This is a genomic window from Streptomyces mirabilis (assembly GCF_018310535.1).
Taxonomy (GTDB): Bacteria; Actinomycetota; Actinomycetes; order Streptomycetales; family Streptomycetaceae; genus Streptomyces.
In genome coordinates this window covers 4179736-4237406 of sequence record NZ_CP074102.1, presented here as the reverse complement: position 1 = coordinate 4237406, position 57671 = coordinate 4179736, and the positions used below count along the sequence as shown (strand labels likewise).

The window sequence follows — 57671 nt, the reverse complement described above, 5'->3', positions numbered from 1 at the left end:
AGGAACGGGTAGAACTTGGCGGCCGTGGCGAGCCCGAGCAGGATGCCGAAGGCGAGGGAGCGGCCACGCGACCACATGAGCATCGCGGCGGCCAGCAGGGCCACCGCGAGGAGGTCCCAGTTGATGGTGGCAGTGAGCGCGAAGGCGGGCGCGAGGGCGACCAGGAGGCCGTCCCAGGGGCGCAGGCGGTGGGTGCGCGCGGTGCATACGACGATGACCGCCGCGCACACCATGAGCATCCCGGCGTTGACCATCCAGTAGATCTGCTCCTGGTGCTGAATGCTGCCGCCGCCCGGCGTGAGCCAGGCCGCGACCTCCATGAACAGACCGGTCAGGACCGGATACTCGAGGTAGTCCATGTCGCCGGGGAGCTTGTCGAAGTACGGCACGAGCCCGTCGGCGAAACCGCGTCCCTGGTAGAGGTGCGGGATGTCCGAGTAGCACGCGTGCGTGTACTGCGTGCTGGCCCCGAAGAACCAGCCGCTGTCGTAGCAGGGCAGTTTCTGCACCATACCGAGGGCGAACATGCCGATCGCGACGAGCGCGATCACCCGTACCGGAGTCCACCAGGACGCCCCCAGCAGCGCTCTCCGTCCGATGGGGCCGCCGATCAGCTCACTTCCGGCCACGGCGACCTCGTCGTCCTTGGTCGGCCGCACCGGCTCGGGCTCGCGCACGCTCGTTCGCGTCGTCTCTGCACTGGGCATGGCGCACATCCTGCCGTACGCGTCTGAGAATGGCCGCAGGGGCAGTGAAGCTCTTACCGTCCGGCGCCCACGATGCCGCCGGGTGAGCGAGGCGCGGCTGCGCATTTCGACCCGCACGCACAGAACGTTCGACCCGCACGCACAGAACAGGGGCCGTCAGCCACAGCTGACGGCCCCTGTTCCTCGGGTTACGCGTCTATCTATCCGCCATTCTGTCCGGCGAAGATGCCGCCATTGCCATTACCTCTGGTGTTCCCGCTGGTATTGGTCGCTGTCGGCGTGGGTGAGGTGGTTCCGGTCGCACCGCCGGTGCTCCCCGCGTCCGTCCCGCCGTTGTTCCCACAGTTCCAGCTGAAGTTGCCGCAGGTGTCGGTCGGCGAGGCCGTGGGAGAGCTGCTGAGGGACGGGCTCGGCGAGGTACTCGGCGTCGGGCTCGCCGACGGCGACGGTGTGGTCGACGGGGTCGCGGACGGGCTCGGGGTGTCGTTGAGGACCTTGCCGATGGGCTCGGGCGTCGGGAAGGGCTCCGCCTTCGTGCCCGCGAGCGCCTGCTCCATGTAGTCGTGCCAGATCTGAGCCGGGAACGAGGCGCCGTGGATCTTCTTCTCGCCGCCCGTGCCGTACATCTCCAGGAACGTGCGGCTCTTGTTGGACGCGTCGTCGTCCAAGCGGTACATGCCGATCGAGGTCGACAACTGCGGGGTGTATCCGACGAACCACGCCGACTTGTTGCCGTCGGTCGTACCGGTCTTGCCGGCCACCTCGCGGCCGGTCAGCTGTGCGGCGGTGCCGGTTCCCTTATCGACAACCGTCTTCAGCACGTCGGTGACGTTGTCCGCGACCTCCGAAGAGAAGGCTTCCTTCGCCTTGGCGACACTCCTGTGCTCGAACACCGTGCCGTCCTTGCTGGTGATCTTCTCGACCGAGTACGGATCGTGCTGCTGGCCGCTGTCCGCGAAGGTGGCGTACGCGCCGGCCATACGGATCGCACTGGGGTCGGAGGTACCAATGGAGAACGAGGGAAAGTTGGAGCTCGCCAGACTGGTCTTGAGGATGCCCGCGTTCAGCGCGGCCTGCTCGACCTTGTCCAGGCCCACGTCCATACCGAGTTGCACGTAGGCGGAGTTCACGGACTCCCTCATCGCCTCGCGGAGATCGATCTTGTAACTCGGCGGGTTGTACGACTCGTTTCCGTCGTTGGTCTGGAGCCACTCCTTGCCGTCCTTGTCGGTCCAGACGGAGTGATCGTAGTTCTTGATCTTGAGCTTGTTCTTGCCGCTGTACAGGCTCTTCGGAGAGACCACCGTGCGTTCGTCCTGCGACTGCGACGACCCCAGGCCGGGATCCTTCACACCCCACTGCATGGCGGCCGCGAGTACGAACGGCTTGAACGTCGAACCCACCTGGGCACCGGTCTGGTCGGCGTTGTTCGTGAAGTGCTTGGTCGCGTCCTCACCGCCGTAGATGGCCTTGATCGCGCCCGTGGATGGGTCGACGGAGGCCCCGCCGAACTGGACGTACGTGTCCGTCTTCGGCCGCAACTTGGGGTCTATCTTCTTCTTGCGGACTTCCGCCACGGCCTTTTCGAGCGCATTGACCTTCTTCTTGTCGAAGGTCGTTTTGATCGAGTAGCCGCCCTGCTGAAGCTGGTTCGCGGTGATCTTGGTGTTGTTGATGACGTACGCCTTGGCGAGATCGACGAGATAGCCGATCTGGCCACTGAGTCGAGTGTTCGACCGCGGGTTCTGAGCCTTGGGGAGCGTCTTGTACTTGGCTCGCTCCGTGGCGCTCAGGTGGCCGTACTTGACCTCTTTGTTCAGAGTGTCCGACCACTGGGCCGTGGCCCGCCTCGTGTTGGCCTCGGGAGTGGCGGCAGCGTCGAGCGATGTCGCACCCGCCGGGTCGTAGTACGTGGCGCCCTTGAGCATCGCCGCCAGGAAGGCGCACTGGCTCGGGTCGAGGTACTCGGCGTCCTTGTTGAAGTACGCGCGCGCGGCCGCCTGGATCCCGTAGGCCCCGCGACCGTAGTACGCGGAGTTCAGGTAGCCGGCCATGATCTTTTTCTTGTCGACCGTGGCGCCAACCTTGATCGCGACGAAGATCTCCTTGAACTTCCGGGAGATCGTCTGCGACTGGTCGTCCAGCATCGCGTTCTTGACGTACTGCTGGGTGATGGTGGAGCCACCCTGCGTCTGGCCGCCCTTGGCCATGTTCAAGAAGGCGCGCGCAATACCCCTCGGGTCGACGCCGCTGTCGGTCTCAAAGGTCTTGTTCTCCTGTGAGATGACGGCGTACCGCATCGCCGGGGGAATCTGCTCGTAGTTGATGATCTGGCGGTTCGTCTCACCACCGGTGGCGACCATCTGGCTGCCGTCCGCCCAGTAGTAGACGTTGTTCTGCGCCGTGGCGGTATCCGCGATGTTCGGGACACTCACCATCGCGTACCCGATACCGGCCACGGCCACCAGGCTCCCGCAGAAGCCGATGAACAGCCCCGTCACCAGCTTCCAGGAGGGCATCCAGCGCCCGGCTCCCGACTTGCCCGCGCGCGGGTAGTCGATGAAACGCTTCTTTACAGGCCCAGAGGCCCGCGCGCGCCCGGGTCCGTCAGGACCGCCGCGGCGGCCGCCGGGCCCTGTGGCGTCGGCGCCTCTGCGCCGGCCGCCACCGCTGCTTCTCTGGGCTGCACGCCGGGCCTCGGCGCGGCCGGTGTACGGGCGCTCCTCCTCACCTCCCGACTCATAGGAGTCGGAAGGGGACCCGGTGGCGCCTCGCGGTGCCGCACGGCGGCCGGAGGACGGGCCGGTCTGGCCGCGTCGGGCCGCGGCACGTCCGCCGCCCTGTGGCTGCGACGGTTTGCGACGGTGCTCGCTCATCGAACGATTACTCCTCGGGCAGGCGCACCCGTGCGCGCCTGGAAACGGCAGCTGGTTTCCGGTCCCCCCGAAGTACGGATGCGGTCGTTTGCGCATTCACCCGTACTGCACCAGGGACAAGGACGCCCTCAGGCGTCACTCGGTTCCCGGTGGTTTTGCATGGCGCACAGACTACGCACCGTCAAAACCCCTCTTTCTCTGAAGTTCACCCCAAATCAGGCAACTTGCTTCGTATGAATCGGTGATGTGACGCCGTTCACCATGGCCCCCCTTGTCGCAGACGGACGGCCGATCTATCGTGCTGATGTATCGAGTCGATACATCAGCTCGGCATAAAGAACGTGCCGAGGAGGCCGCGACAGCGAGGAGGCGATATGAGCCGGCGTTCCGGGATCCTCGAGTTCGCCGTCCTCGGCCTGCTTCGCGAGTCCCCGATGCACGGCTACGAGCTGCGCAAACGACTCAATACGTCACTGGGTGTGTTCCGTGCGTTCAGCTACGGGACGCTCTATCCCTGCCTCAAGACGCTGGTCGCGAGCGGCTGGTTGATCGAGGAATCGGGGAGCACCACCGAGGACGCCCTCGCCGCTCCGCTCGCGGGGCGCCGCGCCAAGATCGTCTATCGGTTGACGGCAGAAGGTAAAGAGCACTTCGAGGAGTTGCTCTCGCAGACGGGCCCCGACGCGTACGAGGACGAGCACTTCGCCGCTCGTTTCGCGTTCTTCGGGCAGACGTCACGCGACGTGCGCATGCGCGTACTGGAGGGCCGCCGCAGTCGGCTCGAGGAGCGCCTGGAGAAGATGCGTGCCTCTCTGGCACGTACCAGGGAGCGCCTCGACGACTACACCCTTGAGCTCCAGCGCCACGGAATGGAGTCCGTGGAGCGCGAAGTGCGCTGGCTGAACGAGCTCATCGAGAGCGAGCGAGCGGGACGGGACGTCAAGGATTCCGCCTCCGAAGGCACCTCCCAAGGTGTCTCCGAAGGCAGCTCCCCGGGCGCCTTCGAAGGCTCCGCTCAGCAGAACAGCACATCTGGAGAGACGGGCGGCCTGCCCCGGCACCGGGACCAGTCCCGGCCGGATCCGTCCGACGACACCACCACGTGAGGTCCAGTCGGGGCTTCACCTCGTACAACACAGGGAGCAACCGGAATGGGTTCGGTTCGCGTAGCCATCGTAGGCGTGGGCAACTGCGCCGCCTCGCTGGTGCAGGGCGTCGAGTACTACAAGGACGCCGACCCGGCGGCCAAGGTCCCGGGTCTGATGCACGTCCAGTTCGGCGACTACCACGTCAGTGACGTCGAGTTCGTCGCCGCCTTCGACGTCGACGCGAAGAAGGTCGGCCTCGACCTCTCCGACGCCATCGGTGCCAGCGAGAACAACACCATCAAGATCTGCGACGTCCCGAACAAGGGCGTCACGGTCCAGCGCGGCCACACCCTCGACGGTCTCGGCAAGTACTACCGCATGACCATCGAGGAGTCCGCCGAGACGCCGGTCGACGTCGTCCAGATCCTCAAGGACAAGCAGGTCGACGTCCTCGTCTGCTACCTGCCCGTCGGTTCCGAGGACGCGGCGAAGTTCTACGCCCAGTGCGCCATCGACGCCAAGGTCGCCTTCGTCAACGCTCTCCCGGTCTTCATCGCTGGCACCAAGGAGTGGGCGGACAAGTTCACCGAGGCGGGCGTCCCGATCGTCGGCGACGACATCAAGTCGCAGGTCGGCGCCACCATCACGCACCGTGTGATGGCGAAGCTGTTCGAGGACCGCGGTGTCCGTCTTGAGCGCACGATGCAGCTCAACGTGGGCGGCAACATGGACTTCAAGAACATGCTGGAGCGCGACCGCCTCGAGTCCAAGAAGATCTCGAAGACGCAGGCCGTCACCTCGCAGATCCCCGACCGCGACCTGGGCGAGAAGAACGTCCACATCGGTCCCTCGGACTACGTGGCCTGGCTGGACGACCGCAAGTGGGCGTACGTGCGTCTCGAGGGCCGCGCCTTCGGTGACGTCCCGCTGAACCTGGAGTACAAGCTCGAGGTCTGGGACTCCCCGAACTCCGCGGGTGTCATCATCGACGCACTGCGCGCCGCGAAGATCGCCAAGGACCGCGGCATCGGTGGTCCGATCCTGTCGGCGTCCTCGTACTTCATGAAGTCCCCGCCGGTCCAGTACTTCGACGACGAGGCCTTCGCCAACGTCGAGAAGTTCATCAAGGGCGAGGTCGAGCGCTAACGAGACAGGCCTCCGAGCGCCGGCGAGACACGGCGCGGAGCGCCGAGGGGCTTTTCGCTCCTGCCCGTCGAGGGTCCCTGGGTCTTTGACTCGGGGACCCTCCTCGTATGTGAGGCTGTGCCCCATGGCTGTCGTGCGTGACCTGCGCGTCCTCCTGCGCTTCCAGGGCTTCAGACGCCTGCTCGGTGTCCGGTTGCTGTCCCAGGGCGCCGACGGCGTCTACCAGGTCGCGCTCGCCGCATACGTCGTCTTCTCACCGGAGAAGCAGACCTCAGCGGCCTCGATCGCCTCCGCGATGGCGGTACTGCTCCTGCCGTACTCCCTGGTCGGCCCTTTCGCCGGAGTCCTGCTGGACCGCTGGCGGCGGCGCCAGGTCCTCCTGTACGGCAATCTGCTGCGGACCGCGCTGGCCTGTGTGACGGCCGTGCTGATGCTGAGCCATGTCCCCGACTGGCTCTTCTACGCCTCCGCGCTGTGCGTCACCGCGGTCAACCGGTTCGTCCTCGCAGGGCTCTCGGCCGCCCTGCCCCGCGTCGTCGACTCCCACCGACTGGTCATGGCCAACGCCCTGTCGCCCACCGCCGGAACACTCGCCGCGACCGCGGGCGGCGGTCTCGCGTTCGTCGTACGACTGGTCGCCTCGGACTCGGACGCGGCGGTCGTCCTTCTCGGCGCGGCCCTCTACCTGTGCGCGGCACTCGCCTCACTGCGCATGGCACCGGAACTACTCGGCCCCGACCAGGAGTTGGTGCAGCCGAGCTTGCGCACGGCACTCACCGGCACCGCGCGCGGCCTCGCGGCCGGTGTGCGCCATCTCGCCGAGCCCGCGCGGCGGGAGGCGGCCTGGGCGCTCCTGTCGATGACCCTGATGCGCTTCTGCTACGGCGCCCTGACCGTCATGGTGCTGATGCTGTGCCGGTACGCCTGGTCGTCCGGCTCCGACGGCGGTCTCGCCCTGCTGGGCCTGGCGGTGGGCATCTCCGGGGCGGGCTTCTTCGTCGCGGCCGTGGCGACGCCCTGGGCGGTGGGACGACTGAGCCCCGGCGGCTGGATCGCCGCGTGCGCGGCCACGGCGGCGGTCCTGGAACCCGCGCTCGGCCTCCCTTTCGAGGCGGCGCCCATGCTCGCCGCCGCCTTCATTCTCGGCCTGACCACACAGGGCGCGAAGATCGCCACCGACACGATCGTGCAGTCCTCGGTCGACGACGGCTACCGCGGCCGGATCTTCTCCGTCTACGACGTCCTGTTCAACGTCGCCTTCGTCGGCGCGGCCGCAGTAGCCGCCCTGATGCTGCCTCCTGACGGGCGTTCAGCTCTCCTCGTCGTCACGTTGGCCGCGGTCTACGCAGCAATTGCTGTTGCTATGGCCCGCTTTGAGATGCAGTAAGTGTCACATCAGGGCCACAGAGCCTCTCTGGGCTACTGCGTTGTCAGTCGGTCCCGATAACTTACGTGCGTCTTATTCACGCCACGCGCTTACGTTCTAGGGGGACCCCTAAGTGACCACTCCGCCGCCCCAGGGCCAGAACCCGTTCGCCCAGGGCCAGCAGCCCTACGGACAGCCGCCCCAGGGCCAGGCTCCGTACGGACCGCCGCCGCAGGGTTACCCGCAGCAGCCGGGTTACCCGCAGCAGCCCGGCCAGCCCGGCTTCCCGCAGCAGGGGACGGTTCCCTACGCTCCGGTCCCGCCGCAGCGCCCGAAGCGCGGCGTCAAGTGGTACCTGCGCATAGTCCTTGCTGTCGCGGGCCTGAGTGTCATCGTGGGCGGTTTGGTGCTCAATAACGACAGCGAGGACGCCAAGAAACTGGCCGTGGGCGACTGCCTGTACAACAAGGGGACCGCGAACGACCCGGACGTCATCCAGGTCGACTGCACCGACGCCAAGGCCACGCACAAGGTCCTCAAGAAGGCAGACGGCGCCTCGCTTCCTTCGCTGACGTGTCAGAACGTCACGGGCACGACGGCAACGCTGACGTGGAAGGAAACCGGCGAGTCCTTCACGCTGTGCCTCGGGTCCAACAAGTAGCCCGCGGATCTGGATGTGCCGAGGGGCGGTGTTTCACGTGAAACACCGCCCCTCGGCGTTCTCCGGTACAGACCCCGGGGTCATGTTTCACGTGAAACATGCCCCCCCACGGCCCGTTCTGTGAGCCTCAGCCCTGCTCGGCCCACCACTCCTTGAGTGCCGTCACCGCCGCGTCATGCTCCATCGGCCCGTTCTCCAGCCTCAGCTCCAGCATGAACTTGTACGCCTGGCCGATCGCCGGGCCGGGGCCGATGCCCAGGATCTCCATGATCTGGTTGCCGTCGAGGTCGGGACGGATCGCGTCCAGTTCCTCCTGCTCCTGGAGCTCGGCGATGCGCTCCTCCAGGCCGTCATATGCCTGAGAGAGCACCGTCGCCTTGCGCTTGTTGCGCGTAGTGCAGTCGGAACGGGTCAGCTTGTGGAGGCGGTCCAGGAGCGGACCCGCGTCACGTACATAGCGACGGACCGCGGAGTCCGTCCACTCACCGGTGCCGTATCCGTGAAAACGCAGATGGAGTTCGACCAGACGGGAGACGTCCTTCACGAGGTCGTTGGAGTACTTGAGCGCCGTCATCCGCTTCTTGGTCATCTTCGCGCCCACCATCTCGTGGTGGTGGAAGGAGACCCGCCCGTCCTTCTCGAAGCGCCGCGTCCTCGGCTTGCCGATGTCGTGCAGCAGTGCGGCGAGCCGGAGCGTCAGGTCCGGACCATTCTCTTCGAGCGCCATGGCCTGTTCCAGGACGATCAGCGTGTGGTCGTAGACGTCCTTGTGCCGGTGGTGCTCATCACGTTCCAGCCGCAGCGCGGGAAGCTCCGGCAGCACATGGTCGGCGAGACCGGTGTCCACGAGCAGCGTCAGACCCTTGCGCGGGTGAGCGGAGAGGATCAGCTTGTTCAGCTCGTCCCGCACCCGCTCCGCCGAGACGATCTCGATGCGCCCGGCCATGTCCGTCATCGCGGCGACGACGTCGGGGGCCACCTCGAAGTCGAGCTGCGCGGCGAACCGCGCGGCCCGCATCATCCGCAGCGGATCGTCGGAGAAGGACTCCTCGGGCGTACCCGGAGTGCGCAGCGCCCGCGCGGACAGGTCGTCCAGACCGCCGTACGGATCGATGAACGCCTTCTCCGGCAGCGCCACGGCCATCGCGTTCACGGTGAAGTCACGGCGCACGAGATCTTCCTCGATCGAGTCGCCGTAGGACACCTCGGGCTTGCGCGAGGTCCGGTCGTACGCCTCGGAGCGGTACGTCGTGATCTCGATCTGGAAGGACTGCTGCACGTCGTCCACGCGGGCGTCCTTCTGCGCGCCGACGGTGCCGAAGGCGATCCCGACCTCCCAGACGGCGTCCGCCCAGGGCCGCACGATCTTCAGTACGTCATCCGGGCGAGCGTCGGTCGTGAAGTCCAGATCATTGCCGAGCCGGCCAAGGAGCGCGTCCCGGACCGAGCCACCGACCAGGGCGAGTGAGAACCCCGCCTCCTGGAAACGGCGGGCGAGGTCGTCGGCGACAGGGGACACCCGCAGCAATTCACTCACCGCGCGGCGCTGCACCTGACTCAGGGCACTGGGGTTGTCTTCGTTGGCGTTCGGCACAACAGAAAAGGGTACGTGGCCGCGGCACTCGCGGGCGCCTCCATAAAACGTGCACAGCCATCCCCTTCTCATGGGGGGATCAATACTTACGCATACAGGACACTCGACCCTGTCTCCTGATCTTGTGGAGCGGTCCGCGGCACTTACCCTCAGCGCGCATCGTTACCATGCGTGGACGCACATTCCGACGACCACTGACAATGACGAGGGACGGGCGAGCGCGTGGCCGAGGCGGCAGACTTCCAGGGGATGAGTCCCTCACCTGCCCGCCGGTGGCTGCGGCGCACCGGCACACTGCTGGCCGGTGCGCCCCTGCTGGCGGGCGTGCTCCAGCTGCCCGCTTCCCCGGCCGCACACGCCGCTCAGACGGCCGCTGTGGCCGACGCCACCGGGTCCGGCACGGTGGACGTCTCCCTCGACTCGCTGACCCCCAGCGCGCCCACGGACGGCGACACGATCACCGTCTCCGGTTCGGTCACCAACAAGGGCAAGCAGACGGTCACGGGCGCACACGTGGGCCTGCGCGTGGGCCCGACCCTCCAGGGCCGGGTCGCCATCGACGACGCGGAGAAGCGCACCGGTTTCCAGCTGGGCCCGGACCCCCTGGAGGTCGGCGGCAAATACGTCGAGAAGTTCTCCAAGCTCGCCGCGGGCGTCTCACAGCACTTCAGCATCTCGGTGCCCGTCAAGGACCTGAACCTCGACTCCGACGGCGTGTACCAGCTCGGCGTCTCCCTCACCGGCCAGACCGCCGCGCAGCCGTGGGACCAGGTGCTCGGCATCGAGCGGACATTCCTGCCCTGGCAGCCCGCCGGCGCCGACACGAAGACGAAGACGACGTATCTCTGGCCACTGATCTCGACGGTCCACCTACGGGCGGAGACCGGCTCGGACGCGCAGCAAACGCCCGTCTTCCAGAACGACGACCTGGCCAAGGAGATCTCCCCCGGCGGCCGCCTGGACCAGCTCCTGTCCCTGGGCAGCGACCTCGACGTCACCTGGGTCCTCGACCCGGACCTGCTGGCCTCCGTCGACGCCATGACGCGCAGCTACCAGATCAAGAACGGCGACACCACGACGGCCGGCAAGAATCAGGCCGTCGCCAAGGCGTGGCTCGACAAGCTCGAGAAGACCGTCGCGGACAAGGAAAAGGACGTCGTCGCTCTCCCCTTCGCCGACCCCGACCTCGCGTCGCTGGCGCACAACGGCAAGGACGTCACGGGCTCCCTGAGCCACCTCAAGGACGCCACGGACGTGGCCTCCAGCACGGTGCAGACGATCCTCCATGTGAAGCCGAACACGGACTTCGCCTGGCCCGCCGAGGGCGCCGTCGATCCGTCGATCGTCAAGGTCGCCACCTCCGCCGGTGCCGACAAGGTGATCGCCCGCAGCGACAGCCTGCGCGAGACCGGCGGGCTGACCTACACGCCCACCGCCGCCCGCCCCATCGGGGGCGGCACGACGGCGGTGGTCGCGGACTCCAGGCTGTCGACCGCGTTCGAGGGCGACATGGCGAAGGCCGACAACTCGACGCTCGCCGTGCAGGAATTCCTGGCCCAGAGCCTGATGGTCGATCTGCAGGAGCCGAGCAAGCAGCGGAGCATCGTCGTCGCCCCGCAGCGCACGCCTTCCGTGAGCCAGGCCCAGACCATGGCGACGGCGGTGAGGGCCCTCCAGGACGGGAACTGGTCCGACTCCCAGAAACTCTCCGCGGCGGCCAAGGCCAAGCCGGACCCGAGCGCCACGACGAAGGTGCCGTCGGCGTCCTCGTACCCCTCCTCGCTGCGCGAGCAGGAGCTGCCGCGGTCGGCCTTCGAGCAGATCCGGCGCACACAGGGCATGCTCGACAACTTCAAGGTCATCCTCACCGACAAGTCCCGCGTGGTCACTCCCTTCGGTCGGGCCATAGACCGGGGGATGTCGACGTCCTGGCGCGGCCGTGCCGATCAGGCCGCGACCTTCCGCGAGGGCGTCGAGTTCTACCTCGACGACCTCGCCGGTCTCGTCAGGCTGATCGACAAGTCCGACGCGAAGCTGTCGGGCCGCAGCGCCACGATCCCCGTGACGGTGCAGAACAACCTCGTGCAGGGCGTCCACCACTTGGTGCTGCGTCTCACCTCACAGCAGCCGACCCGGCTCAAGATCGGCGACGACGCCTTCGACGAGCGGCCGATCCAGGTCGCGGGCGAGCACAGCCAGTCGGTGAAGTTCACCACCTCCGCCAAGGCGAACGGTCCGGTGACGGTCGTCGCGCAGTTGTTCACGGACGACGGCCAGGCGTACGGTCCCCCCGTCAAGTTCGAAGTGAAGGTCACCGAGATCACTCCCACGGTGATGCTGGTCATCGGCGGTGGCGTCCTGCTGCTCGTGCTCGCCGGATTCCGGATGTACACCCAACGCAAGCGCGCGGCAGCCCGCCAGGCCGAGGAGGAGCAGGAGAACACCCCCGACACCGAGGGCGGGGCCGAGGCTCTGAACGGCGTGAACAAGGACGCCGAGGGCGCCGTAGACACTACTGAGGACACCGAGCGCTCCAAGGACGGTCCCGACGGGGAGTCCACGACGGAGTCCGGGGCAGACGACCCGGAGCACCCGAGTGACCCGACACCGGACACCGCACCGGAAAGCACCGACCCGTCCGGCACGGGTGAGAGAGTGGACCGTTGAGCGATGTCGTGGCCGGTGGGCCCGGGGACGATGAGGTGGGGTAACCATGAACGCGCCGTACGACGGTGACCGCGGCCAGGGCGCGGGCAACTCGGGCTACCCCGAGGGCTACCCGGACCAGGCCGTGGGCGGCTCGGGCTACCCGGACCAGGGCATGGCCGACGCCGGCTACCCCGAGGGGTACCCGGAGGGGCCACCGGCCGACCCCGCACAGCAGCCGCAGGGGCAGTACCAGGACATGTACTTCCAGGACGCCTACACCCAGGACCCGTACCGGGCGCAGGACCTCGCCGCCCAGGATCCGGTGACCGAGGCGCTCTACGACCGGGCGGCGCACCCCCCGCCGCCCCCGGGCTCCTACTACCCGCAGCAGCCGCTCTACGCTCAGCCGCCCACCTCGCAATACACCCCCGACCCCCGTGTGTGGGCCCAGACGCCCCCGCCGGAGCCCGCGGGCCCGACGCGGCACCTGCCCTACGGCGAGGACGCCCGCACGACCCAGTTCGTCGGCGTGGACGACCTCGTGACCCAGGCCGGCGAGCAGCAGCACGAGCCCGACGCCTTCGCCCACCTCTTCCGCGACCAGGGCCAGGCAGGCACCCGTACATCCGTCGCCCCGCCCGGCGTACCGTCGCCGACCCAGGAACCGGTTCCGGCCGCCCCGCAGGCCCCCGCGCCCGAACCGGCGCCCGCCGCGAAGAAGTCCGGCGGACGCGCGTCGGGCCTGCTGAAGTCGAGCGCGGTGATGGCGGCGGGCACGCTGGTGTCCCGGCTCACCGGCTTCATCCGCTCCGCGCTGATCGTCTCGGCCCTGGGCATCGGCTTCCTCGGCGACTCCTTCCAGGTCGCGTACCAGCTGCCGACGATGATCTACATCCTCACCGTGGGCGGCGGCCTCAACTCGGTCTTCGTGCCGCAGCTGGTGCGCGCCATGAAGGACGACGAGGACGGCGGCGAGGCCTTCGCCAACCGACTGCTGACCCTCGTCATGGTGGCGCTCGGCGCACTCACCGCAGCCGCTGTCTTCGCCGCGCCCCTGCTGGTGCGTCTGCTGTCGGTGAAGATCGCAGACAACCCGGCAGCCAACGACGTCGCCGTCACCTTCACCCGCTACTTCCTGCCCACGATCTTCTTCATGGGCATCCATGTGGTGATGGGCCAGATCCTCAACGCCCGCGGGAAGTTCGGCGCGATGATGTGGACCCCGGTCCTGAACAACATCGTCATCATCGTGACGCTCGGCATGTTCATCTGGGTGTACGGCACCGCGGCGAACTCCGGCATGGAGGTCACGAACATCCCGCCGGACGGGCAGCGGCTCCTCGGCGTCGGCGTCCTCCTCGGCCTCGTCGTGCAGGCCCTCGCGATGATTCCGTATCTGCGCGAGACCGGATTCCGGATGCGGCTGCGCTTCGACTGGAAGGGCCACGGCCTCGGCAAGGCCGCGATGCTCGCCAAGTGGACCGTGCTCTTCGTCTTCGCCAACCAGGCGGGCGCCCTCGTCGTGACCCAGCTGGCCACCGCCGCCACCAATGACAGCAAGGTCAAGGGTGTCGGCTTCTCCGCCTATGCCAACGCCCAGCTCGTGTGGGGCCTGCCGCAGGCGATCATCACGGTCTCGTTGATGGCGGCGCTGCTTCCGCGTATCGCCCGTTCGGCCCATGAGGGAGACAGCGGAGCCGTCCGTGACGACATCTCTCAGGGACTGCGCACGACTGCCGTGGCCATCGTGCCGATCGCCTTCGGCTTCGTCGCCCTCGGCATCCCGATGTGCACCCTGATCTTCGGTTCTTCGGGCACCAGCGAAGCCACCAACATGGGCTTCATGCTCATGGCCTTCGGCCTCGGCCTGATCCCGTACTCCGTGCAGTACGTCGTCCTGCGTGCCTTCTACGCGTACGAGGACACGCGCACCCCCTTCTACAACACGGTCATCGTCGCCGCCGTCAACGCCGTGGCCTCCGCCGCGTGCTATTTCGTGCTTCCGGCCCGCTGGGCCGTGGTCGGCATGGCCGCCTCCTACGGTCTCGCCTACGCGATCGGCGTCGGCGTCGCCTGGAGCCGGCTGCGCAAGCGGCTCGGCGGGGACCTGGACGGCAATCGCGTCCTGCGGACGTACGCCCGTCTCGGCATCGCCTCGGTGCCCGCGGCCCTGCTGAGCGGCGCGGCCTGCTACGGCATCGGCCACACCCTCGGACAGGGCGTCGGGGGATCCCTGGCAGCCCTCCTCGCGGGTGGCATCGCCCTGCTCGGCGTCTTCTACGTCGCCGCGCGGAAGATGCGCATCGAAGAACTCAACTCAATGGTCGGAATGGTCCGCGGGCGCCTGGGGCGCTGAGGCGGGGGTACGCGCACAACCATCGTCCGTCGCCGTGTGTCGTGCATAGCGCCGGACTGTGGGCACAATTGGTTTCTGCGTCGGACAGCGCGCAACGAATGGGGAGGCGGGAACGACGGTGGCGGAACGGAGCACGGCTGCCGTCGACGTGGCAGACAACAGCGGCGACGAGCCGCTGACCGCCAAGGCGGGCCAGTCCACGTCCGACGGGGTGGCCCAGAACCGGGAGCGGGAGACGGACAGCGAAGAGGCACAGGGGAGCGGCGGGACCGAGAGTCCCGGAAAGGCCTCACCGCCCGAACTGCACAGTGGTCACAAACTCGCCGGGCGTTACCGCCTCGAGGAGTGTGTCACCCGTCTGGACGGTTTCAGCAGTTGGCGTGCGGTGGACGAGAAACTCCGCCGCGCCGTCGGTGTGCATCTCCTGCCCGCCGACCATCCACGGGCCCGCTCCGTACTGGCGGCGGCCCGTTCCTCGGCCCTGCTGGGCGATCCCCGGTTCGTCCAGGTCCTGGACGCGGTCGAGGAGAACGACCTCGTCTACGTGGTGCACGAGTGGCTGCCGGACGCCACGGAGCTGACCGCGCTGCTGGCCTCGGGCCCGCTGGAAGTGCACGAGGCCTACCAGATGGTCAGCCAGGTCTCCCAGGCCATGGCCGCCGCGCACCGTGAGGGCCTCGCGCATCTGCGACTGACGCCCAGCGCCGTGCTGCGCACCTCGACCGGCCAGTGGCGCATCCGTGGCCTCGCCGTGAACGCCGCGCTGCGCGGCATCAGCTCGGACACCCCGCAGCGCACCGACACGGAGGCGATCGGGGCGCTCCTCTACGCGGCGCTCACCCAGCGCTGGCCTTACGACAACGACGCCTACGGTCTGTCCGGGCTGCCCAAGGGGGTCGGCCTGATCGCCCCCGACCAGGTACGCGCCGGCGTCCACCGCGGCCTGTCGGAGCTCGCCATGCGCGCGCTCGCCAACGACGGCGCGACCGCCTCCCGCCACGAGACTCCGTGCACCACGCCGGAGGAACTGGTGAAGGCGATCGCCGAGATGCCCCGCATCCGCCCGCCGGAGCCCGCGTTCACGGCCCCGCCGGAGTACCAGCGCACCTCGTACCAGCAGGGCTACGGCCGCCCCGCGCCCCACATGGGCGCCACGCAGCCCGTACCGGCCCCGCCGCCTCCGCTGCAGAGCCGCACCGGCAAGGCCCTCAAGTGGGCCGTGTCGGCCCTCCTGATCGCCGCTCTGGGCCTCGGCAGCTGGCAGCTCGCGGACGCCCTGATGGAACGCCGCAAGTCCGACGACACACAGCAGACCAAGACGCCGGACGGCAACGGCAAGGACACCGACAAGACCAAGCCGGTCAAGCCGATCGCGATCAAGGGCGCGCGGGAGTACGTCGCGAAGGGTGACGCCCAGGCGCCCGGGGACGTGGACAAGACGTACGACGGCGACAGCTCGACGTATTGGCGGAGCAAGAGCTTCGTGGACGGTCCGGAGATGAAGCCGGCCTTCAAGCCCGGCGTCGGCATCGTCTACGACCTCGGTTCACAGCAGACCGTCACGGCGGCTTCGATAGGGCTCCGGTACCCCGGTGATCACACGACGATCACCCTCTATGGGACGGACTCGATGAGTCCCTCGGCGTCGGTGGATTCGATGACGAAGATCGGGACCATCACGACGAGCGGCACCAGCGCGAAGATCACGGTCAGCAAGAAGGCGAAGACCCAGTACGTGCTGCTCTGGATCACGGCAATGCCCTACGCATCCGGTGATCAGTACAGCGGCGCCGGCTACAAGCAAGCCATCACGGACGTGAAGTTCACCAGCTGACGTTCGTCGACGAAGGGGAGGGGGTCCGATGGCCGATGAAACCGAATACGGCGACGCAAGCGATCAGGACCTCCTCGCCCGTCACGTAGCGGGCGACCCCGAGGCCTTCGGCGAGATCGTGCGGCGCCATCGCGACCGGCTCTGGGCAGTCGCCCTGCGGACGCTGGGAGACCGCGAGGAGGCCGCTGACGCCGTCCAGGACGCGCTGGTCTCCGCCTACCGGGCCGCTCACACCTTCCGCGGCCAGTCGGCCGTCACGACCTGGCTGCACCGCATCACGGTGAACGCCTGTCTGGACCGCGCCCGCAAAGCCGCATCCAGGAAGACGTCTCCCGTCGATGACACCGAACGCCTGGAACAGCTCCTCGAACCGCACGAGTCCGCCTCCGCCCCGGCCGAGCGCAACGATCTGCACCGCGAGCTGCTGACGGCACTGAGTACGCTCCCGGCCGACCAACGCGCCGCTCTCGTCCTGGTGGACATGCAGGGCTACCCGGTGGCAGAGGCGGCCCGTGTCCTCGATGTACCCGTCGGCACGGTGAAGAGCCGTTGCGCACGGGGCAGAGCCAGACTGCTCCCACTGCTCGCCCATCTCCGTGCGGACAACGGAAGCGGCGGGGGCGGCAACAAGTCGGGCGGCGGAAGGAACCGGACGCAGGGGGCATCCGTCCCACCGGCAGCGGGACCGCACGATGCAGGCCCACGCGATGCAGGACCAAGCGATTCAGCTGCTGTGAAGGGCGGAGGTGGGCGAGCGTGACATCCACGACGGATACGGCGGGGCACCCGGATGTCGCGGAGATCTCCGACCTCTCCGAGGGGCTGCTCCCGCCTTCCCGCACCGCGGACGTACGGCGACACCTCGACGAGTGCGTGCTCTGCGCCGACGTGTACGACTCCCTGGAGGAGATCCGGGGGCTGCTCGGCACTCTGCCGGGACCCACGCGCATGCCCGATGATGTGGCCGGGCGTATCGATGCGGCCCTTGCCGCGGAGGCTCTGCTGAGTGCCACGGCGCCCGACCGCGAAGCGGCCGAGGACGACCGCGCGAGTGTTTCACGTGAAACATCGGTCGCCGGTGTTTCACACACGTCAGGCGATCCGAGCCCCGCTTCCCTCACGGACCGTCCCTCGGGACGTCCCCACGCTGCCACCGGCCCCGGCCGCTCACGTCGGGGCCGCCGTGGGCGCCGCAGGGTGGTCGTTCTCGGCACCGTGTTCACGGCCGCCGCTCTCGGGCTGGGCGCGATCCTCGTGCAGTCGCTGGGCGACGGCTCCGGCAAGAGCCCACAGACGGTGACGCAGCAGGGGGCGAAGGACACTTTTTCCGAGGGGGAGCTGAAGACTCAGGTGGCGGATCTCCTCGCGAAGAACAGGAGCGCGAGCACCCCCTCCGCCAGCCCGAAGCATCCCTGGGGAGTCCAGTCCAACGACGCGGGCAACGGGTCCGCCGGGGTCGACACCTTGATCACACCGACCGTGCAGGTCCCCGACTGTATTCAGAAGGGGACCGGGAGCAGCGCAGCGATCCTCGCCGCGCAACAAGGCACGTACAAGGGGACGACGGTGTATCTGGTGGTAGTGCCCGACGCCTCCGACAGCACAAAGGTCACGGCGTACATCGTCGAAGCCGCGTGTGTAAAGCAGGCTTCGGCGTCCCCTGGCAAGCTCCTGCTGACGCACTCGTACGCCCGCTCCTGAGCGCCTCGCGTCGACCGGCCGCCTCCCCAGTAACCCCATGGCATCTCTGTGCGGTGTCTCGTCTCCGTGTGCCCGGACACACAGGGAATGCAAGCCCCTTAGGATCCGTTGGGTGGGGTGAGAGTTCTGAGAGAGGCTCCCACCGGTAGTACGCAGCAGTCTCCAGAGACGAGGAATCAAGCCGTGAGCGACGTCCGTAACGTGATCATCATCGGATCCGGGCCTGCCGGCTACACGGCAGCGCTCTACACCGCGCGCGCGTCGCTGAAGCCGCTGGTCTTCGAAGGCGCCGTCACCGCCGGTGGTGCGCTGATGAACACCACCGAGGTGGAGAACTTCCCCGGTTTCCAGGACGGCATCATGGGCCCCGAGCTCATGGACAACATGCGCGCCCAGGCCGAGCGCTTCGGTGCCGAGCTGATCCCGGACGACGTCGTCGCCGTCGACCTGACGGGCGAGATCAAGACCGTCACGGACACCGCGGGCACCGTGCACCGTGCCAAGGCCGTCATCGTCACGACGGGCTCGCAGCACCGCAAGCTCGGTCTGCCCAACGAGGACGCTCTCTCCGGACGCGGCGTCTCGTGGTGCGCGACCTGTGACGGCTTCTTCTTCAAGGACCAGGACATCGCCGTGATCGGCGGTGGTGACACCGCGATGGAGGAAGCCACCTTCCTCTCCCGCTTCGCCAAGTCCGTGACGATCGTGCACCGCCGTGACACCCTGCGCGCCTCCAAGGCGATGCAGGAGCGTGCCTTCGCCGACCCGAAGATCAACTTCGTCTGGGACAGTGAGATCGCCTCGATCGAGGGCGACCCCAAGCTTGCCGGCCTGAAGCTGCGCAACCTCAAGACCGGTGAGATCTCCGACCTGGCGGTGACCGGCCTGTTCATCGCGATCGGCCACGACCCGCGCACCGAGCTCTTCAAGGGCCAGCTCGATCTGGACGAGGAGGGCTACCTCAAGGTCGAGGCGCCTTCGACCCGGACGAACCTGACCGGTGTCTTCGGCGCCGGTGATGTCGTCGACCACACGTACCGCCAGGCGATCACCGCGGCCGGTACCGGCTGCTCCGCCGCCCTCGACGCCGAGCGCTACCTCGCTGCCCTCGCGGACAGCGAGACCGCCGCGGCTGCCACCGTCTGACCCCCGTCCGCCCCACCGCACCAACCAGTGAAGGAGCCCGCCGTGGCCGGCACCCTGAAGAATGTGACCGACGACTCTTTCGAGCAGGACGTCCTCAAGAGCGACAAGCCCGTCCTGGTGGACTTCTGGGCCGCCTGGTGCGGTCCGTGCCGCCAGATCGCCCCGTCCCTCGAGGCGATCGCCGCGGAGTACGGCGACCAGATCGAGGTCGTCAAGCTCAACATCGATGAGAACCCGGGTACTGCTGCCAAGTACGGCGTCATGTCCATTCCGACCCTGAACGTCTACCAGGGTGGCGAGGTCGCCAAGACCATCGTGGGTGCGAAGCCGAAGGCCGCGATCGTCCGCGACCTGGAGGACTTCATCACCGAGGGCGCCGAGAAGACCGTCTGACCGGAAGCGCCGTCCTACAACGGCGGCGATGTTTCACGTGAAACGCGAATGGGCCAGCCCGGAAGGGCTGGCCCATTCGCGTGACGTAGGGGTCGCGTCGGCAGGCAGCGTCACGGCTACAGAGGACGAAGCGCCGGTTCCTTCTGTACCGCTCCCAGGAGGCGGTCCAGAGCCAACTCCACATCTTCCTTCCAGGAGAGCGTCGTCCGCAGCTCCAGCCTCAGGCGGGGGTACCTGGGGTGGGGGCGTACCGTCTTGAAGCCGACCGCGAGGAGATGGTCGGCGGGGAGCACACAGGCCGGTTCCTTCCACCGTGCGTCCCCGAAAGCCTCGATCGCCTTGAAGCCTCGCCGCAGCAGATCCTTGGCGACCGTCTGGACCATCACTCGGCCGAGTCCCTGTCCCTGATAGCCCGGCATGATGAAGGCGGTCATCAGCTGGACGGCGTCCGGTGAGGCCGGGCTCGTGGGGAATGCCGTGGAGCGGGGTACATAGGCAGGGGGTGCGTACAGCACGAAGCCCACCGGTACGTCGTCCACGTAGACGACGCGGCCGCAGGATCCCCACTCCAGCAGGACGGCGGAGATCCACGCCTCCTTCTCGAGTTCGGGCCTTCCCGCCTTTACCGCGGCTTCCCCACTGACGGGATCCAGTTCCCAGAAGACACACGCGCGACAGCGCTTGGGAAGGTCCGGAAGGTTGTCCAGCGTGAGCGGTACGAGCCGGCGCCCCATGAAGGATGTTCCTCGCTTCCTTCGCCCGCAGCGTCGCGAGCGGCTGTCAGAGCGCTTCGCTCCCTGAGCAGGCTGCCGATGAAGCCACCGACCGCCCCCAGTCCCAGGCCCGCGGTCACCAGTCCGGTACGGCTCACGGTTTGCATGGCCCCCGCCTCCCCAATGAAGGTGCCGTCAGGTGGATGCGCCATACCCGATCGCATCGTATCCACGATGCGATTGCATAGATACTGCCTGAAAGCAAAGAGCAGGCCGTGTTCCGGTACACACCGGACACGGCCCGCTCTTGTGGTCCGCCGACGGGGACCGCCCCGCCGCCGGGTGACTCAGGCCTCAGCGTCCTCGGAGTCGTCGTCCAGGAGGCTCCTCTGGAGAACTCCTCCCTCACCCGGGGCGAGAGAGCTGAGGATCCGCTCGAGGTCGTCCATCGAGGCGAACTCGACCGTGATCTTTCCCTTCTTCTGCCCCAGGTCGACCTTCACTCGGGTCTCGAAGCGGTCCGAGAGGCGGGTGGCGAGGTCGCTCAGCGCCGGGGAGAGCCGGGCGCCGGCCCGCGGTCCCTTGGAGCGCGGAGCGGTCTGGGGGCGCGATCCCATGAGGGTGACGATCTCCTCGACGGCCCGCACCGACAGCCCCTCCGCCACGATGCGGTGGGCCAGCCGGTCCTGCTCCTCCGAGTCCGCGACGGAGAGCAGGGCGCGGGCATGGCCCGCGGAGAGCACTCCGGCTGCGACACGACGCTGAACCGACGGCGAGAGCTTCAGCAGCCGCAGGGTGTTGGAGACCTGCGGGCGCGAGCGGCCGATGCGGTCCGCCAGCTGGTCGTGCGTGCAGTTGAAGTCCTGGAGCAGCTGGTCGTAGGCGGCCGCCTCTTCCAGTGGGTTCAGCTGGGCCCGATGCAGGTTCTCCAGCAGCGCGTCCAGGAGAAGCTTCTCGTCCTCCGTGGCCCGCACGATCGCAGGAATGGCCTCAAGCCCCGCCTCACGGCAGGCACGGAAGCGCCGCTCACCCATGATGAGCTCGTAGCGCGCGGGACCCACCTGCCGCACGACGACCGGCTGGAGAAGCCCGACCTCCTTGATGGAGGTAACCAGCTCGGCAAGAGCGTCCTCGTCGAACACCTCACGGGGCTGACGCGGGTTGGGGGTGATGTAGTCGAGGGGCAGTTCAGCGAAGTGAGCACCGACAGGCTCGGAGGGCACCTCTGGGGTTCCGATCGCCGACGACTCCTCTGTTTCATGTGAAACAGGCGGCAGTGTGGTCACCTTCGCCGCAGCCACCCCGCGCTCCGCCGTGAGCACGGGTACGGCAGCCGACGAGGCGGAGGATCCACCTGTCGGCGAGGGAACCGCCCTCTCTGTCGGAGCCGCGGGGATCAGTGCGCCGAGGCCCCGCCCCAGCCCTCGTCGTCGCTCACTCACTGGATCCCCTCCACCATGTTCTGACTGTTCTGTACGCCCACATGGGCGTTCTGCGCGTCGTACGCCACTCCGACTCCGCGGAGGGCGATTTCTCGTGCAGCCTCAAGATACGAGAGGGCGCCGCTAGACCCTGGATCGTAGGTCAGCACCGTCTGGCCGTAGCTCGGGGCCTCGGAGATACGGACCGAGCGAGGAATGCTCGTCCGTAGCACCTCGTCACCGAAGTGGCTGCGCACCTCGTCCGCGACCTGGGACGCGAGGCGCGTCCGGCCGTCGTACATGGTGAGCAGGATCGTCGAGACATGGAGGTTGGGGTTGAGATGCCCTCGCACCAGGTCGACGTTACGCAGGAGCTGGCCCAGGCCTTCCAGCGCGTAGTACTCGCACTGGATAGGAATGAGGACCTCCGCACCGGCGACCAGCGCGTTGACCGTGAGGAGGCCGAGCGACGGCGGGCAGTCGATGAGGATGTAGTCCAGCGGCTGCTCGTACGCCTGAATCGCTCGCTCCAGCCGGCTCTCCCGTGCCACGAGGGACACCAGCTCGATCTCCGCACCGGCGAGATCGATCGTGGCAGGCGCACAGAAGAGGCCCTCGACATCGGGGACCGGCTGGACGACTTCGGAGAGCGGTTTACTGTCGATCAGCACGTCGTAGATGGAAGGCACTTCGGCGTGATGGTCGATACCCAGCGCGGTGGAGGCGTTGCCCTGAGGGTCGAGGTCGATCACCAGGACACGGCCGCCATGCAGTGCAAGCGAGGCGGCAAGGTTGACCGTGGTCGTGGTCTTGCCCACCCCGCCCTTCTGGTTGGCGACCACCATGACGCGGGTCTGTTCGGGCCGTGGCAGGCCCTCACCGGCGCGACCCAGCGCCTCCACCGCCAGTTGGGCAGCACGACCAATAGGAGTGTCGTCCATTGGGGGCGGTGTTTCACGTGAAACATCCTCCCCCATCGACTCGGTACGGGGACCGGGGACCGGATCGGTCATCGGTCCCGCGATGTTGGCGTCGGACCGCAAGGATTCACTCTCCTCGACTTCAGGCTCGCAATGAACAGAGCCTCCCATGTCTTCGGGGTCATGAACCAGCGAGGCCCGTTGTTCTGTGGAGAAATCCACCTCTGTGGACAACTCCGCACCCTCCGCGAGTGAACCGAGAGGCTTCCGGTCGCGGGGTTCGGCCGCGGCGCGGCCGCGACTGATGATGCCGTGCAGCAGTGAGCGACGTTTCACGTGAAACACGATGCCCAGCGGCCAGGGCCATCGCGGCGCGACACTCCGAGATGCGTAAGTTTGGCAGCTTGTGTGGAGTACGGCTCGTCGTCAGGACGGATCAGCCAGAGTGACAAAGAACTCCCGGCTCCGCCCTGCGGAACCGGGAGTCCATGATCCATTTCGCGCTCATGATCAGCGTCGTCGGCGCGTCCGCCCCGTCCGGGCCGCCTTCGCCCTCTTCGCGGCGAAGCGCACACCGCCTGGGCTCTCCCCGACCTCCACCCGCACCACAGTCGACAGCGGGTCCACAATGCCCTCGCCAACGTGCAGGATGGACGTCTCCACGGCGCCGAGCTTACTGAGGGCCGTCGCGGCGCTCTTCAGCTCCTCCTCAGCGGTGTCGCCCTTGAGAGCCAGCATCTCGCCGTACGGGCGGAGAAGGGGGATGCCCCACGTCGCCAGCCGGTCCAGTGGAGCGACCGCCCGGGCCGTCACCACGTGGACAGCCGGCAGCTTGCCCATGACCTCCTCGGCCCGGCCACGCACGACGGTCACATGGTGGAGGCCGAGGAGCTCGACGACCTCGGTGAGAAAGTTGGTCCGCCGCAGCAGCGGTTCCAGCAGAGTGATCTTGATGTCTTCCCGGACCAGGGCCAGCGGGATGCCGGGCAGCCCCGCGCCGGAGCCGACGTCGCACACGGTCACGCCCTCGGGCACGACCTCGGAGAGCACCGCGCAGTTCAGCAGGTGCCGCTCCCACAGCCGGGGCACCTCGCGGGGGCCGATCAGCCCTCGCTGCACCCCCGTCTCGGCCAACAGCTCCGCGTACCGGACCGCGTCTGCGAAGCGATCGCCGAATACCTCACGCGCCTGCTCGGGCGCAGGGGGAAGCTCCGCTGCCTCCGTCACGGGGACCGTCCTTCCGTACCGCATAAGCGCGCTGAGCGCTGACCACCAGGGCTATTCAGGGATTACCAGGAACTACGAGGGACTATCAGGCTGACAAAGTTCGGCCCCGCCTGCTCAACAGACGGGGCCGAAGGAATATTTGTTCTGATCAGGCGGGAAGCACGACGACGAAGCGCTGCGGCTCCTCGCCCTCGGACTCACTGCGCAGACCCGCGGCCTTGACCGCGTCGTGGACGACCTTGCGCTCGAAGGGCGTCATCGGCTTCATCTTCACCGGCTCGCCGGAGCTCTTCACCTCGGCCGCGGCCTTGGCGCCCAGCTCGGAGAGCTCCTCGCGCTTCTTGGCCCGGTAGCCCGCGATGTCCAGCATCAGCCGACTGCGGTCCCCGGTCTCCCGGTGAACGGCCAGGCGCGTGAGCTCCTGGAGGGCCTCGAGCACCTCGCCGTCGCGACCGACCAGCTTCTGCAGGTCACGGCTGCCGGCGTCGCTGATGATCGAGACAGCGGCGCGGTCGGCCTCGACGTCCATGTCGATGTCGCCGTCGAGATCGGCGATGTCCAGCAGACCCTCGAGGTAGTCCGCCGCGATCTCGCCTTCCTGCTCAAGGCGGGTCAGGGTGTCGCCCTCAGCGGCGGCGGAGGTGGTGCCTTCCGTCACGGGATGGACTCCTTCTTACTTCTTGGACGGGGACTTGGGCCGCTGCGGACCCTTGCGCTGTCCGGACTGGGCTTTGCTGCGGGTACCGGTGCCGGGCTTGTTGCCGCCGCCTGCCGGTTTGGGGGCGGGCTTGGCGTCCTGCGGCTCGTCGGACTTGGTCAGCGAGGTCTTCGGCTCGGGCTCACCTGCCGCCTTCGCCCCACCGGCCGTCGTGCCCGACTGGCGCTGGGACTTGGACTGGCGCTTCGGCTGCTGACGCTTGGGAGCGCCGCCGGTGGTGGTCGTGGTGCCGTCCTCGGCCTCGACAGCCGCCTCGGCCTGCCCCTTCACCAGGGTGCCGTCGGCCTGGGCCACCAGGCCCACCTTGGTCAGGCTGTTGATGAACTTGCGCTCGAACTCGTTGCGGTCGCGGCCCTTGGAGACGATCGCCTTGACGATGGCCTTCTCGCCACGGCTGCGCGTCTTCTCGTGGTGCGTGACGTGCTTCTGCAGGCGCTCGAGGTACGCGGCCTGAGCCTTGGAACCCGGGGTCGGGTTGTTGCGGATGACGTACATCTGCTGGCCCATGGTCCACACGTTGGTGGTCAGCCAGTAGACGAGGACACCGACCGGGAAGTTGATGCCGAAGACGGCGAACATGACCGGGAAGACGTACATCAGCATCTTCTGCTGCTGCATGAAGGGCGTCTTCACGGTGGTGTCGACGTTCTTCGTCATCAGCTGGCGCTGCGTGTAGAACTGCGACGCCGACATCATCACGATCATGATCGCGGTGACGACCCGGACATCGGTCAGCGAGGCACCGAGTGCCTCGACCTTGGCCTGGCCGTCCGTGAACTTCGCGGCCAGCGGGGCGCCGAAGATGTGCGCCTTACGAGCGCTGGCCAGCAGCGATTCGTTGATGACGCCGATCGTCGAGCCGGTCGCAATGCCGTTGAGCACGTGGTACAGAGCAAAGAAGAACGGCGACTGCGCCAGGATGGGAAGGCACGAGGAGAGCGGGTTGGTGCCCGACTCCTTGTACAGCTTCATCATCTCTTCGGACTGGCGCTGCTTGTCGTTCTTGTAGCGCTCCTGGATCTTCTTCATCTCGGGCTGCAGCGTCTGCATGGCCCGAGTGGCCTTGATCTGCTTCACGAAAAGCGGGATCAGGCAGATACGGATCAGGATCACCAGGGACACGATGGACAGGCCCCAGGCCCAGCCCGTATCGGGACCGAAGATCTTCCCGTACACAGAGTGGAACTGGACGATGACCCAGGAAACGGGTGTCGTGATGAAGCTGAAAAGACTGGCAATCGTGTCCACTAATCAGGCTCCTTGAGCATGGGACGGGGTCTCGGCGGCCGGGCTCGAGGGATGGTCGGACATTCCATGACCCTCAATGGCCGGTTCGGCGGCGGAGTTCCCGCCCTTGCGTGCGCGCCAGGCGTTACGCAGCATTTCGTGCCACCGCGGACGCTTGCGCGGCGGAACATGGTCCACGCCGCCCAGCGACCACGGATTGCACCGGAGGATGCGCCAGGCGGTGAGTGCCGTTCCCTTGATCGCACCGTGCCGGTCGATGGCTTGGTAGCCGTAGTGGGAGCACGACGGGTAGTACTTGCACACCGGCCCGAGCAGCGGGCTGATCGTCCACTGGTACAGCTTGATAAGAGCCAGCAGCGGGTACTTCATCGCGCGCCCCCTCCCAGTAGCCGCTGAAGGGCGGCATCCAGGTCTCGGGCCAGCTGTTCATGGTCGGCGTCGCCCGCACCGGGCAGCGCTCGTACGACTACCAGGCTACCGGGGGGCAACTGGGCGACTCGGTCACGCATCAGATGGCGAAGTCTGCGCTTCACCTTGTTGCGGACAACCGCTCCACCCACGGCCTTGCTCACGACGAAACCCGCACGCGTCGGGGGAGCGCTCTCCCCAGGCGCGTGCGGGTCCGTTGCACCGCTACGTAGATGGACGACGAGGAGCGGGCGTCCGGCCCGGCGTCCTCGGCGTACCGCGGTCGCGAAGTCCTCGCGCCGCCTCAGCCGATGCTCGGTAGGCAGCACGACGTCATGACCTGTTGCTATCAGGCGGACAGGCTGGCGCGACCCTTGCCACGGCGGTTCGCGAGAATCGCGCGGCCGGCACGGGTGCGCATCCGCAGGCGGAAGCCGTGGGTCTTGGCGCGACGACGGTTGTTCGGCTGGAAGGTGCGCTTGCTCACTCGGGGGCTCCAGAAAGAATCGGTGGTGGCGGGGTGCCGTCCTGGCTGTCACCGTGCGCCCACGAGGTAGCTCGTATTACGCCCGAGTGCACCGCTTCCCGATCACTCTTCGCGATCTGTGCCCATCGGAGGCAGGCGGCAGCAGCCATCGACAACTCGACCTGGTTACGGTACGCGCGGCTACGCCATCCGGTCAAACCAGCTCCTGGCGGGAGACACTGTCCACAGGCTGGGGACAACAACTTGAACCGCAGCGGTCGCCCTGACTACCGTGGCTGAACTCCGATTCGTTCCCTTCCCACCGCCCCAGCGGATTTGTTCCCACCGCCCCACCCGACTGACTTCCCAACCTGTTCCCAGAACCACACGTTCGTGGGACCCATGAGAGAGCGTGCCCTGTGGCTGACGTACCTGCCGATCTTGCCGCAGTGTGGCCACGAGTACTGGAACAGCTCCTCGGTGAGGGCCGCGGTCAGGGTGTGGAGGCGAAGGACGAGCACTGGATCAAGCGCTGCCAGCCGCTGGCGCTGGTCGCGGACACCGCGCTGCTCGCGGTTCCGAACGAATTCGCGAAGGGCGTCCTCGAAGGACGTCTCGCACCGATCGTCAGCGACACGCTGAGCCGCGAGTGCGGCCGCCCGATCCGCATCGCGATCACCGTCGACGACTCGGCCGGGGAACCCCAGCCTCCGACGCCGCCCGCCCCCCAGCCTCGGTACGAGGAGCCCGAGCTCCCCTCAGGATCGGGCCAGGGCCGTGACGCTTACGACGGTCAGGGCGGCGACGAGCGAAACCCCTACGGCGGCCAGGGCGGCGAGGACCGGAGCGGCTACGGCGGCGGCCAGGGCGGCGAGGACCGCAACAGCTACGGCGGCCAGGGCCGTGACGAGCGCCACGGTTACGACTCCCAGAGCCGCGAAGACCGGGGCGGCTACGACTCCCCGGGCCGTGACGAGCGCAACCCCTATGACGCACAGCGCCGCGACGGATACGAGGGGTACGGCCGCCACCGTGCCGAAGACCACCGGGGTGATCACCGAGGCGGTCGCTCCGACCAGCTCCCGGGCGCCCCCGGCGACCAGCTGCCGCCCGGCCGCTCCGACCAGCTGCCCTCGTCCCGCGCGGACCACCTGCCGACCGCCCGCCCCGCCTACCCGGACTATCAGCGCCCCGAGCCCGGCGCCTGGCCGCGGCACGCCCAGGACGACTACGGCTGGCAGCAGCAGCGCCTCGGCTTCCCCGACCGCGACCCGTATGCCTCGCCCTCGCAGGACTACCGGCCGCAGTCGATGGAGCGGCCGCCCTACGAGCAACAGCGCCAGGACTACGACCAGCCGCGCTCCGAGTACGAGCGCCCCGACCGCCGCGACCTCCAGGAGCCGTCCTCGGGCGGTGCGCCGCTGCATCGCGGCGGCTCCTCGCTGCCGTCCTCCAGCGGCGCGCCCGGCCCGCTGGGCGCGAAGCCCGCGCCGGCGTCCGGTCCGGGCGAGCCCACCGCGCGCCTCAACCCGAAGTACCTCTTCGACACGTTCGTCATCGGCGCCTCCAACCGCTTCGCGCACGCCGCCGCGGTCGCTGTCGCCGAGGCGCCCGCGAAGGCGTACAACCCGCTCTTCATCTATGGGGAGTCGGGTCTCGGCAAGACACACTTGCTGCACGCGATCGGGCACTACGCGCGCAGCCTCTACCCGGGCACGCGTGTGCGGTACGTGAGCTCCGAGGAGTTCACCAACGAGTTCATCAACTCCATCCGCGACGGCAAGGGCGACAGCTTCCGCAAGCGGTACCGCGAGATGGACATCCTGCTGGTCGACGACATCCAGTTCCTGGCGGACAAGGAGTCGACGCAGGAGGAGTTCTTCCACACCTTCAACACGCTCCACAACGCGAACAAGCAGATCGTGCTCTCCAGCGACCGGCCGCCCAAGCAGCTGGTGACCCTGGAGGACCGGCTGCGGAACCGTTTCGAGTGGGGGCTGATCACGGACGTCCAGCCGCCCGAGCTGGAGACCCGTATCGCCATCCTTCGCAAGAAGGCGGTGCAGGAACAGCTCAACGCTCCGCCGGAGGTGCTCGAGTTCATCGCGTCCCGGATCTCGCGCAACATTCGTGAGCTGGAGGGCGCGCTGATCCGGGTGACGGCGTTCGCGTCGCTCAACCGGCAGCCGGTGGATCTCGGACTGACGGAGATCGTCCTGAAGGACCTGATCCCGGGCGGCGAGGACTCCGCGCCGGAGATCACCGCAACCGCGATCATGGCGGCCACCGCGGACTACTTCGGCCTCACGGTGGACGACCTGTGCGGGTCCTCACGCAGTCGCGTCCTGGTGACCGCGCGGCAGATCGCCATGTACCTGTGCCGCGAGCTCACCGATCTCTCGCTGCCGAAGATCGGCGCGCAGTTCGGCGGCCGCGACCACACGACCGTCATGCACGCCGACCGCAAGATCCGCGCGCTGATGGCCGAGCGCCGCTCCATCTACAACCAGGTCACCGAGCTCACCAACCGCATCAAGAACGGCTGACAGGCGCGGCGGTACGCCGCCGAGGGCGCCCCGGGACACGTCCCGAGGGCGCCTTTCGCTGTTCTGGTCCGCGGAGCTCGCATGCGCGCCGAGAGGGATTCCGGCAGCCGTCGCAGAGCTTCCGGCACCCGCTCCGAGAGAGCCCCGGAAGGTTCTGGACCTCGCTCCGAGGGGCCTCCGAGAGCTTCTGAGGCTCGTCCCAAGGGGGCTCAGAGAGCTTCTGAGGCCCGTTCCGAGGCCGTCGGCTCTCGTTTCACCGCTACCGGAACGACATCAGCTGTTCGAATACGGGCCTGGTTACGGCCACCCTCCACAGATTCGGTGACTTTCTGGCGTCCACACCCTGGGGACCCCAAAGTTTTCCCGATCGTGTCCACAGGGGCCGCTGTTGAAAGACCATCAGACCAGGTCAGCCCCCTGTGGATTCGTGGACGAAGACTCTCCACAGACTGTGGACGAAGAAAAGATCCACAGGGTGTGCACGAAGTTGTCCACCGACGACCCACAGGCTGGAGCCGGTTGTCCCCAGCCATCCCCAGCTTCTCCACACCCCTGTCCACTGTTCGGCAACGTGACGCGCCCGATCACCGTGTCGAGTGAAAGGCGTCACACCAAGGTGCCGGATTGGCCTGTGGGGAACGTGGGTAAAGCTGGGGACGGATCTGGGGAGAAGTGGCCCGAGGCTGTGCATCGAGTGTGCAGAACTTTTCGTCGTCCACAGAGACCCCCGGTTGTCCACCGCCTCCGCCCACAGGGTCAGTGGACAAAAAATCCCTGCTGACCTGCGAAAACGCGGTTATCCACGGTTTCCACAGCCCCTACTACTAAGACCAACTAGATAGAGGCTGGGAATCGTTTCGAAGACGGGGCTGTGCACAACTCGCTCTCGGAGGCTCAGGTGCCGCTCGGCACGACTTGACCCCGAGGGGCACCGACTGTCAGCGCGGTGCGTCAGACTGGTCCCCGGTGTCCTTCCCGCCACAGGGCCGAACGACACCGAGTCAGACGACGAAGGCCAGCAGGGCGAGAGCGCCGGCAACAGACGGAGGCGGCAACGGTGAAGATCCGGGTGGAACGCGACGTACTCGCGGAGGCAGTGGCCTGGGCGGCACGCAGCCTCCCGGCCCGTCCGCCGGCGCCTGTGCTCGCCGGCCTCCTTCTGAAGGCCGAGGAGGGCGCCCTGAGCCTCTCCAGCTTCGACTACGAGGTCTCGGCACGCGTCTCCGTGGACGCGGAGGTCGACGAGGAGGGCACGGTCCTCGTCTCCGGCCGCCTGCTCGCGGACATCTGCCGCGCCCTCCCCAACAGGCCGGTGGAGATTTCCACAGACGGTGTACGGGCGACCGTGGTCTGCGGCTCCTCGCGATTCACACTCCACACACTCCCTGTGGAGGAGTACCCGGCGCTGCCGCAGATGCCGTCGGCGACCGGCACCGTCCCCGGTGAGGTCTTCGCCTCGGCGGCCGCCCAGGTGGCCATCGCGGCGGGCCGTGACGACACGCTGCCCGTGCTCACCGGTGTGCGCATCGAGATCGAGGGCGACACGGTCACCCTGGCCTCCACCGACCGCTACCGCTTCGCGGTCCGTGAGTTCCTGTGGAAGCCGGAGAACCCCGAGGCGTCCGCGGTGGCCCTGGTGCCCGCCAAGACGCTCCTGGACACCGCCAAGGCCCTCACGAGCGGCGACAGCGTGATCCTGGCGCTGTCCGGCTCGGGCGCCGGCGAGGGCCTGATCGGCTTCGAGGGCGCGGGTCGGCGTACGACCACCCGCCTGCTGGAGGGCGACCTGCCGAAGTACCGCTCGCTGTTCCCGACGGAGTTCAACTCCATCGCCGTGATCGAGACCGCCCCCTTCGTGGAGGCCGTCAAGCGTGTGGCCCTGGTCGCCGAGCGCAACACCCCGGTGCGTCTGAGCTTCGAGCAGGGCGTGCTGATCCTGGAGGCGGGCTCCAGCGACGACGCACAGGCTGTGGAAAGGGTCGACGCACAGTTGGAGGGTGACGACGTCTCGATCGCCTTCAACCCGACGTTCCTGCTCGACGGCCTGAGCGCCATCGACTCACCGGTGGCGCAGCTCTCCTTCACGACGTCCACGAAGCCCGCGCTGCTGAGCGGCAGGCCCGCCGTGGACGCCGAGGCAGACGAGGCCTACAAGTACCTGATCATGCCGGTGCGTCTGAGCGGCTGAGCGATGTGAGCCCACCGGGCCCGCCGGACGGTCGGTCTGATCGGCCCGGTCGTCCGGCGGGCGCATCCACAGGTGGGGTGTACGCCTGAGCGGCTATGCCCACAGGTGTGCGTGAGCGTCCGGGTTTAGGCTCAGACACAGGTACGAAAGTGCCCTCACGCCACGTCGCAAACCTAAGGAACAACCTGATGGAGCTCGGTCTCGTCGGCCTCGGCAAGATGGGCGGCAACATGCGCGAGCGGATTCGCCGCGCAGGCCACACCGTCATCGGATACGACCGCAACCCGGACCTCGCCGATGTCCACAGCCTGGAAGAGCTTGTGGGCAAGCTCAAGGGTCCGCGCGTGGTGTGGGTGATGGTCCCGGCCGGTGCCGCCACGCAGTCCACCGTCGACCAGCTCGGCGAGCTCCTGGAGCCCGGTGACGTCGTCGTGGACGGCGGCAACTCCCGCTGGACGGACGACGAGAAGCACGCGGAGGAGCTGGCCGCCAAGGGCATCGGTTTCGTCGACTGCGGCGTCTCCGGCGGCGTCTGGGGCCTGGAGAACGGCTATGCGCTGATGTACGGCGGCGACGCCGAGAACATCGCCAAGGTGCAGCCGATCTTCGAGGCACTCAAGCCGGAGGGCGACTTCGGCGCGGTGCACGCCGGCAAGGTCGGCGCCGGCCACTTCTCCAAGATGGTCCACAACGGCATCGAGTACGCCATGATGCAGGCCTACGCCGAGGGCTGGGAGCTCCTGGAGAAGGTCCACTCCGTCACCGACGTGCGCGAGGTCTTCCGCTCCTGGCAGGAAGGCACGGTCATCCGTTCCTGGCTGCTGGACCTGGCGGTTAACGCCCTGGACGAGGACGAGCACCTGGAGAAGCTGCGCGGTTACGCACAGGACTCCGGCGAGGGCCGCTGGACTGTGGAAGCCGCCATCGACCACGCGGTGCCGCTGCCCGCGATCACCGCGTCGCTGTTCGCGCGGTTCGCCTCGCGGCAGGAGGACTCGCCGCAGATGAAGATGGTCGCGGCGCTGCGCAACCAGTTCGGCGGCCACGCGGTCGAGACGAAGTAATCCACAGATCCACAGGCCGTGCGGCGGTGGATCCACAACCCTGGGGGAGGTCGGCGAACGACCATGCACGTCACGCATCTGTCGCTGGCCGACTTCCGCTCGTACGCCCGGGTCGAGGTCCCGCTCGACCCGGGCGTCACCGCGTTCGTGGGCCCCAACGGACAGGGCAAGACGAATCTGGTCGAGGCGGTCGGCTATCTCGCGACCCTCGGCAGCCACCGCGTCTCCTCCGACGCGCCGCTGGTGCGCATGGGCGCCGACCGGGCGATCATCCGGGCCAATGTCCGTCAGGGCGAACGCCAGCAGCTCGTCGAGCTCGAGCTGAACCCCGGCAAGGCCAACCGTGCCCGCATCAACAGGTCCTCGCAGGTCAGACCCCGTGATGTGCTCGGCATCGTGCGGACCGTGCTGTTCGCGCCCGAGGATCTCGCGCTGATCAAGGGCGACCCCGGTGAGCGGCGCCGCTTCCTCGACGAACTGATCACCGCACGCTCCCCGCGGATGGCGGGCGTCCGCTCCGACTACGAGCGGGTCCTCAAGCAGCGCAACACTCTCCTGAAGTCGGCCGCGCTGGCCCGCCGTCACGGCGGCCGCACCATGGACCTCTCCACGCTCGACGTGTGGGACCAGCACCTCGCGCGCGTGGGCGCCGAACTGCTCGCCCAGCGGCTCGACCTGGTCGCCGCGATCCAGCCGCTGGCCGACAAGGCGTACGAGCAGCTGGCCCCCGGCGGCGGACCCGTCGCCCTGGAGTACAAGCCGTCCGCGCCCGGCGAGGCGCACACCCGCGAGGACCTGTACGAGCAGGTGATGGCGGCTCTCGCCGAGGTCCGCAAGCAGGAGATCGAGCGGGGCGTGACCCTCGTAGGACCCCATCGGGACGATGTGGTCCTCAAACTCGGTCAGCTGCCCGCCAAGGGGTACGCCTCCCACGGCGAGTCCTGGTCGTACGCGCTGGCGCTGCGCCTGGCCTCGTACGACCTCCTGAGGGCCGAGGGCAATGAACCGGTGCTGGTCCTCGACGACGTCTTCGCCGAACTGGACAGCCGCAGAAGAGAGCGCCTCGCGGAACTCGTCGCTCCCGGCGAGCAGGTCCTCGTGACGGCCGCGGTCGACGACGACGTACCGGTCGTACTGACGGGGACGCGGTACGCAGTCTCCGAGGGCACGGTGGAGCGGGTATGACGGAGAACACATCCGGCGAATCGGCCGCCTCCGAGGGAGCCCCGGAGAAAGGCCCGGAGACGGCCTCCAAGAAGACCCCCGAGCACTCCGGCGTCGACCTCGCGCGCGTGGCGTTGCGCGCCGCGAAGGAGCAGGCACGCGCGCGGGGGGACGCGGCACAGCAGAAGAAGCAGGCGCGGCGCGGCGGCCTGCGCTCCGGCGCGCGCGCCGACGGGCGTGATCCGATGGCGCTCGGCGCCGCGATCAACCGGCTGCTCACCGAGCGCGGCTGGGAGACCCCGGCCGCGGTGGGCGGTGTGATGGGCCGCTGGCCGCAGATCGTCGGCGAGGATCTGGCCAAGCACTGCGTCCCGCAGAAGTACGACGAGGACGAACGGGTGCTGACCGTGCAGTGCGACTCGACCGCCTGGGCCACCCAGTTGCGGCTGCTCGCTCCGCAGGTGGTCGCGCGGCTGAACCAGGACCTCGGGCACGGCACGGTGCGACTGATCAAGGTGCAGGGCCCCGGCGGTCCCGCGCGCCGCTTCGGCCCCCTGCGCGCCCCTGGAAGCACGGGTCCCGGCGACACCTACGGGTGACAGAGGCCACATCGAGTGGCCCCTGCGCGGGAGTGCACGCGGTTGCGAACACCGACCTGACTCCGCGGTAGCCAAGGGTTGACACCCGGAAGCGCTGAGTGCCGCTGTAAGCCTCTTTGAGCCCGGGTCCACATATGGGGAGTCGGGAGAGACCGGTTCAGGGCGGCACATGCGGACTCAGGTACCGGCAAACCCCCATCACTGTCGGCGCTACCGGTAGACTGGAAGCTAATCCCGCCCCGCTTGCGGGGACCGTCCGGGAAAAGCTGAGCAACGCTGATCAAGGCTTACCAACGCAACGTGCCGCAGCCGCTCCGGCAACCCGCCGACGAGCTTGGCTTGTGCTGTGCCAGAAAGGGCGCTTCGTGGCCGATTCCGGCAACCCCAACGAGAACACCCCGTCCACCGACGCCGGCGACAACGCCGAGGCCACGACCTCGAACGGCGAGGTCACAGCCTCGTACGACGCCAGCGCCATCACCGTCCTCGAGGGTCTGGACGCGGTTCGCAAGCGACCCGGTATGTACATCGGCTCGACCGGCGAGCGCGGACTGCACCACCTCGTGTACGAGGTCGTCGACAACTCCGTCGACGAGGCGCTGGCCGGCCACGCGGACACGATCGACATCACCATCCTCGCCGACGGCGGCGTGCGTGTCGTGGACAACGGCCGCGGCATCCCCGTGGGCATCGTCCCCTCCGAAGGGAAGCCGGCCCTCGAGGTCGTGCTGACGGTCCTGCACGCGGGCGGCAAGTTCGGTGGCGGCGGCTACGCGGTCTCCGGTGGTCTGCACGGCGTCGGCGTCTCCGTCGTGAACGCCCTGTCGAGCAAGGTCTCCGTCGAGGTCAAGACCGACGGACGCCGCTGGACGCAGGACTACAAGATGGGCGTCCCGACCGCCCCTCTCGTCGAGCACGAGGCCACCGACGAGACCGGTACCTCGGTCACCTTCTGGGCCGACAGTGACATCTTCGAGACGACCGAGTACTCCTTCGAGACGCTCTCGCGGCGCTTCCAGGAGATGGCGTTCCTCAACAAGGGTTTGACGATCAAACTCACTGATGAGCGCGAGTCGGCGAAGGCCACGGCCGGTGCGGACGAGGCGGGTGCGGACGAGAAGGCCGAGGTCAAGACCGTCACGTACCACTACGAGGGCGGCATCGTCGACTTCGTGAAGTACCTGAACTCCCGTAAGGGAGACGTGGTGCACCCCACCGTCATCGATCTCGAGGCCGAGGACAAGGACAAGAGCCTGTCCCTCGAGGTCGCGATGCAGTGGAACAGCGGCTACAGCGAGGGCGTGTACTCCTTCGCCAACATCATCCACACCCACGAGGGCGGTACGCACGAGGAGGGCTTCCGTGCGGCGCTGACCTCGCTGATCAACAAGTACGCGCGCGACAAGAAGCTGCTGCGTGAGAAGGACGACAACCTCACCGGTGACGACATCCGCGAGGGTCTGACCGCGATCATCTCGGTCAAGCTGAGCGAGCCCCAGTTCGAGGGCCAGACCAAGACCAAGCTGGGCAACACGGAGGCGAAGACCTTCGTCCAGAAGGCCGTCTACGAGCACCTCAACGACTGGCTGGACCGCAACCCGAACGAGGCCGCGGACATCGTCCGCAAGTCCATCCAGGCGGCCACCGCGCGCGTGGCGGCCCGCAAGGCCCGCGACCTCACCCGCCGCAAGGGCCTCCTGGAGACGGCGTCCCTGCCGGGCAAGCTGTCCGACTGCCAGTCGAACGATCCCACCAAGTGCGAGATCTTCATCGTCGAGGGTGACTCCGCCGGCGGCTCGGCCAAGTCCGGCCGCAACCCGCAGTACCAGGCGATCCTCCCGATCCGAGGCAAGATCCTCAACGTCGAGAAGGCGCGGATCGACAAGATCCTGCAGAACCAGGAGATCCAGGCACTGATCTCGGCCTTCGGCACCGGGGTCCACGAGGACTTCGACATCGAGAAGCTCCGCTATCACAAGATCATCCTGATGGCGGACGCCGACGTCGACGGCCAGCACATCAACACCCTGCTGCTGACCTTCCTCTTCCGCTTCATGAGGCCGCTGGTCGAGGCCGGGCACGTGTTCCTGTCGCGTCCCCCGCTGTACAAGATCAAGTGGGGCCGGGACGACTTCGAGTACGCGTACTCGGACCGTGAGCGCGACGCGCTGATCGAGCTGGGCAAGCAGGCCGGCAAGCGTATCCGCGACGACTCGGTCCAGCGCTTCAAGGGCCTCGGCGAGATGAACGCCGAGGAGCTGCGCATCACGACCATGGACCAGGAGCACCGGGTCCTCGGCCAGGTCACGCTCGACGACGCCGCCCAGGCCGACGACCTGTTCTCGGTCCTCATGGGCGAGGACGTCGAGGCCCGCCGCGCGTTCATCCAGCGCAATGCCAAGGACGTCCGCTTCCTCGACATCTGAGTCGGTCTCAGCTGACCGCAGCAGAAAGGATCTTCACCAGCAATGGCCGACGAGAACACTCCGAGCACGCCTGAAGAAGGCGGCGAGATCACCCTGCGCGTCGAGCCCGTCGGGCTCGAGACGGAGATGCAGCGCTCGTATCTCGACTACGCGATGTCCGTCATCGTGTCGCGTGCGCTGCCCGACGTCCGGGACGGCCTCAAGCCCGTCCACCGCCGCGTCCTGTACGCCATGTACGACGGCGGCTACCGGCCCGAGAAGGGCTTCTACAAGTGCGCCCGTGTCGTCGGCGACGTCATGGGCACCTACCACCCGCACGGCGACTCCTCGATCTACGACGCGCTGGTCCGTCTCGCGCAGCCGTGGTCGATGCGTATGCCGCTGGTGGACTCCAACGGCAACTTCGGCTCTCCGGGCAACGACCCCGCGGCCGCCATGCGCTACACCGAGTGCAAGATGGCGCCGCTGTCCATGGAGATGGTCCGTGACATCGACGAGGAGACCGTCGACTTCACGGACAACTACGACGGCCGCAACCAGGAGCCGACGGTTCTGCCGGCCCGGTTCCCGAACCTGCTGATCAACGGTTCGGCGGGCATCGCGGTCGGCATGGCCACCAACATCCCGCCGCACAACCTCCGTGAGGTCGCGGCCGGCGCCCAGTGGTACCTCGAGAACCCCGAGGCCAGCCACGAGGAGCTGCTCGACGCCCTGATCGAGCGCATCAAGGGCCCCGATTTCCCGACCGGTGCCCTTGTAGTGGGCCGAAAGGGCATCGAGGAGGCGTACCGCACGGGCCGTGGCTCCATCACGATGCGCGCGGTCGTCGAGGTCGAGGAGATCCAGAACCGCCAGTGCCTGGTGGTCACCGAGCTTCCCTACCAGACCAACCCCGACAACCTCGCGCAGAAGATCGCCGACCTGGTGAAGGACGGCAAGGTCGGGGGCATCGCCGACGTCCGCGACGAGACCTCGTCCCGTACGGGCCAGCGGCTGGTCATCGTCCTGAAGCGCGACGCGGTCGCCAAGGTCGTCCTGAACAACCTCTACAAGCACACCGATCTGCAGTCGAACTTCGGCGCCAACATGCTGGCGCTGGTGGACGGCGTCCCGCGCACGCTGTCGCTCGACGCGTTCATCCGCCACTGGGTGACGCACCAGATCGAGGTCATCGTCCGGCGTACGCGCTTCAGGCTGCGCAAGGCCGAGGAGCGCGCGCACATCCTGCGTGGCCTCCTGAAGGCCCTGGACGCCATCGACGAGGTCATCGCGCTGATCCGGCGCAGTGACACCGTCGAGATCGCGCGCGAGGGCCTGATGGGCCTCCTGGAGATCGACGAGATCCAGGCGAACGCCATCCTCGAGATGCAGCTGCGCCGACTGGCCGCCCTGGAGCGTCAGAAGATCATCCAGGAGCACGACGAGCTCCAGGCGAAGATCACCGAGTACAACGCGATCCTCGCCTCGCCGGAGCGCCAGCGCTCCATCATCAGCGAGGAACTCGCGGCGATCGTCGAGAAGTTCGGCGAGGACCGTCGCTCCAAGCTGGTCCCCTTCGACGGTGACATGTCCATCGAGGACCTGATCGCCGAAGAGGACATCGTCGTCACCATCACGCGTGGCGGCTACATCAAGCGGACCAAGACCGAGGACTACCGCTCGCAGAAGCGGGGCGGCAAGGGCGTACGCGGCGCGAAGCTGAAGCAGGACGACATCGTCGACCACTTCTTCGTGTCGACGACGCACCACTGGCTGCTGTTCTTCACCAACAAGGGCCGCGTCTACCGCGCGAAGGCGTACGAGCTCCCGGACGCCGGGCGTGACGCGCGTGGACAGCACGTCGCGAACCTGCTGGCCTTCCAGCCGGACGAGGCGATCGCCGAGATCCTCGCGATCCGTGACTACGAGGCGGTGCCTTATCTGGTGCTGGCCACCAAGGGCGGCCTCGTGAAGAAGACGCCTCTGAAGGATTACGATTCCCCGCGCTCCGGCGGTGTCATCGCGATCAATCTCCGCGAGACGGAGGACGGTTCCGACGACGAACTGATCGGAGCCGAACTCGTCTCGGCCGAGGACGATCTGCTGCTGATCAGTAAGAAGGCGCAGTCGATCAGGTTCACGGCGACGGATGACGCCCTGCGGCCGATGGGCCGTGCGACCTCGGGCGTCAAGGGGATGAGTTTCCGCGAGGGCGACGAGCTGCTCTCGATGAATGTTGTTCGACCCGGTACGTTCGTGTTCACTGCTACGGACGGCGGGTACGCGAAGCGGACCGCCGTTGACGAGTACCGCGTTCAGGGTCGTGGTGGCCTCGGTATCAAGGCCGCCAAGATCGTCGAGGACCGCGGGTCCCTCGTCGGCGCGCTGGTGGTCGAGGAGACGGACGAGATCCTCGCCATCACCCTGTCCGGCGGTGTGATTCGCACGCGAGTCAACGAGGTCAGGGAGACGGGCCGTGACACCATGGGTGTCCAACTGATCAACCTGGGCAAGCGCGATGCCGTGGTCGGCATCGCTCGTAACGCCGAGGCCGGTCGCGAGGCGGAGGAAGTCGACGGCGAGATCGCCGAGGACGAGATCGCCGAGGGCGTCGAGGCCGTCGGTACGGACGAGGGCGAGCAGTCCTCGTCCGAGTAGCGCGAGGAGTGAGTCATCGTGAGCGGAGCCACGGGCGCCGGATCGACCGGTACGGATACGGACGGCGGCCGTGGCTCCGCCGCGGAGGCGACTGACTCCCATGACTCTCATGGATCCCAGGGGGGAACTGTGACGGACACCCGAGGCCCGCAGGCCCAGCAGTACGCGGCCGGAGCGGGCCCGGCGGCGGCCGGTTCGGCGAAGACCAAGCCCGCGCCCGGCGCGGCGCCCGCTTCGACGCCCCCACCGGGGGCTCCTTCGGCCGCTTCAGCCGCCTCGGCGGCCCCTGCCGGGGCCGCTCCCGAGGCCGGCTCCGCGTTGCCGGGGGAACGGCAGCCGCAACAGCCCGCGCAGCCGTACCACCCGCCGCAGGCGTACCCGGCTCAGACGCCGGCCGGCGCCGTACGCCGGCCGCGGACCGGAGCGCGCACCGCGCCCCGCACCCGCAAGGCGCGGCTGCGGGTGGCCAAGACCGACCCCTGGTCGGTGATGAAGGTCAGCTTCCTGCTCTCCATCGCGCTCGGCATCTGCACGATCGTGGCGGCGGCGGTGCTGTGGATGGTCCTGGACGCGATGGGCGTCTTCTCGACGGTCGGCGGCACCATTTCCGAGGCGACGGGTTCGAACGAGTCGAACGGCTTCGACCTGCAGTCGTTCCTCTCCCTGCCGCACGTCCTGATGTTCACGTCGATCATCGCGGTCATCGACGTCGTGCTCGCCACGGCGCTCGCGACGCTCGGCTCGTTCATCTACAACCTTTCCGCGGGCTTCGTCGGCGGTATCGAGCTGACCCTCGCCGAGGACGAGTAACAGCAGCTCGTCGGGCCCGGCCGGGAGGCCTGGGATACCGATTTTGGGACTGGCCGCGTCGTGCGCTAATGTTCAGAGGTCAGCGCGCGGGACACACACCGCAAAGCGCGGCGGGGCTATAGCTCAGTTGGTTAGAGCGCATCCCTGATAAGGATGAGGCCACAGGTTCAAATCCTGTTAGCCCCACCAACCAAAAGACCCCCGGGTGATCACACCCGGGGGTCTTTGGCATTTACGGCCGACATCAGTCGCCGGTGCCGCCTCAGTGTCACTACTCCGCGCTCTTGGCTGGGAATCACGGGAGTTGCTACAGGTTTCCCCCTTCGTCCAAGCGTCAACGCCGCGTACTCCTCGGTGCGGACCGGGACGACGAGGTGCCGGACATGGCCAGGCGCCGGACACGGCGAAGGCCCGGCAGCTCTTTCGAGGTGCCGGGCCTTCGGATCTGTGGGTGGCGGTGTACGCAAGTTCGCCGCTACGTCAGGTGAGAGGAGCTGGGGGATGGGGCGGAGCCGCGCCGGTCAGCGCTGGAGGCGGGTCTCGGGCTCGGTGTGGGCCTCAGGGCCGTAGAGCGACGCGAGGTCGGCCGGGTCGGCCTCGGTGGCCTCGGTCGGCGGGCGGTGCCGGCAGCTCGGTGAGGAGCCGTGGGCCTCGGCGCGGATGCGTTGCTTCATGGTGGGGGGCAGGGCCCGGCTGTGTGGACCGGCCCAGGGAGAGATCGCCGGCACTGTCGCGGCGACCGTGCTGTTGCGCGTCGCTTCGGCCTGCGGTACCGCCGCGGCCGCGGTGGTCGTGATGAAACCGAGCGCCGTGCACAGCGCGACGAAGACGGTGACGATGGCGGTCCACAGCTTCATGACCTTGTTCTGGGTCATGGCCCCTCACTTTCGGGTCAGGCGATTTGCGTACTTTCCTCATGATGTGTATGTGGGCCGCGAAGTGGTGGACCGACGCCCGTGGCGCGTCGATGTTCAGATCAACACCACTCGGATGGACGCAAGAGGTCGGAAAAGTGCCTGAAAGGTGCGAGAGGGTGCCGAAAGTCACTGTGTGCGAGGTGTGATCACCGTGCGATACGACCGTGACCGGAGCGGCCGGATCCGCTCCTACTGCTCTCCGGTGGGCGGCAGTTGGGGGTCGGTGCAGGTCACCGATCGATATCGGTCGGTGTGTATAGTCGGGCGCCAGAGGTCCCCTACGTCAACGAAAGACGAGGTCGCGCGGTGAAGAAGCTTCTCCTGGTCGCACTGGCCGCCATCGGCGGGCTCCTCGTGTACCGCCAGATCCAGGCGGATCGCGCCGAGCAGGATCTGTGGACGGAGGCGACTGACTCCGTGCCCACGGGTTCGTGAGAATCGACACCAGTCTCAGATCAGACCCCGACCGCCCTCGCGGTCGGGGTTTTGTATTGCCCACCCGCTTTGGATTCGCTTTGGCAAATTAATTGATTGCGTAAGTGAAGATATCGGCCCTCTGGGCAGGCGGTTTCGGCCGCTTGTGCGGATAGCGGGGGTGGCTCCGTGACCGGCGGGGCAGGATGGGCCACGGTCCGGGGCTACGACGAGGGGTGGCGCGTGATGGGGCGGCGCACGGCATGGTGGCACGGCGGTCGGCCGCTCGCGATCGTGGCGACGGTCCTGTGCGCGACGGCGGCCCTGCCCGGGCGGTCCGCCGCGGCAGCCGAGACCGGTACACCGAAGCCGTACGCCTTCGCCCAGGACGCCACGACGGTCCAGGGCGCCACGGGCACCACGGACGCCGTACGGCTGGAGCCCGGCCGGACGTACCGCAGTTCCCTCGGCAAGGACGGCAAGCTCTATTACCGCCTGGAGCTCGACGCCACCTCCAACGCGTACATCGCCGCCACCGCCGTCCCCAGGCCCGGTGCCACGGTCGCCTACTCCGACGGCGTCAAGGTCTCCGTACAGGATGGCAACAGCGGCAGTTGCTCCCCTTCTACGACCGCCCACTTCGGCCCCTCCCAGAGCCCCCACCCCATCGCCGCCTGGGCGTCGCGCGAGATCGGCCCCGGCAAGTACGCCTGCCAGACGGCCGGAACGTACTACGTGGTCGTCGAGCGCACCGCGGCATCCGCCTCCTCGGCCTCCCCGCCCTCCTCCCCCGACGCCTGGGACCTCGAACTGAACTATGTGTCCGAACCCCGTTTGAAGAAGGCGGGGTCGACCAGTGCCCCTGAGACCTGGAACTCCGCCTCGCCCGAGGCCCTCCAGGGCGACGCGCGGCCACGCCGGGGCGGCGCGGGGTTCACCACGGCAGGCGCCCTCGAACAGGGAGTCTGGAAGGACGGGATCAGCCCCGGGCAGACGCTCTTCTACAAGGTGCCGGTCGACTGGGGACAGCAGTTCTCCGCCACCGCCGAACTCGGCAGTTCGAGCGGCGGCGAGGGATTCGTGGGCACGGCTCTCGTCATGTCCCTCTACAACCCCGTGCGCGGACTCGTCACCGACACGGGCGCGGGATACGACGGCAGCCAGCGGTCCGCCGCTCTGGATCCGCTGCCGCCCGTCGAGTACGACAACCGCTACGCCTTCAACGATCGGACCGGCGGCATGCGGTTCGCCGGTTCGTACTATCTCGTCGTCCATCTCGCGGCGCAGGTCGCCGACAAGTTCGGCGACGGGCCGTTCGGACTGATCCTGCGCGTACGGGTGGACGGCGCCGCGCAGAGCGGCCCTGCGTACGCGGGGCGGGCCGTACCGCGTGGCGCGTTCGATTCCGCGACCGGTGACTCCGTGCCGTCCACCGGTGGGATGGTGCCTGCCGGAAGGGGCGGGAGCGACGACGGCACCACGATGAAGCTGGTCGCCGTGGGCGGTATCGGCACCGGGAGCGTCCTGGTGCTGGCGCTCGGGGTGTGGACGGTGGCCGCACGACGGCGGGCGACGCCGCGCGGCTGGTAAGCCACCAAGGAGGGACAGGGCTTACGGGCGCCGGAGGTCAGATCTGGGTCAGCGCCCAGAAGCCCACCGCGAAACAGGCCAGCGCGAGGAGCAGCACCGGGACGGCCACCTTCGCGGGCGGTCCGGGGCGGGGCTGCGCGTGCTGACGCGTCGCGGCGCTCGGATCCGCGGGCCGCACGGGGGAGGGCGGCTGCACGGGCGTGTGGTCGAACGGCAGGGCAGGAGTGGGGGTCGGCACCGGCAGCACGACCGAGGTGGGGGGAGTGGGGGGCTGATCGTGCTGCCACACGGACTGGGGACGTGGCTGCGGTGGCGGCAGGTGGAAGCTGCCGGTGTCCGACATCGTGGACGGCTGCGGGGGTGTGGCGTCGGGCGCGAGGTGCGGCGGTACGGCACCGGTGGCGGGCTCGTGTCGTACGGCGCCGGGGGCAGGCTCCGGTCGTACGCCACCCGAGTCGGACGCAGGCCATACGCCCCCGGAGGAACGATCCGCCCACGCGGCCCCGGAGACGGGCTCCCGGGAAAGCGCCCCGGAATCGTGATGCCATGGCCCCGAGTCGTGCGGGCCGGAACCGGTGCCGGAGGCGGTGCCAGAAGTGGTGCTGGAGCCGGTCGCGGACTCGGATCCGGATCCGGAGTCGAGGGCAGAACCGGACCACGAAGCCGGGTTCTCCGCGGCGCGTGGCGTGGTCGCCCTGAGTGGCCCTTCCGGGCCGAACCCCGGGGGAAGCGGACCGAGTTGGTCGAAGACCTCGACCAGCTCGTCGTCGGGGCCGGGCTCGGGCAGCAGCTCGGTGGCCGAGGCCAGCGCCTTGCGTGCCCCGGTCGCGGTGCGGAACCGTGCCCGGGGGTCCGGCTGCAGCAGCGTGGCCACGACCTGCCACAGCGGCTCGGGGATGCTCTGGGGGGCGGCCGGTGTGCCGTTCTCCGCGAAGTACTCGATCAGGGCCTTGGCATCGGGTCTGGCCCCTTCGAGCAGGTAGAGGGCGACCAGGCCGACGGCGAACAGATCGGCGGGGAAGTCCGGCTCGGCGCCCATCATCTGCTCGGGAGCGAAGTAACCGGGCGTTCCGACCACGTAGTTGGTCTCGGTCAGCCGCGGCTCGCCCAGCCGCATCGCGATGCCGAAGTCGGACAGCCGCAGCCGTGGCCGGGCCGTACCTGTCGCTTCGAGCAGGATGTTGGCGGGCTTGATGTCACGGTGCACGACCCCCTCCGCGTGCACCGCGGCGACTCCCGAGAGGAGCTGGTCGAGCAGGGTGCAGACGAACGCGGGCGGCAGCGGGCCGTAGTCGTTGACCAGGTGGACCAGGGAGCCCCCGGCCACCAGGTCCATGGTGAACAGCACCTTGTCGTCGTCGGCGGCCCAGCTGGCGGGGGCGAGGACATGGGGGTGATCGATCCGCAGCGCCTGCTCCCGCACGAAGCGCAGCAGCGCGTGCGCGTCGCTCTGCTGGAGCACCTTGGCGGCCACATAACGGCGCCGCCGCCGGTCCCAGGCGCGCCAGACCGCACCGACTCCCCCGTGGCCGATCGGGTCGACCAGTTCGTAGCGTCCGGCGAAGACCTCACCCATGGTCGTGCGTCGCTCCCCTTCGGCGGTCGGTCCGGCGGAGGCCCCCCGTTGAGACGCCCGGCGGCCCGAGGTGCGGAACCGGACGGCGTCCTGAGCCCCCGGCGCCGGGTGTGCGGCGGCCGGGCCGCCGGCTCAGCTCTGGTGCGACTGGTAGTGCGCGACCGCGTCGGAGGTGCGGCCGGCGCCGTACACCCGGAGGAACTCTGCCAGTTCCGGGTGGGTCGGGGCGAGGGTGTCGGCCGCGTCGATGATGTCTCCCGCGGCTGCCACGGAGCGCAGCAGCGACTGGATCTCGCGGACCACCCGCTTGACCGTGGGCGCACCTGAACTGCTCGTCGACTGCGTGGTGTTGCTGAGCACCGAGCCCCCTTGCGATTTCTTGATCTCGTCCATGCGCTCGGTCGCCTCGGCGGCGCTGACGCTGCCGTCCGCGACCTGCCCCGCCAGGTCCTGCAACAGCTGCACGCGCTGGACCACCGCGGGATTGCCGATCTTGGCACGCTGACCGCTCATCAGCTGCGACAGCATGGGCGCGGAAAGTCCCAGCACCCCGGCAAGACGCGCCTGGTTGAGGCCCAGATCCTCGATGAGCCTACGGAAGAGCGCCCCCAACGGCTCTCCGTACCAGTTCCGCTGCAGCTCTTGAGCTCTTGCGGTTGCTTCCTGCTGTGCGGCGTCCATTGCGTCTCCCCATCGCTTCCCCAAATACCGCGGTTCGCTGTAGCGAACCACGTCGAGCATCTTACGGAGAGTGGTCGCCCACGGGGACCCCTAATCTTTTTGCGAGATCCCGGGGGTGACCCGGTACTCTGGTCTGCGGCGCCCTCCGGTACCCGATTCCACCGGCCGGACGCCTGTCTTCCGGGGCCTTAGCTCAGTTGGTAGAGCGCTGTCTTTGCATGGCAGATGTCAGGGGTTCGACTCCCCTAGGCTCCACATCACGGACCGGTCAGACGCCCTTCGCGGCGGCTGGCCGGTTCTTGTTTTTCGGTGACCTGGGTCACGCATCGGGCTTCGCAGTCGTTGCAGTTGTTTGCGCAAATGGTCGGCTTGCGGGTGGGTGTCGATGTCGCCCCACCGGTGGCCGACGTGGCCCGGGGGCGGTCCGAACCGACACCGGAGCCTCGTGTGAGCTGCTGTAAGCAGATATGCGTAATCATTGCAATGCACACGGTGAAGAGGGTCTGTGCGGATGTTGTGAGCATCGGTCGTTGCAAACGTCATCGTGGCGGAAGGCGTAATCGGCTTGTTTCCGTGCCGCGCGCCCACGGCCCATCGTTCGGTTCCGCCGGTTCCACGTGAAACATCGCCGTGGGGCAGGAGACTTGAGGGTCTCCTGCCCCACGGCGATGTTGTTGCCCTTGCTCAGGGCTGTTTCCCGGGTTCGGGGTCAGCGGCGGTCGTCGCGGTCCGTCTCCTCCTCGGCCTGCTTGGCCTGGACCTCGGGGTCCAGGTCGGACAGGCCAGTGCCGTCGACCGAGGAAAGACGGCCCGTCTCGGGCACCTCCGTCGCGGCGGGCGGCTCGACCAGCCAGTCGGGGTTGGCCTGCTTGTCCCACCACTTCCAGGCAGCGAAGGCGCCGGCCGCGAGAATCCCCAGAACGAGCAGACGCTTGGCGGCGCGGCCGGCCTTCGCGTGCCGCTCGTGCTTGCGGACCAGTTTCTGGATCTCCTTAGGCGAGACCTGTCCGCGCAGCGCGGCGATCGCCGCCACACCGCGTGCCGCGGCCTCCTCACGCACAGGCTGAGCCGCGGCCACCGCCTGCTCGATCCTCGGCTTGGTGTACTCGGCGGCCTGCACGGCCGCCTGGCGGGTTCGGACGGCGGCCTGGTCGACCTTGGGCGGCACATGTGTACGGGCCTGCTCCAGGCGCGGCGCGAGATGGGCGCCGTACTGGACGCGGGCCTGCTCGGCGGCCAGCGACACCTTGGGCGCGAGCCGTACGAGTGCCTCGTTCGCGTAGTACGAGGCCCGGTCCTTGGCCGTGTCGGCGTAAGGCGCCACCACTTCCGCGGCGTGCAGCACGCTGTCCTTCGCCGAGCCGGTCGCGGCGCGCACGCTGTCAATGCGGGTCACGGGTTTTCCTCCTCCTCGGTGGCGTACGTGGGCGTTCGGGTACCCCAAAAAGGCACAGTTCACCTTTCCACCCTGTTCGAGATCATGCCCCCCGAGGGGCCGCGAGGCATGCGAGATAGGGCATACGGGGCAACAGGAGCTTGTCGCCGACAATGCCACGGATCGCCGCGTCGCGCCCTGTGCACGCAAGGACTCGAGGGGATTTCTGCAAGCGCGCCCGCGGATATTCGCTCGGAGGTGGTGGCCGGGCGACGCGTGGCCCTGTCCGTGCGAGGATCGGGGGGTCAAAAGAAGGCAACGGAAGGCAGATCGTGGCCGAGCAGCTTTACGCCACCCTGAAGACCAACCAAGGCGACATCGAAGTCCGGCTCCTGCCGAACCACACGCCCAAGACGGTCCGGAACTTTGTAGAGCTTGCCACGGGCGAGCGTGAGTGGATCAACCCGGAGACGGGTGAGAAGTCCACCGACAAGCTCTACGACGGCACGGTCTTCCACCGGGTGATCAGCGGATTCATGATCCAGGGCGGTGACCCGCTGGGCAACGGCACCGGCGGCCCCGGTTACCAGTTCGAGGACGAATTCCACCCGGAGCTCGCCTTCGACAAGCCGTACCTGCTGGCCATGGCCAACGCCGGCCCCGGTACCAACGGCTCGCAGTTCTTCATCACCGTCTCCCCGACGGCCTGGCTGACCCGCAAGCACACCATCTTCGGCGAGGTCACCAACGCGGCCAGCCAGAAGGTCGTGGACACCATCGCGAGCACCCAGACGAACCCGCGCACCGACCGCCCGGTCAACGACGTCGTCATCGAGTCGGTCGTCGTCGAGACCCGCAAGGGCTGAGACCCGCAAGAGCGGACTCCCGCCAGGGCTGAGATCCGCGAGGGCTGAGACCCGAAGGTCCCGAAGACTCCCGCAGGGAACCAAACGCCCCGCTCATCCGTAAGGATGGGCGGGGCGGTGCAGTGCGTACGACCGGATTGAGGGGACCCCATGGACCAGGCGCCAGGCAACCCGCAGGGCCCGCAGGACCAGGGACATCAGGACGCCCAGGCCCTGCCCACCTGCTACCGGCATCCGGATCGTGAAACCGGCGTGCGCTGCACCCGCTGCGAGCGCCCCATCTGCCCCGAGTGCATGATCAGTGCCTCCGTGGGCTTCCAGTGCCCCGAGTGCGTCCGCGCCGGCTCCGGTACGGGCCACGCGCCGTCGGCCTCGCAGCCCCGCACCCTCGCGGGCGGCACCGTCACCGCGGACCCCCGGCTCCTCACCAAGGTCCTGATCGGGCTCAACCTCGCCGTCTTCCTGGTCCAGCTGTCGGTGGGCGACCGCTTCACCGACAGCTTCGACCTCATCGGCCGCGCGTACGTCCCGCTGCTCGGCTCGGTCGAGGGCGTCGCCGAGGGCCAGTGGTACCGCATGCTGACGGCGATGTTCCTGCACGGCAGCTATGTCCACATCCTGTTCAACATGCTCAGCCTGTGGTGGATCGGCGGCCCCCTGGAAGCGGCCCTCGGCCGTGCCCGCTATCTCACCCTCTACTTCGTCTCGGGTCTGGCGGGCAGCGCGCTCACCTACCTCGTCGCCGCGCCGAACCAGCCCTCGCTGGGCGCCTCCGGCGCCATCTTCGGCCTCTTCGGCGCGACCGCCGTCCTGATGCGCCGGCTCAACTACGACATGCGCCCCGTGATCGCCCTGCTGGTGATCAACCTGATCTTCACCTTCGGGTGGAGCAACATCGCCTGGCAGGCCCACATCGGCGGACTCGTCGCCGGTGTCGTAGTCGGCTACGCCATGGTCCACGCCCCGCGCGACCGGCGGGCCCTGATCCAGTACGGGGTGAGCGCGGTGGTCCTGGCCCTGGTGGTCGTCGCGACGCTGGTCAGGACGGCTCAGCTCACCTGAGGTACCGCTCGGCTCACCTGAGAAGCCCTGGGGAGCGGTGTTGTCCACAGATCGTGGCGGATCTTGTGCACGCTGTGTGGGAACAGCTGTGCCCCCTGTAACTGACCCGAGTTTTCGCAGGTCGGACAGGGGGCGAACAGGTTTGCGGATCCCGGTAGGTCAGTCACACCGGCGTCAACCCCGGATGAGTTATCCACAGATCGTCGTTCTTTTTCCACCTGTGGAAAACTCTTGTGGATAACTCAGTGGATAACCCTGGGCAGAGCTACTTCCACTGCGTGGAGACGCCGAATCCCGCCGCGATGAAGCCGAAGCCGACCACGATGTTCCAGTTGCCGAGGGCGTCGATGGGCAGTGACCCGTCCGTCACGTAGAAGATGACGATCCAGGCGAGGCCGATGAGGAACATGGCCAGCATGACCGGTGCGACCCAGCCGCGGCTGGTCAGCTTGATGTTGGTCGCCTGCTTCGCCGGGGGCGGCGTGTAGTCGGCCTTCTTGCGGATACGTGACTTCGGCACGAGGGTCTCTCCTGTCGATGCGCTGCGTGGCCGCGCAGGGAACTGGGGCGGGCTCCGGGGCAGCGTACAAGGGGACACTGAGCGCTCCCCCGGGCGTCCGTTAGCGTAGTGCTTCCGCGGCGCCGAAGGAGATAAGGGTACGTTGAGCAATTCTGCCGACTCCCCCGGGACGGGTTCCAGTCCTGCCGTTACGCGCCGTTTCCGGCCCGTACGTGTACTCACCGTCGCCGTCTTCGCGCTCGCCGGGCTGATCTTCTTCACCAGCTTCAACACGGCCAAGGGCACCAATATCCGCACGGACGCGTCCATGCTGAAGCTCTCCGACCTCATTCAGGAGCGCAGCCACAAGAACGCGTCGCTGGACGAGTCCAACGGCGTCCTGCGCGCCGAGGTCGACACGCTCGCCGGGCGGGAGAACGGCGGCAGCAAGGCCGACACCGCCAAGCTCGCCGCGCTGGAGAAGAACACCGGCACCCAGAAGCTCAAGGGCAAGGCCGTCACGGTCACCCTCAACGACGCCCCGCCGAACGCCACGGCCAAGCTGCCTGGCTACCCCGAGCCGCAGCCCGATTATCTGGTCATCCACCAGCAGGACCTGCAGGCCGTGGTGAACGCCCTGTGGCTGGGTGGCGCCCAGGGCATCAAGGTGATGGACCAGCGGCTGATCTCCACCAGCGCCGTGCGTTGTGTCGGCAACACCCTGATCCTCCAGGGCCGGGTCTACTCGCCCCCGTACAAGATCACCGCGATCGGTGACCCCCAGAAGCTCCAGAAGGCCCTTGCCGACTCTGCGGCGATCCAGAACTACATGGTGTACGTCAACGTCTACGGGCTCGGCTGGAAAGTCGAGGAGAACGGAACGGTGACTCTTCCCGGCTACTCGGGCACAGTGGATCTCCACTACGCAAAACCTGTGGAGTAGTGGCTGAAGCAGCTGCCGCTGGGGGTCCCGTGTCGGTGCGAGTGCTCGTCCGGACAGTGAGCGAACTGTGCATCACCGTCGGCACGCTCATCGTGCTCTTCGTGGTCTACGTCCTGTTCTGGACGGGCGTGAAGGCCGACAGCGAGATGAACCACCAGATCGACCAACTCCAGAAGCAGTGGTCGAAGGGATCGGTCGCACAGCAGTCGAAGGCGCCCCCGACCGGCCCGGCAACCGGGAACCCGAACGCTCCGGCGGCGAAAACGACCGAGAGCCCGAAGGCCCCGGGCCCCTACGCCTACGGCAAGCCCTTCGCGGTGATGTACATCCCACGTCTTGGTTTCACGTGGAACAAGCCCGTGCTCGAAGGCACCGGCACGAGCGTCCTGCAGAAGGGGCTCGGGCACTACCGGGGGACGGCCCAGCTCGGGCAGGTGGGGAACTTCGCCGTCGCGGGGCACCGGCGCACGTACGGCGACCCGTTCAAGGACTTTCCCCAGCTGCGCAGGGGGGACGCGGTGGTGCTGACCGACGGGACGACCTGGTTCACGTATCGGATCGACAAAGGCCCCTACAAAACAGTGCCTACGGACGTTGAGGTGATCGATCCTGTGCCACGTAAGTCCGGGTACACGGCTCCGGGCCGCTATCTCACGCTGACCACGTGCGATCCGGAGTGGGGACACAGCCATCGGCTGATCGTCTGGGCACATCTGGATTCCACGCAGCCCGTGGAGGCCGGGAAACCTCAGGCGCTACGCCGTTAGTCTGGTCCCGTACGGCGTGGGTCCGATGGTGTAGGGCGTGGCTCTGGTGCCGTGATGCGACGGAAGGGACAGCATGTACGGCTTCATCTGGCGGCATCTGCCGGGTAACGCATGGGTGAAGGCGCTGATCTCACTCGTGCTCGTCCTCGCGGTGGTCTACGTACTCTTCCAGTACGTCTTCCCGTGGGCCGAACCGTTGCTCCCCTTCAACGATGTGACGGTGAACAACCAGTGAGCGCGCGGATTCTCGTCGTCGACAACTACGACAGCTTCGTCTTCAACCTGGTCCAGTACCTGTACCAGCTCGGCGCCGAGTGCGAGGTGCTGCGCAACGACGAGGTCTCGACCGCGCACGCCCAGGACGGATTCGACGGCGTACTGCTATCACCCGGCCCCGGCGCTCCCGAGCAGGCCGGCGTCTGCGTCGACATGGTCCGCCACTGCGCGGACACGGGTGTCCCCGTCTTCGGCGTCTGCCTCGGCATGCAGTCGATGCAGGTGGCGTACGGCGGTGTCGTGGACCGTGCGCCCGAGCTGCTGCACGGCAAGACGTCGCTGGTGGAGCACGAGGGCAGAGGCGTCTTCGCCGGACTGCCGTCCCCCTTCACCGCGACCCGCTACCACTCGCTGGCCGCCGAGCCGGAGACCGTGCCGGCCGAGCTGGAGGTCACCGCCCGTACCCACGACGGGATCATCATGGGACTGCGCCACCGTGAACTCCCGGTCGAAGGTGTGCAGTTCCATCCCGAGTCGGTGCTGACCGAGCACGGTCACCGGATGCTCGCCAACTGGCTGGTGGAGTGCGGCGACCAGGGTGCCGTGGCGAGGTCGGTGGGGCTCGCCCCGGTGGTGGGCAGGGCCACGGCGTGACCGCCCTGCGCCCCGAGCGCGAGTCCGGTGCCGCTTACGGCGGCACCGCAGACGACGGGTCCTCGTACGGGCAGCAGCCGTACGGGGGACCCGGTGCGTTCGAGGCCGCGGTCGAGCAGCTCGCGGATCCGCTCACCGATCCGCTGCCGGGCCGACGGGCCGCCGGGCGGCACGCCGCTCCGCCGCCGGCCGACGTCCCGCCCGCTCCCGTACCGCCCGCCGCCGTGTCGGAGGGCGGGCGCGGGCAGGAGTGGTCCGGGCAGGGACAGCACCAGTACGCCGTGGACGGCCCCGAGGGGTATACGCGGGACTGGCAGGGGATGCCGGGGGGTGCGCAGGCTCCCGCTCCCGCCTACGGGGAACCGCTCACCAGACCCATGCCCTTGTACGCCGAACCGGTCGGCGCGGTTCCGAAGCTGGACGACGCGACCGTGGCGCTGCGGGCCTCGGAGGTCTCCGAGGCCCGGCGCAGGGCCGAGCAGTTGGCGGGCGGGGCCACGAACGAGGGGATACCCGCGTCCGGGGGCCGTGCGGCCCGGCGGAAGGCGGCGCGGCGCCACGGGCGCCACGGAGGGGCTCAGGAGCCCCAGGAGCCCCAGGGTGCCCAGGAGTCGGTGGAGTCGGCGGAGAAGGCCGCTGAGGCGCCGCGGAGCCGTATGGAGGCCCGGCGGGCGGCGCGCGCGCAGAAGCCCGGTGCGGCCGTCCTCGTCAGTCGGCTGATCGGCGAGGTGTTCATCACCACCGGCGTCCTGATGCTGCTTTTCGTGACCTACCAGTTGTGGTGGTCGAACGTGCGGGCGCACCAGCAGGCGGGCAGTGCCGCGCACCACCTCCAGGAGGACTGGGCGAGCGGCAAGCGGAGTCCGGGGACGTTCGAGCCGGGACAGGGTTTCGCCATCCTGCACATCCCGAAGCTGGACGTGGTCGCTCCGATCGCCGAGGGCACCAGCAAGACGAAGGTGCTCGACCGCGGGATGGTGGGTCACTACGGGGAGGGATCCCTGAAGACGGCGATGCCGGACGCCAAGACGGGCAACTTCGGGCTCGCGGGGCACCGCAACACGCACGGAGAACCGTTCCGGTACATCAACCGGCTCAAGCCCGGTGACTCCATCGTGGTCGAGACCCAGGACGACTACTTCGTCTACAAGATGACGTCGATCCTGCCGGTGACGTCCCCGTCGAACACGAAGGTGCTGGACCCGATCCCCCAGGGGTCCGGTTTCACGGCGCCGGGCCGCTACATCACACTGACCACCTGCACGCCGGAATTCACCAGCACCTACCGCATGATCGTGTGGGGCAAGATGGTCGAGGAACGCCCGCGCAGCAAGGGCAAGCCGGACGCGCTCCTCGGGTAGGAGCCCCGTCGGGCACCAGCACGTGAGACAACCTGAGACAGACCAGACGGGGCAGATGCACAGTGGCAGCGAGGACCGACCACGACGAGCGCGCCGAGGCCGAGGCCGACGCCCAAGCGGCCGCTCCGAAGCGTCGTGGAGTGAGCCGGATCGCGATGGCGGTCAGCATCCTGGGTGAACTCCTCATCACCGCGGGCCTGGTGCTCGGCCTGTTCGTCGTCTATTCGCTGTGGTGGACGAACGTCGTCGCGGATCGCGCGGCCGACAAGCAAGGTGACAAGGTCCGTGACAACTGGGCCCAGGACAAGGGCGGCCCGGGTGCGCTGGACACCAAGGACGGCATCGGCTTCCTGCATGTCCCGTCGATGAAGAACGGCGAGGTGCTGGTCGAGAAGGGCACCTCCACGAAGGTCCTCAACGACGGCGTCGCCGGCTACTACGTGGACCCCGCCAAGGCGACCCTGCCGATGACCGACAAGACGGGCAACTTCACGCTCGCCGCCCACCGCGACGGCCACGGCGCCAAGTTCCACAACATCGACAAGATCAAGAAGGGCGACCCGATCGTCTTCGAGACCAAGGACGACTGGTACGTCTACAAGGTCTTCTCGATCCTCCCGGAGACCTCGAAGTACAACGTCAAGGTCCTCCAGTCGGTCCCGAAGCAGTCGGGCAAGACGAAGCCGGGCCACTACATCACCCTGACGACCTGCACGCCGGTCTACACGTCGGAGTACCGCTACATCGTGTGGGGCGAGCTGGAGCGCGTGCAGAAGGTGGACAGCGCGCGTACGCCGCCGGCGGAGCTGGGCTGAGGTGACTGAGTGACTGGCAGCAACTCGGTCACCTAGCATGGCGAAGGCCCGAAGCCGCAACTTGCTCTTGCGGCTTCGGGCCTTGCTGTTTCGCGTCACCTATCGCAGTGCCTTGAGGCGCACTCCGGCGGTCCACGCCTCCAGCTCGTCGCGGTTGACGGTGATGATCCCGCTCAGATCGGCGATTGCTTGTGCTTCGCGGCTGAAGTGGGAGGTGGCGACGAACAGGGCCACCTCCGCGGGGTTGATGGTCCGGGCGGCGCCCGCGAACTTCTGCATGTCGGCGCTCGGAACGGAGGAGCGGCTGTCGCGGTTTTTGCACTGCACAGCCACCGCGCGTCCGTCAGCCGTGCACGCGGTGATGTCGATGCCCCGGTCGCTCCGGGCTTGCCGTACGACGACTTGCGTGCAGCCGTCACGGCGCAGCAGGTCGGCGACATGGAGCTCGAACGCCTGCCAAGTCATGGCCTTGATGGACACCCTGACGCTGTCGGTGGGGGCTTCTCCTTCCAAGGTCCTGCCGAGGATGTGGGTGATGCGCTCGTCGATACGGTCGTCGAGGGAGGTGGTGTCCCTGTGTACAGGGTTGTCCACAGGCTGCTGCGTGCGTGCCAGGTACTCCATGTCGAGGAGGTATGTACGCACCTGACGTGCCTTCGCTGTCCCGGAGCAGCATGGCCACGTTGAGGACGGCGCGACGGGAGAACAGCGCGAGCGACCGGGAGCGTGACTGAATTCCACTGAGCTCCTTGAAGGAGCTCAGTTCTGAACCTGTCAGAACCCGGTAGCCGCTGGCTTCCAGCTCCGTCCGGTGGTCGACCACGAGGGAACGGATGGCCTTGAGGCCCACCTGGAAGTAGGTGGCGACCATCGCCGTCGTCACATGCATGCCGTCCGGCAGTAGTGACAGTGCCTTGACTCGGTCGAGCACTTCCGTGCGCTCCAGCATGCTGCCCGCAGGGCCTTCGACTCCAGCAGAACCGCTTCGTTGATCACGTTCTGCCCCTTCTGCTTGTGTTGTGGCCATGTGGCCGGGGCAGAGCTTTGATTTCCCACCCCACCGCTTTTAATGAGTCGGGGCAGTATGAAGATGTGGTCGACTTTCGTACAGAAGGTGGGCCTTTGCGTGCATGGCGCGACGGTACGGACCAGACAACGAAAAACTGTGCCCCGCCCGGGAGCCCGGGCGGGGCACAGTTCGTCTGACCGCTGTTTCAACCGCCGCGTCAGCCTCCGGTGAGACCGCCGAAGAAGCCGTTGCCGCCATTGTTGTTACCGTTTCCGCCGTTCTGCCCGGAATCGGCCGCGATGAGGTTGACCTTCTGACCCGCCGTCACCTGCGAGCCCTGCTGCGGATCGCTGGTGATCACAATGGCGTTGTCGTCCTGTGAGCCTGCGACGTTGCCGAGCTGGAGATTGTTCTGCGCCAGGATCTGCTTGGCCTGGGCAAGGGTCATCTGGGTCACCTGCGGCATCTGGAACGTCTGGTTCTGCGCCTTGCCGATCTGGATGTTCACGCTGGAGTTCTTGTCGGCCGAGCTGCCGATTGCGGGAACGGTCGAGACGACCTTGTCGGCCTGGTTCGGGTCGGTCACGTCGATCTGCGTGCAGTTGCCGACGAGGTTGTTGGCCGTCATCGCGGCCTTGGCCTCGTCACACGACTTGCCGGTGACGTCCGGGACCGTGGCCTTCTCGGCGGCCTTGGCGATGGTGAGGGTGATCGTCGATCCCTTCTGCACCTCCGTGCCAAGTCTCGGGTCCTGCTCCAGCACGGTGTTCGGGTCCTCCGTGGACACCTGGGTCTGCGTCTTGACCGTGAAGTTGTAGTCGCTGCCCGTGAGCTTCGCCTTGGCGTCGTCGAGGCTCTGGCCCGTGACGCCGGGCACGACGACCTTCGGCGCCCCCGTGGATACCACCAGGTTGATGGTGTCGCCCTTGGTGGCCTTCACGCCCGCCTTCGGGTCCTGGGAGCAGACGTTGCCGGTCTTCTCGGTCTCGCAGGGTTTCTTGGTGATCGAAACCTTCAGCTCGGCGTTGGTGGCCAGCTGGGCGGCTTCCTTCTGCGTCTGGCTGACGAGGTTGGGAACGGTGACGCTGTTGTTGCTCACCCCGCCGCCCCCGAACATCCACTTCCCGATCAGGATCGCGCCGACCAGGACCAGCACACCCGCCACGACCAGCAAAATCGTCGAGGTGTTCGATTTCTTCTGCTGGCGGCGGCGGGCCGGGCGGTCGTCGTAGCTGTTGTAGCCGTAGCCGCCGTCGTCCGGGTTCATCGGGGGCAGCATGGACGTGGCCTGGGCGTCCGTGGAGCGCAGCGCCGTGGTGGCCTGGTCGTCCGGGTAGCCGCCGTAGCCCACGGAGCCCATGGCGGCCGTGGCGGCGACGGGCTGGCCGTCGAGGCAGGCCTCGATGTCCTGGCGCATCTCGTCGGCGGACTGATAGCGGTAGTCCGGGTCCTTGACCAGTGCCTTCAGGACGATCGCGTCCATCTCGGGCGTGATCTCGGGGTCGAAGACCGACGGCGGCTGCGGCTCCTCGCGTACGTGCTGGTACGCGACCGCGACCGGGGAGTCACCCACGAAGGGCGGACGCACGGTCAGCAGCTCGTAGAGGAGGCAGCCGGTCGAGTAGAGGTCCGAGCGCGCGTCGACCTGCTCGCCCTTCGCCTGCTCCGGGGAGAGGTACTGGGCGGTGCCGATGACCGCGGCGGTCTGCGTCATCGTCATGCCGGAGTCACCCATGGCGCGGGCGATGCCGAAGTCCATGACCTTGACCTGGCCGTTGCGCGTCAGCATGACGTTGGCCGGCTTGATGTCGCGGTGGACGATTCCGGCGCGGTGGGAGTACTCGAGGGCCTGGAGGATGCCGATGGTCATCTCCATGGACCGCTCGGGGAGCAGTCTGCGGCCCGAGTGCAGCAGCTCGCGCAGCGTGGACCCGTCGACGTACTCCATCACGATGTACGGGATGGAGATGCCCTCGATGTAGTCCTCACCCGTGTCGTACACGGCGACGATCGCGGGATGGTTGAGCGAGGCGGCCGACTGGGCCTCCCGGCGGAACCGGGCCTGGAACGACGGATCGCGTGCGAGGTCGGCTCGCAGCGTCTTCACCGCCACGGTGCGGCCGAGCCGGGTGTCATGAGCGAGATGTACCTCCGCCATGCCACCACGGCCGAGCACCTGGCCCAGCTCGTACCGGCCGCCGAGGCGACGCGGCTCTTCCATAGCTACCTACCAGCCCTCTCCGTCGGTCCCGACCGCACGCTTGTGTGGTCCGGCGGTGTGCCGTCCGGGCATACCGTACCCGGCTCGGCTTCTGTGACCTGGCCAAGCCCGTCACCCGATACAGGACCGGTATCGCAACGTGCACCGATGTGAAGGGGACGTGACAGGGGTCACTTCTTGCTGTCGATGACTGCCTTCATCACGCTCCTCGCGATGGGGGCGGCGAGACCACCGCCCGTGATGTCGTCACGGTTGGCGCTGCCGTCCTCGACCACGACGGCCACGGCGACCGGCGAGCTGCCGTCGGCGAGCTTGGCGTACGAGATGAACCACGCGTACGGCTTCTCGCTGTTCGCGACACCGTGCTGGGCGGTACCGGTCTTGCCACCCACGGTGACGCCGCTGATCTGGGCCTTGTTGCCGGTGCCCTGCGGGTCGTTGACGACCGTCTCCATCATGGACTGAAGGATCTGGGCGTTGCTCTTGGAGAGCGGCTCGCTCAACTTCTGCGGTTCGGTCTGCGAGATGACGTCCAGGCTCGGGGCCTGCAGCTTGTCGACCATGTACGGCTTCATGAGCGTGCCGTTGTTGGCGACGGCGGAGGCGACCATGGCCATCTGCAGCGGGGTCGCG

At 67.8% G+C, this 57671-nt stretch carries 49 protein-coding genes and 2 tRNA genes (2 of these 51 only partly in view); 31 read left to right on the top strand and 20 right to left on the bottom strand.

The window, feature by feature from the left end:
* Both SMIR_RS18685 and SMIR_RS18680 read right to left on the bottom strand, forming a co-directional pair.
* Positions 1–707 carry the start of a glycosyltransferase family 87 protein gene (locus SMIR_RS18685; RefSeq protein ID WP_168493533.1) on the bottom strand. The gene continues 805 nt to the left of window position 1, outside the view, so 707 of the gene's 1512 nt are visible here — the first part of the coding sequence; the start codon lies at positions 705–707; the stop codon falls past the left edge of the window.
* Between the two features lie 200 nt (positions 708–907).
* On the bottom strand, positions 908–3583 hold the full coding sequence (locus tag SMIR_RS18680) for a transglycosylase domain-containing protein (RefSeq protein WP_212727183.1): 2676 nt from the start codon (positions 3581–3583) through the stop codon (positions 908–910).
* Between the two features lie 374 nt (positions 3584–3957).
* On the opposite strand from SMIR_RS18680, the gene SMIR_RS18675 reads away from it, so the two are divergent.
* From SMIR_RS18675 to SMIR_RS18660, 4 genes are all read left to right on the top strand, one after another.
* A complete protein-coding gene (locus tag SMIR_RS18675; protein ID WP_168493535.1) occupies positions 3958–4689 on the top strand; it encodes a PadR family transcriptional regulator in 732 nt (243 codons plus the stop codon).
* Positions 4690–4734: 45 nt separating this feature from the next.
* Positions 4735–5817 (top strand): inositol-3-phosphate synthase, encoded by a 1083-nt coding sequence (locus tag SMIR_RS18670; RefSeq protein ID WP_168493538.1) that lies wholly within the window; start codon positions 4735–4737, stop codon positions 5815–5817.
* A gap of 124 nt (positions 5818–5941) precedes the next feature.
* A complete protein-coding gene (locus SMIR_RS18665; RefSeq protein WP_168493540.1) occupies positions 5942–7204 on the top strand; it encodes an MFS transporter in 1263 nt (420 codons plus the stop codon).
* A 112-nt stretch (positions 7205–7316) separates the two neighbouring features.
* The gene (locus tag SMIR_RS18660) at positions 7317–7844 is read left to right on the top strand and encodes an LppU/SCO3897 family protein (protein ID WP_168493542.1); all 528 of its coding nucleotides are present in this window, start codon (positions 7317–7319) and stop codon (positions 7842–7844) included.
* Between the two features lie 127 nt (positions 7845–7971).
* Here the strand turns inward: SMIR_RS18660 and SMIR_RS18655 are convergent, their stop codons facing one another.
* Positions 7972–9438, bottom strand: coding sequence for a CCA tRNA nucleotidyltransferase (locus SMIR_RS18655; protein ID WP_168493544.1), 1467 nt, complete (start codon positions 9436–9438; stop codon positions 7972–7974).
* A gap of 222 nt (positions 9439–9660) precedes the next feature.
* Between SMIR_RS18655 and SMIR_RS18650 the strand changes: the two genes are divergently transcribed.
* The 7 genes from SMIR_RS18650 (at position 9661) to trxA (ending at position 19517) form a co-directional block, all read left to right on the top strand.
* A complete protein-coding gene (locus tag SMIR_RS18650) occupies positions 9661–12105 on the top strand; it encodes a DUF6049 family protein (RefSeq protein WP_168493546.1) in 2445 nt (814 codons plus the stop codon).
* Between the two features lie 46 nt (positions 12106–12151).
* Positions 12152–14443, top strand: coding sequence for a murein biosynthesis integral membrane protein MurJ (murJ, locus tag SMIR_RS18645; RefSeq protein ID WP_168493548.1), 2292 nt, complete (start codon positions 12152–12154; stop codon positions 14441–14443).
* A gap of 118 nt (positions 14444–14561) precedes the next feature.
* Positions 14562–16277 carry a protein kinase family protein gene (locus tag SMIR_RS18640; protein WP_168493550.1) on the top strand — a complete coding sequence of 572 codons (1716 nt, stop codon included), beginning with the start codon at positions 14562–14564 and terminating at the stop codon, positions 16275–16277.
* A 28-nt stretch (positions 16278–16305) separates the two neighbouring features.
* On the top strand, positions 16306–17037 hold the full coding sequence (sigM, locus tag SMIR_RS18635; protein WP_168493552.1) for an RNA polymerase sigma factor SigM: 732 nt from the start codon (positions 16306–16308) through the stop codon (positions 17035–17037).
* Entirely contained in the window at positions 17034–17978 is a 945-nt protein-coding gene (locus SMIR_RS18630) for an RsmA family anti-sigma factor (protein WP_168493554.1), read from the top strand. Before sigM ends, SMIR_RS18630 begins: the two co-directional genes overlap by 4 nt.
* Positions 17979–18161: 183 nt before the next feature.
* Positions 18162–19124, top strand: a complete 963-nt coding sequence (gene trxB / locus SMIR_RS18625) for a thioredoxin-disulfide reductase (RefSeq protein ID WP_168493556.1) — start codon at positions 18162–18164, stop codon at positions 19122–19124.
* Positions 19125–19166: 42 nt separating this feature from the next.
* Complete coding sequence (trxA, locus tag SMIR_RS18620; protein WP_054236436.1) at positions 19167–19517, top strand: thioredoxin; 351 nt, start codon at positions 19167–19169, stop codon at positions 19515–19517.
* Positions 19518–19633: 116 nt separating this feature from the next.
* Here the strand turns inward: trxA and SMIR_RS18615 are convergent, their stop codons facing one another.
* The 9 genes from SMIR_RS18615 to rpmH form a co-directional block, all read right to left on the bottom strand.
* Positions 19634–20251, bottom strand: a complete 618-nt coding sequence (locus SMIR_RS18615; RefSeq protein WP_212727182.1) for a GNAT family N-acetyltransferase — start codon at positions 20249–20251, stop codon at positions 19634–19636.
* 326 nt (positions 20252–20577) lie between these two features.
* Positions 20578–21672, bottom strand: coding sequence for a ParB/RepB/Spo0J family partition protein (locus tag SMIR_RS18610; RefSeq protein WP_168493560.1), 1095 nt, complete (start codon positions 21670–21672; stop codon positions 20578–20580).
* Positions 21669–22742, bottom strand: a complete 1074-nt coding sequence (locus tag SMIR_RS18605; protein WP_075031515.1) for a ParA family protein — start codon at positions 22740–22742, stop codon at positions 21669–21671. The genes SMIR_RS18610 and SMIR_RS18605 overlap by 4 nt, the downstream gene beginning before the upstream one ends.
* 339 nt (positions 22743–23081) lie before the next feature.
* Positions 23082–23798 carry a 16S rRNA (guanine(527)-N(7))-methyltransferase RsmG gene (rsmG, locus tag SMIR_RS18600; RefSeq protein WP_168493562.1) on the bottom strand — a complete coding sequence of 239 codons (717 nt, stop codon included), beginning with the start codon at positions 23796–23798 and terminating at the stop codon, positions 23082–23084.
* A gap of 148 nt (positions 23799–23946) precedes the next feature.
* Positions 23947–24456, bottom strand: coding sequence for a Jag family protein (locus tag SMIR_RS18595; RefSeq protein WP_067376675.1), 510 nt, complete (start codon positions 24454–24456; stop codon positions 23947–23949).
* Positions 24457–24471: 15 nt separating this feature from the next.
* Positions 24472–25764 carry a membrane protein insertase YidC gene (gene yidC, locus SMIR_RS18590; protein WP_168493564.1) on the bottom strand — a complete coding sequence of 431 codons (1293 nt, stop codon included), beginning with the start codon at positions 25762–25764 and terminating at the stop codon, positions 24472–24474.
* A gap of 3 nt (positions 25765–25767) precedes the next feature.
* A complete protein-coding gene (gene yidD, locus SMIR_RS18585; RefSeq protein WP_054236429.1) occupies positions 25768–26133 on the bottom strand; it encodes a membrane protein insertion efficiency factor YidD in 366 nt (121 codons plus the stop codon).
* Positions 26130–26501, bottom strand: coding sequence for a ribonuclease P protein component (gene rnpA / locus SMIR_RS18580; protein WP_075031495.1), 372 nt, complete (start codon positions 26499–26501; stop codon positions 26130–26132). The genes yidD and rnpA overlap by 4 nt, the downstream gene beginning before the upstream one ends.
* A gap of 20 nt (positions 26502–26521) precedes the next feature.
* Positions 26522–26659, bottom strand: coding sequence for a 50S ribosomal protein L34 (rpmH, locus tag SMIR_RS18575; protein WP_006381191.1), 138 nt, complete (start codon positions 26657–26659; stop codon positions 26522–26524).
* 398 nt (positions 26660–27057) lie between these two features.
* Here rpmH and dnaA point away from each other — a divergent pair, with 398 nt between their 5' ends.
* The 9 genes from dnaA (at position 27058) to SMIR_RS18530 (ending at position 40261) form a co-directional block, all read left to right on the top strand.
* Positions 27058–29184 carry a chromosomal replication initiator protein DnaA gene (dnaA, locus tag SMIR_RS18570; protein WP_212727181.1) on the top strand — a complete coding sequence of 709 codons (2127 nt, stop codon included), beginning with the start codon at positions 27058–27060 and terminating at the stop codon, positions 29182–29184.
* Between the two features lie 1057 nt (positions 29185–30241).
* A complete protein-coding gene (gene dnaN / locus SMIR_RS18565) occupies positions 30242–31372 on the top strand; it encodes a DNA polymerase III subunit beta (protein ID WP_168493566.1) in 1131 nt (376 codons plus the stop codon).
* A 188-nt stretch (positions 31373–31560) separates the two neighbouring features.
* The gene (gene gnd, locus SMIR_RS18560; RefSeq protein ID WP_067376663.1) at positions 31561–32436 is read left to right on the top strand and encodes a phosphogluconate dehydrogenase (NAD(+)-dependent, decarboxylating); all 876 of its coding nucleotides are present in this window, start codon (positions 31561–31563) and stop codon (positions 32434–32436) included.
* Positions 32437–32499: 63 nt separating this feature from the next.
* Positions 32500–33621 carry a DNA replication/repair protein RecF gene (gene recF / locus SMIR_RS18555; RefSeq protein ID WP_168493568.1) on the top strand — a complete coding sequence of 374 codons (1122 nt, stop codon included), beginning with the start codon at positions 32500–32502 and terminating at the stop codon, positions 33619–33621.
* The gene (locus tag SMIR_RS18550; RefSeq protein WP_168493570.1) at positions 33618–34199 is read left to right on the top strand and encodes a DciA family protein; all 582 of its coding nucleotides are present in this window, start codon (positions 33618–33620) and stop codon (positions 34197–34199) included. The genes recF and SMIR_RS18550 overlap by 4 nt, the downstream gene beginning before the upstream one ends.
* Positions 34200–34564: 365 nt before the next feature.
* Positions 34565–36625, top strand: coding sequence for a DNA topoisomerase (ATP-hydrolyzing) subunit B (gyrB, locus tag SMIR_RS18545; RefSeq protein WP_211118757.1), 2061 nt, complete (start codon positions 34565–34567; stop codon positions 36623–36625).
* Positions 36626–36667: 42 nt separating this feature from the next.
* On the top strand, positions 36668–39262 hold the full coding sequence (gene gyrA / locus SMIR_RS18540; protein ID WP_168493574.1) for a DNA gyrase subunit A: 2595 nt from the start codon (positions 36668–36670) through the stop codon (positions 39260–39262).
* 18 nt (positions 39263–39280) lie between these two features.
* Positions 39281–40072 (top strand): DUF3566 domain-containing protein, encoded by a 792-nt coding sequence (locus SMIR_RS18535; RefSeq protein WP_168493576.1) that lies wholly within the window; start codon positions 39281–39283, stop codon positions 40070–40072.
* A gap of 112 nt (positions 40073–40184) precedes the next feature.
* Positions 40185–40261, top strand: a tRNA-Ile gene (locus SMIR_RS18530).
* 332 nt (positions 40262–40593) lie between these two features.
* Here the strand turns inward: SMIR_RS18530 and SMIR_RS18525 are convergent.
* Entirely contained in the window at positions 40594–40947 is a 354-nt protein-coding gene (locus tag SMIR_RS18525) for a DUF6344 domain-containing protein (protein ID WP_168493578.1), read from the bottom strand.
* A gap of 348 nt (positions 40948–41295) precedes the next feature.
* Between SMIR_RS18525 and SMIR_RS18520 the strand changes: the two genes are divergently transcribed.
* Together SMIR_RS18520 and SMIR_RS18515 are read left to right on the top strand one after the other, a co-directional pair.
* Positions 41296–41424, top strand: a complete 129-nt coding sequence (locus tag SMIR_RS18520; RefSeq protein ID WP_003999697.1) for a DLW-39 family protein — start codon at positions 41296–41298, stop codon at positions 41422–41424.
* Positions 41425–41592: 168 nt separating this feature from the next.
* Complete coding sequence (locus tag SMIR_RS18515; protein WP_248003008.1) at positions 41593–42993, top strand: hypothetical protein; 1401 nt, start codon at positions 41593–41595, stop codon at positions 42991–42993.
* A gap of 37 nt (positions 42994–43030) precedes the next feature.
* Here the strand turns inward: SMIR_RS18515 and SMIR_RS18510 are convergent, their stop codons facing one another.
* Together SMIR_RS18510 and SMIR_RS18505 are read right to left on the bottom strand one after the other, a co-directional pair.
* A complete protein-coding gene (locus tag SMIR_RS18510) occupies positions 43031–44569 on the bottom strand; it encodes a serine/threonine-protein kinase (RefSeq protein ID WP_168493582.1) in 1539 nt (512 codons plus the stop codon).
* A gap of 132 nt (positions 44570–44701) precedes the next feature.
* Entirely contained in the window at positions 44702–45250 is a 549-nt protein-coding gene (locus tag SMIR_RS18505) for a DNA-binding protein (RefSeq protein WP_067376635.1), read from the bottom strand.
* Between the two features lie 182 nt (positions 45251–45432).
* On the opposite strand from SMIR_RS18505, the gene SMIR_RS18500 reads away from it, so the two are divergent.
* Positions 45433–45505, top strand: a tRNA-Ala gene (locus SMIR_RS18500).
* A 454-nt stretch (positions 45506–45959) separates the two neighbouring features.
* Here SMIR_RS18500 and SMIR_RS18495 read toward each other — a convergent pair.
* Positions 45960–46646 (bottom strand): DUF5324 family protein, encoded by a 687-nt coding sequence (locus SMIR_RS18495; protein WP_168493584.1) that lies wholly within the window; start codon positions 46644–46646, stop codon positions 45960–45962.
* A 311-nt stretch (positions 46647–46957) separates the two neighbouring features.
* Here SMIR_RS18495 and SMIR_RS18490 point away from each other — a divergent pair, with 311 nt between their 5' ends.
* A complete protein-coding gene (locus tag SMIR_RS18490) occupies positions 46958–47491 on the top strand; it encodes a peptidylprolyl isomerase (protein WP_168493586.1) in 534 nt (177 codons plus the stop codon).
* 150 nt (positions 47492–47641) lie between these two features.
* Positions 47642–48553 carry a rhomboid family intramembrane serine protease gene (locus SMIR_RS18485; protein WP_168493588.1) on the top strand — a complete coding sequence of 304 codons (912 nt, stop codon included), beginning with the start codon at positions 47642–47644 and terminating at the stop codon, positions 48551–48553.
* A gap of 265 nt (positions 48554–48818) precedes the next feature.
* Here SMIR_RS18485 and crgA read toward each other — a convergent pair whose 3' ends face one another.
* Positions 48819–49073, bottom strand: coding sequence for a cell division protein CrgA (gene crgA / locus SMIR_RS18480; protein ID WP_054236413.1), 255 nt, complete (start codon positions 49071–49073; stop codon positions 48819–48821).
* Between the two features lie 142 nt (positions 49074–49215).
* On the opposite strand from crgA, the gene SMIR_RS18475 reads away from it, so the two are divergent.
* From SMIR_RS18475 to SMIR_RS18450, 6 genes are all read left to right on the top strand, one after another.
* Positions 49216–49995 (top strand): DUF881 domain-containing protein, encoded by a 780-nt coding sequence (locus SMIR_RS18475; RefSeq protein ID WP_168493590.1) that lies wholly within the window; start codon positions 49216–49218, stop codon positions 49993–49995.
* A 35-nt stretch (positions 49996–50030) separates the two neighbouring features.
* Positions 50031–50762 carry a class E sortase gene (locus SMIR_RS18470; protein ID WP_168501164.1) on the top strand — a complete coding sequence of 244 codons (732 nt, stop codon included), beginning with the start codon at positions 50031–50033 and terminating at the stop codon, positions 50760–50762.
* Between the two features lie 73 nt (positions 50763–50835).
* Positions 50836–50997, top strand: coding sequence for a hypothetical protein (locus tag SMIR_RS18465; protein ID WP_165854063.1), 162 nt, complete (start codon positions 50836–50838; stop codon positions 50995–50997).
* Positions 50994–51632, top strand: a complete 639-nt coding sequence (locus SMIR_RS18460) for an aminodeoxychorismate/anthranilate synthase component II (RefSeq protein WP_067376619.1) — start codon at positions 50994–50996, stop codon at positions 51630–51632. The genes SMIR_RS18465 and SMIR_RS18460 overlap by 4 nt, the downstream gene beginning before the upstream one ends.
* Entirely contained in the window at positions 51629–52993 is a 1365-nt protein-coding gene (locus SMIR_RS18455) for a class E sortase (protein ID WP_212727180.1), read from the top strand. Before SMIR_RS18460 ends, SMIR_RS18455 begins: the two co-directional genes overlap by 4 nt.
* Before the next feature lie 62 nt (positions 52994–53055).
* Entirely contained in the window at positions 53056–53808 is a 753-nt protein-coding gene (locus tag SMIR_RS18450; RefSeq protein ID WP_248003009.1) for a class E sortase, read from the top strand.
* 99 nt (positions 53809–53907) lie between these two features.
* On the opposite strand, the gene SMIR_RS43560 is transcribed toward SMIR_RS18450, so the two are convergent.
* The 3 genes from SMIR_RS43560 to SMIR_RS18435 form a co-directional block, all read right to left on the bottom strand.
* On the bottom strand, positions 53908–54453 hold the full coding sequence (locus tag SMIR_RS43560) for a restriction endonuclease (protein WP_248003010.1): 546 nt from the start codon (positions 54451–54453) through the stop codon (positions 53908–53910).
* A gap of 581 nt (positions 54454–55034) precedes the next feature.
* Complete coding sequence (gene pknB / locus SMIR_RS18440) at positions 55035–57038, bottom strand: Stk1 family PASTA domain-containing Ser/Thr kinase (RefSeq protein WP_168493592.1); 2004 nt, start codon at positions 57036–57038, stop codon at positions 55035–55037.
* Positions 57039–57208: 170 nt separating this feature from the next.
* Positions 57209–57671, bottom strand: the end of a protein-coding gene (locus SMIR_RS18435; protein WP_168493594.1) for a peptidoglycan D,D-transpeptidase FtsI family protein. It continues 1025 nt past the right edge of the window; the window shows 463 of its 1488 coding nt (coding positions 1026–1488); its start codon lies beyond the right edge, outside the window; its stop codon occupies positions 57209–57211.

Bases quoted from the DNA above. Each gene is read 5' to 3' on its own strand.
- SMIR_RS18680 (WP_212727183.1), bottom strand. From the start codon at position 3,583: ATGAGCGAGCACCGTCGCAAACCGTCGCAGCCACAGGGCGGCGGACGT.
- SMIR_RS18675 (WP_168493535.1), top strand. From the start codon at position 3,958: ATGAGCCGGCGTTCCGGGATCCTCGAGTTCGCCGTCCTCGGCCTGCTT.
- SMIR_RS18670 (WP_168493538.1), top strand. From the start codon at position 4,735: ATGGGTTCGGTTCGCGTAGCCATCGTAGGCGTGGGCAACTGCGCCGCC.
- SMIR_RS18665 (WP_168493540.1), top strand. From the start codon at position 5,942: ATGGCTGTCGTGCGTGACCTGCGCGTCCTCCTGCGCTTCCAGGGCTTC.
- murJ (WP_168493548.1), top strand. From the start codon at position 12,152: ATGAACGCGCCGTACGACGGTGACCGCGGCCAGGGCGCGGGCAACTCG.
- sigM (WP_168493552.1), top strand. From the start codon at position 16,306: ATGGCCGATGAAACCGAATACGGCGACGCAAGCGATCAGGACCTCCTC.
- SMIR_RS18615 (WP_212727182.1), bottom strand. From the start codon at position 20,251: ATGGGGCGCCGGCTCGTACCGCTCACGCTGGACAACCTTCCGGACCTT.
- SMIR_RS18605 (WP_075031515.1), bottom strand. From the start codon at position 22,742: ATGGGAGGCTCTGTTCATTGCGAGCCTGAAGTCGAGGAGAGTGAATCC.
- yidD (WP_054236429.1), bottom strand. From the start codon at position 26,133: ATGAAGTACCCGCTGCTGGCTCTTATCAAGCTGTACCAGTGGACGATC.
- gnd (WP_067376663.1), top strand. From the start codon at position 31,561: ATGGAGCTCGGTCTCGTCGGCCTCGGCAAGATGGGCGGCAACATGCGC.
- recF (WP_168493568.1), top strand. From the start codon at position 32,500: ATGCACGTCACGCATCTGTCGCTGGCCGACTTCCGCTCGTACGCCCGG.
- SMIR_RS18550 (WP_168493570.1), top strand. From the start codon at position 33,618: ATGACGGAGAACACATCCGGCGAATCGGCCGCCTCCGAGGGAGCCCCG.
- gyrA (WP_168493574.1), top strand. From the start codon at position 36,668: ATGGCCGACGAGAACACTCCGAGCACGCCTGAAGAAGGCGGCGAGATC.
- SMIR_RS18525 (WP_168493578.1), bottom strand. From the start codon at position 40,947: ATGACCCAGAACAAGGTCATGAAGCTGTGGACCGCCATCGTCACCGTC.
- SMIR_RS18510 (WP_168493582.1), bottom strand. From the start codon at position 44,569: ATGGGTGAGGTCTTCGCCGGACGCTACGAACTGGTCGACCCGATCGGC.
- SMIR_RS18505 (WP_067376635.1), bottom strand. From the start codon at position 45,250: ATGGACGCCGCACAGCAGGAAGCAACCGCAAGAGCTCAAGAGCTGCAG.
- SMIR_RS18485 (WP_168493588.1), top strand. From the start codon at position 47,642: ATGGACCAGGCGCCAGGCAACCCGCAGGGCCCGCAGGACCAGGGACAT.
- SMIR_RS18465 (WP_165854063.1), top strand. From the start codon at position 50,836: ATGTACGGCTTCATCTGGCGGCATCTGCCGGGTAACGCATGGGTGAAG.
- pknB (WP_168493592.1), bottom strand. From the start codon at position 57,038: ATGGAAGAGCCGCGTCGCCTCGGCGGCCGGTACGAGCTGGGCCAGGTG.